Below are 42,430 nucleotides of genomic sequence, written 5' to 3' on the forward strand. Positions count from 1 at the left end.
GCGAGGTCCACCAGCTGGAGGCATCGACGCGCAGGTCAGTGCCGACGCTTGAGCCGTAACCCAAACGCAGCAGCCAGTCGCCGTCAACGTCCGACGATCCCAACGGGAATGTGCGCTCGACGGCGGCCATCACGTTCAGAGCGGTGAAGGGTTTGACCCGTACACCCACGGCGCCTTGCAGCGCATCGAAACCGGTGTCCGAATCGCCGTTCTTGCTCCAGAGCGTGTCGGTGACACGGCCATAGAGTTCGACGAAGCGTGCATTGCGATAGCCCAACGGACGCCAGGACAGTTCGGTGCTGTTTTGCAGGCTGTCATTGCTGCTACTGCCGCTGCTCGGCGCTGAACTCAGTCCACTGTTGGAACTGTTGCCACGATAACTGGTGGTGCTGGTCAACCCCATTCTGCGCGAGACATCGCCCACCGCACGGCGGGTGTCGAACAGTTGCTGCGCAGGCATGTCCAGTTCACCGGCATGCTGCGCGTCGATGACGCGCTCGAAGTAGCCTACGGCTTGCTGGTCTTCGTTGGCGCGCATCGCGGTGTAGGCCGCATCCTGAGTCGCTGTCGGGGAGAGTCGGGTGTCGGTCTCGGACTTGCGGAACGCCCCGAGGGCGGCGTCATCGTCACCGGCCTGGACCGACAAATACGCGATCTGCAGGTCACTCATCGATTCCAGCTCGCCCGTGTCCCGCGCTTGTTGCAGCCGTTCGCGGGCGGTGCGGCGCTGGCCGAGGGCGGCATACAGACTGGCCTCTTCGTAAGCGGGCAGGCTGCCGAGGGCCAGGGCTTGGGTGAAGTCCTTGCGCGCCCCGGCATCGTCGCCGGATTGCTGGCGCAAACGACCGCGCTGGGCCAGCAGCCGCGCGTCATCGCCATTGAGCTTTAGACCTTCGCTGGCGGCCGCGATGGCTTCGGGCGCATGTTTCTGGTCGCTCAGAGCGCTGACCAACAGACGCCGGTACGCCGGATTTTGCGGCGCGCGGCCGATGGCTTCGTTCGCGAGGGCAACCGCTGTCGCGGGGTCCTTGCGGGTCAAAGCAGCGTAGGCTTGGGCGGCCATGTCGGTTCCCGCATCGCGCTGGTTGCCCGGCCAGATATCACAGACCAGGCCGAAGGCACTTTCCTGACAGTTCAAGGCCGGTGCCGGAAAGTGAGCAACAGCGTTCAAGCCGTTGTTTTTCTGCCGCAGCGCCATTCTGGCGGCGGTACGTCGGCGGGCCACTTCGCCGCCTTCATCGTGGGCCAGTGGCTGCAAATGATCGAGCGCTTGCTGAGGCTCGCCATGGGCCAGTGCGGCGTCCGCGGCGAAGAAACGAATGTCACGAATTTCCGCTTCCAGCAGGCCATCGATGGCCAAAGCTTGATTCAGGTCAGCCTGGGCGGCCTGAGTCTTACCCTGACGATCAAGGGCGTAGCTGCGCAGAATCCACGGTGCGATTTCCCCATCGTCCTGAGCCAACGCGCCTGACGCGGCCTGTTCGGCGCCAAGGTAATCATGGGCAGCGAGCAGGGCACTGATCAGCAGTTGCTGATTGGCGCCGATTTCCGGCGCCCAGGCGACGGCTTTTCTGGCCTGGTCCACGGCCAGGGACACCTTGCCTTGCTCCAGGGCGCGATAACCCTGAACCGCCAGCGGCGCCGCCAGTTGACGACGAATCGCTTCGCGACGCATCAACAACGTATCGTCGTCCGGGAACACGGCCAGTGCCTGGGTGGTGGCTTGATCCGCATCCTGCAGATGCTGTTGGCGTTGCAACGACTCGATCAGCAGCAGTCGATAATCCATGCGTTTGGGCGCTTGGGCGATGGCTTTGCGTGCCGCTTGGGCAGCCGCGCCGAAGTCATCGCGATCATAGGCCTTGAACGCCTGGGCAGCGGCGCCGAAGCCTGGGGCCTGACGTGATTGCGGGTAGCGCTTGGGATGGTCTCGCTGTTCCTTGTCGCGTTGCGCCAGTGCAATCAAGGTGTTCAAGCGCGTGATATCAGCCCGCTGACGCAACGCTTCGCGGGCCTTGGCGATGGCCAGGTCGTAGTCTTTACGCTCGTACGCGCTGTACGCCTCGTTGGCCGTTTCAAAGGCCGGGCCGGTCAACGGCAGGGGCAGCGTCTCGGCATGAGCAAGCCCAGGTAACAGGCTTAGCCCCGTGGCCATGAGGGTCAGGAAGGGGCGGTTCATGTCGCAAGCTCCGCAGGGTAGTGGCTGTGCTGACGCGCCACGGCCTTTTCGATGGTGGAGCGGGGCAGCACGCCGCTGTCGACCAGATAGTCGCCAATGCGTCCGTGATGCTGCGGGCGGTACTGCAACATGGAGCGGCTGAACACGTCGCGATCCAGCAGCCCCATTTCGATCAACAGGTCGCCCAGCAGTGGCGCACGGGCATCCGGCACGGATTGGCCTTCGCGCACGTTCTGTTGACGCAATTGCGCGACGATTTCGCTTTCACGGGCAATCAGCTGCACCGGTTCGCTGCCCAGTTCATCGCTGACCTGCAGCAGACCTTCGGCCGGAAGAGGGCTGGCGACGGCGACTTGCGCGCGGCCGTCGGCATTCAAGCCAAGCGGCACCACGCGCCAACGCAGGGCGAACTCATCGTCCAGCGTCAGGATCGAGTCCCGTGCCTTGGCGGCCACATCGAACACCCGTGGCAGATCGTTCTGGAAGGCGATGGCTTCCGCCAGCGTCTCGTCGTCCAGCCAGCCGTTGCTGAGCAAAATCCGCCCCAAAGGCATGTGCCGGGTTTTCTGTTCGGCGAGGGCGCTTTGCAGGTCAGCGTCGTTGATCGCCTGCCAGGACAGCAACACGCTGCCCAGCTTGCGCGGTGCGACAGCCACCAGGTCGGTGGACGGGAAGTCGTGCATGGTCTTGTCCCACACCAGTTTGCGGTTCAGCGCCTTGCCGACCAGGAACATGCGCCAGGCGCGTGATGCGGCCATGAAGTTGACGAAGTTGCCCACGACCATGCGCGGGATGGACAGCAAACCATGCTGCCAGCCGTACAGCACGGTGGTGAAGTAGCAGCGGTGGGCGATACGCCAGGCCAGCGCGATACCGTTGGCCAGTAGCAGGGTTTGGATAAAGCCATTGGTTTCAAACGGTGTCGGGAAACTCACGTCCCACAGGCCACTCTGGCGCAGGATGATCAGACCCAGCAGCTGCACCAGAATCACGTAGGCGATGATGCTGACGAACGCCGTCACCACACCTTTGCGGTCACGAAACAGCAGATAACGATTGGCCAGCGAACCGTTCCAGCCCATTTGCTCCCAGCCTTGCAGGCCAATGCCCAGCGTCCAGCGGGCTTTCTGGCGGAACGCGGTACGGAAGGTGTCGGGAAAGAATTCCCGCACGCACAACGGCATCTTCAGAGTCGATTCGTAAGGCTTGCGAAACCATGATTTACGCAACACGCGAAACTGCACCGGAAAGCGCACGAAGATGGCATTCATGCCGACCTTGGCCAGGCGTGCGCCGACGTCGTAGTCCTCGGTGAGGCTGTCAGTGTTAAACGGCTGGTTCTGGGTTTCCCCGGCCAGTACACGCAGCGCACGATGGGAGAAGCAGGTGCCGACCCCGGCAGACGGCACCGTGTCGGTCATGCTTTCACGCACCACCAAATCCTTGCCATGCCATTCGGCGAATTCGTCCATGTAGGTGCCGGCCACCCATTCGTACCAGTTGCGCTCCAGCGAAACCACGGGCAACTGGATCATGTCCTTGCGCGGCAGCAAGTAGTTGAACAGGCGCAATTCCATCGGGTGCAGTACGTCTTCGCTGTCGTGCAATACGACGCCGGCGAAGGTCATGCCGTGGGTTTTCTCGTGCAGGAAGATCGCCTGGATCACCCAGTTCAGACAGTCGGCCTTGCAGGTCGGGCCGGCATGCGGGACTTCCACGCGATGCAGCTGCTTGTAGCGCCGGCGCATGCGTTCCACTTCATCGATGGTGCGTTGGTCATTGATGTAGGTGCCGACGAAGACCACATAGTTCTGGTAATCCAGGGTCGACACCATGTTCTCGATCATCGGTGCGATGACGTCATATTCCAGCCAGGCCGGAACCATGATCGCCAACGGCTGTTCATCCCGGGCCATCAGTTGCTCGGCGGTCAGCGGCCGGTATTTGCGATCCACGGTGAACTTGCGAAACAGGCGGCGAGACCAGTACCACAGGTCAATGAACAGATCGTCCAGGCTGGAGATCAGGATCAGCACTGCGACCACGATGGTCGAGATCTCAAGGAAGCTGTAGTAGTGGGCCAGCCAGTAGGGCCAATAAAGCGACGTCATCGAAAGTTTCCGTTACTGGCGATTGCGACGGGCGCTACGGCCAGCCAGCAACAGGATGAGGAGCAACAGGATGCCACCCGGAATCAGCCACAACAGCGACGGCTTGCGCCAGGCGTCCAGGCCCTTGGGTTCTTCTTTGTCGATCAATTGGCTGCCACTTGGATCCTGGGTGTCGAAGGTGGTCAGTACACCGTTGTCACCGAGGATGGCCACATCGCCGCGGGTCAGCAGAATCTGTTTGGCGAAGCGTGGCGCGTCATTGCCCAGGGCGCGATAGACCAGACCCTGCTGGCCGCCGGCGTCCACCACCTGCAACGAGGCCAGGTGGTTGAGGGGATGGATGTCCAACAACATCTGATCCTTGTGGTTGATGCGCAAGCGACCCTGATCATCGACCTGCACCGATTCCTTGCTGTCCTTGATCGGCAGCTCGAAGGCGAGGAAGGCCTTGTCCGGCGTGACCGAAACCTTTGGGTCGGCGCTGACGTTCAGTTGCGCCCGCAGCGGCGAAACACCGGCGGCGTCAGCCACCGAAATCACCTGCGGCAAGCTGCTCGCCGGATGCTCGAGGTAGGCCTGTGGAACGAGGATTTGCGTGTCCATGGCAAAGCGCGCAGCCATGCCCGAGAAGTCATCATCCAGCGCGGTTTTTTCCAGCACGATGTGGCTGGTCGGCCGCACCGAGACCGGGAAGGCCTGTGGCGTTTCCAGGCAACGATCGCTGACCGGCTGACGCTGGAACGACACGCGCAGCACGTTCTTCGAACCCAGGGCGTAACGCGGGATACGTGCTTCGATGCGTTGCTGTTCACCGTTGGCCACGAGCTGTTGCGCGCCAATCAGGTAATCGTTGAGAAACAGCGAGGCCACCGGCGCGGTGTCCGAGGCACCGGGGGCGGCAGACACATCGATCACCGCCTTCACCGGCAGGCGACCGTCGTAGGCCACACTGCCCAGAGGGAACGAGGTGCTCCAGTCGGATTTGGCCAGCACGTCGATGGCGCCGGGGTTGCCGCCCAGGCGTGACAGGGCCACGCGGCCGTCGGCGCTCAATGGCATCTGTGCTTCGCTGACCGTCAATTGGCGGCTACGTGCGAGTGTGTTCCAGGCCGAGCTGAACAGGGCCAATGCCTTGCCGGTCGCTTGCGGCGCGATCATCAGCACCGGACGTGTGCCCAGCAATGCCAGACGCACGTTGTCAGTGCCGGTGGCGGCCAGACCTGCATTGATATGCCGCTCACGCCATTGCGTGAAGGCATTGGCTGCCGTCGCGTCGAGACCCTGAATCTGACTCTGCAGCGCATCCAGCGATTCATTGACGGCTTTGAGCAGTTGCGGGTCGTTGATGGCCAGATCCGCCTGGACGTTCGGCGTCTGCCCCAACATCAACAGTGCACCGATTTGCGCCGGGGTCGCCAGAACGTGCGAGCCTTTGCCGTTAAGGCTGGCGAACGCTGGAATAGTCTGCAGTTCGGCCGGGATGCGCAGGCCAGTCAGGTCAACGCTGTCTTGCACGGCGGGGAAGGGCAGGATGCGGCTGTGCTTGCCAATCCGCTCCAGTGCCACACCGAGACGCCAGGCCGCATCGTAGCTGTCGGCGGATAAGGTACCCGGCGCGACCATGATCCCCGGTTTGCCAGGCAATGCCGTCCAGGCAGCACCGACGTCCTGTAACTGGCTGGCGTCGTAGCTGTAATTGAGGCGGGTGTCCGGTTCGATACGCAACACGTTGCCGATGGCACGCTCGTCTTCGCACAACACGCGGGACACGATCGACGACCAGGCAATCCCCAGGCGTAGCGAGCCGCTGTCACGCGCTTGCTTGTCCACGCCCAGCGTGGCGCTGGCATCACCTTGGGCTTCGCTGAGCCCTTCGGCGCGTACCGGATAGCCGTCCAGCGACAGCAACAGCGTGTTGCGTCCGCCTTCGCCATTGAGGTAACTGGCGTCGAAATTCAGGGTCGCGTCCGTCAGTGGCACACCCGCCGGCACCGGCAGATACAGGTCGCGTCGGGCATCGGTGGAGCCGAGGATGATCGGTGCATCGATCCCCAGATCGCTCAAGCGGATCTCACGCTCTTGTCGGGTGTCGGCGTTGAGCCGGTTGATCGCCTGGGTGAGCGGGCTGTCCGCGGCCAAGGCAAAGGTCGGCATGAGCGCGAGCAGGCTCACGCCACAGGCAAGGGCGCTGAGCGCACCCGTATGGATGGCAACGGAAGACTTCATTCAGGTAGATCTCGAGCTGATAAGGGAGAGGATCGGTTTGGTTTATTGAGAGGTAAAAGCCGGGCAATTTTTCTCGGGCACAGGCACCGCTGACGGGTAGTTCAGGAATTTGGGCAAGGGCTGTCCGGCCATGACGAAATCATCGACCGGGCGCCCCATTAGGGCATCGACGATGCGCGCACTGGCCTTGCCATCGCCGTAAGGGTTGGCAGCCTGGGAGCAGCGACGCCACAGCAGGTCGTCATCGAACAATGCGTTGACGCCAGCGATGATCGAGTCCGGCGAGGTACCGACCAGACGCACAGTGCCCGCCGCGACAGCTTCGGGGCGCTCGGTCACTTCACGCATGACCAGCACGGGCTTGCCCAGGGAGGGCGCTTCTTCCTGCACGCCACCGGAGTCGGTGAGGATCACATGCGCACGTTGCATCAGGCGCACGAAGGCCAGGTAGTCCAGCGGCTTGATCAAGTGCACGTTCGGCAGATCGCCCAGCTGCTCGGTGACCGGGCCAATGACATTGGGGTTCAAATGCACCGGATAGACGATCTGGATATCAGCGCGCCGCGCCAGATGGCTCAAGGCCTTGCAGATATCCAGGAATCCTTCGCCGAAGTTTTCCCGGCGATGCCCGGTCACCAGCAGAACCTTGCGACCGGTTTGCAGGAACGAGAACTGCCGGTCCAGGCTTGCACGCAGGTCAGCGTCTTGCTCAATGCGCCGCGCCGTCATCTGCAACGCGTCGATCACCGTATTGCCGGTCACGAAGGCGCGACCTTGGAGGCGTTCGTCGAGCAGGTTCTGGCGCGACTCGTGGGTCGGCGCAAACAGCATGTCCGCACCGAGATCGATGCAGCGGCGGTTCATTTCTTCCGGCCACGGGCTGTAGATATCACCGGTTCGCAGCCCGGCTTCGACATGACCGACCGGAATGCGTCGATGGAACGCCGCCATTGAGGCAACCATGGCCGAAGTGGTGTCGCCATGTACCAGCACCCGGTCCGGGCGGGTCATTTCCAGCACGGGGTCAATCGCCCCGTAAAGCGCCGCGGTCAAGGAGTTGAGCGACTGGTGCGGCGTCATCACATCGAGGGTGTAATCGGCCTTGAGGTCGAACAGATCCAGCACCTGTTTAAGCATGCTTTGATGTTGGCCGGTGATGCAGATCTGCGATTGAATGCCAGGTTCTGCAGCGAGGGCTTTGACTAAAGGCGCCATCTTGATGGCTTCTGGACGGGTACCGAAGATTGAAAGGATTTTAACCCTTGAATGATGGCGAGCGATGATGTCTTCCTTGCGCAGTTTTAGTGCGCCCACAACAGCGGCCCAAGTTTTATTGAAACTTGAGCACGCCAGCGTTATTTGAATGTAGTAAAGACCGGGACATCAGCGTGAGATCAGATATTCACTTCAATGTGAGGTGGTGCGTCGCCTTCAACCCGGAACCGGCCGGATTATTAGCATCGATGGTGAATGTTTTAAAGAGTTATATGCGTTATTTTTTTTAATGATAAGGGTTTGAAACTTTTATTTTTGTAGCCGGTCTTTTCTAGTTTTTTGTAAATCTTGGAAAGTTTGTCTTGATTGTTGTGGCGATCTTAACATCATGGTTTATAACGATATTATTTATGTTTATATCCATTCGTCGGCGCGAATGAATTACTCATTGGTTATATCGGTCGCGCTTTGCGTGTTAAAGGCCTGGTTTTCAGGAGTGAGGGTTATGATAGTCACTGAAATGACGCCTGTATATTGTCATGATGCAATAAGTGTTTCTTTTAGGAGTAATTGAACTTTCTTTCTATCTTCAATATTTAATAATCCTTCAACCTGTGCTGGTTCGGGATGTGACTCAGAGAAGGGTGCCTTCGAGTACCCATAACAGCGGCGTTTTACATGTTGGTGGTGAACCGGGCCGCGGTCCGGCGAAGAAACCGCGGCGGCCGATCAATCAAGCGGCGGGGAGCAGGCCTTTCTGTTTGGCGACATGAGTCGCCAGTGCGTCCATCAAGTCCGGGGACAGGCAATCATAGGGCTCCAGGCCGATCGAGCGCAGGCGCTCACGGATAGCCTTCATTTGCGCTGGCGGTGTGCCGGTTTCGATGATGGAGGACACGAACGCTGCGAAGCTCGGCGCAGCCCATCCGCTCTGGGGAGAGAGCTCGGTGTGGACGAAGTCGAGGCCATAAAACGCATGGTCCTTGTTCTCGATGCGCCCGAAGAGATGGGTGTGGCACTGCTTGCAGGCGTGGCGCTGGATGGCGGCGCTTTCGTCGACAATTGCCAGTTTTTCGCCGTGGGCAGTGACGCTGACCTTATCCCGAGGTACTACGGCAATGACGGCGAATGTCGCGTTTTGCGGTTTCCAACATTTGCTGCAGCCACACGCGTGGTTATGCAGGGTTTGTGCGTCGATCTTGACCTCGACTTTGTCGGTCGCACACAGGCATTGCAGGGTACCACCTGTGAAATTCGCGGCGGCGGGTTGGATACCATTGTCCAGTGCGGGGTGAAGTTTCAAGGTGCTCACGTTGGCTTCTCCGTTTCAGGGTGTCAGACGAAAGTGCCTGGGGCCGTGCACCAGGCCGGTAGATCATTCGCGCCAGCGGCATGGCGTGAGTGACGAAGGGCGCCCATTCAAGCTCGCCATTCATCGCATCCTAGACCCTCTTCAGCAACTGAGGGCGGTGTGAGCATCTGGAAGGGACGGGCGGACTCCAATGCATCATTTAACGTATGAGCAATGTTGAATGTTCATGAGATTTCGTGCCCCATTCCGAATGAATGCAACATTCCCGCCCGTCACCCACATGAAACCCCAGCCCGTCGAACCAGCACTAACCCGTGGTCACGTTGTCAGTAATTGGCGGTAGCGACGTGGTCGTCTCTGATAGCGGCACGTCAGCCTACGTTTAGTGTTTTCTCCAATGCCTCAGGGCAAAAGCTCGCGATGGATTGCGTCTTCGACCGACTATTCCATTTGCGAGCGACACTCTATGGGTTTGCTTCTCGATCCGCGTCATGACATTGATGCCGCTTTATTAAGCTATCGCCGGGTGTTCTGGTCGCTGGCGCTGTTCAGTGGCGCGATCAACCTGCTGGTGCTGGTGCCTTCGCTCTACATGATGCAGGTGTACGATCGGGTCCTCACCAGCCGCAATGAAACCACCTTGTTCATGCTCACCTTGATCGCCCTGGGACTGTTTATGTTCAGCGCCCTGATCGAGTGGGCACGCGGCGAGGTGATGATTCGCATGAGCGCGGGGCTGGACGATGCCTTGGGCGAGCGGGTTTTCGACGCCGCCTTCGCCCGCAGCCTGCGCGAGCACAACGCCAACCCGGCGCAGGTGCTCACCGATCTGGCGACGCTGCGGCAGTTGATCACTGGCCAGGGCCTGATCGCCTTGATGGATGCACCGTGGTTGCCCATCTTCGTGCTGGTGGCGTTCATCTTTCATCCCTGGTTCGGCGTGCTGACGCTGGTTCTGGCGCTGGTACTGATCGGCCTGGCGCTGTGGGGCGAGTTAGCGACTCGCACGCGCCTGGGCGAAGCCAATCGCCTAGGCGTGCAGTCGTCGATCTATGTAAACAGCACGCTACAGAATGCCGAAGTCATCCAGGCCTTGGGCATGCTCGGGCCGTTGCGCCAGCGCTGGAGCCTGCTGCAGCAACGCATCATTGCCGCCCAGTCCCATGCTAGCGACCGCAGCGCGCGTATCACTTCGACGACCCGTTTTGTGCGCATCTCCGGACAGTCGCTGGCCCTGGGCCTGGGGGCGTTGCTGGTGCTGGAGGGCCAATTGTCGGCGGGCATGATGATTGCGATGTCGCTGCTGCTGGGGCGTGCCTTGGCGCCCGTGGAAATCGCCATTGGCTCGTGGAAGCAATTCAACTCCGGCCGCCAGAGCTACCAGCGCCTGAGCCAACTGCTTGCCCAGCATCCGCGCGAGCGCCTGCGCATGCCTTTGCCACCGCCCACCGGCGCGGTGCGCCTGGAGCAGGTGTATGTCGGCCCGCCCGGCGCTTCGCAACCGATCCTGCGGGGCATTAATTTCAGCTTGGTCAAAGGTGATGTGCTCGCCGTCGTCGGCCCCAGCGCCAGTGGTAAATCAACGCTGGCCAGGGCGCTGGTCGGGGTATGGCCGGCCATGGGCGGGTCGGTGCGCCTGGACGACGCCGAGATCAGTCAATGGTCCCACGACGCCCTGGGCCCGCACCTTGGATACCTGCCGCAGGACATCGAGCTGTTCGACGGCAGTGTGGCCGACAACATTGCTCGCTTCGGCGAGCAGGACGCCGACAAGATCATCGCCGCCGGGCGTCACGCCGGCATTCACGAGATGATCCTGAAATTCCCCAAGGGTTACGACACGCCGCTGGGCCCCGGCGGGCTTGGCTTGTCCGGTGGACAAAAGCAACGCCTCGGTCTGGCTCGCGCGCTCTATGGGCGCCCGTCGCTGATCGTGCTCGATGAGCCCAACTCCAATCTCGATGAAGCCGGAGAGCTGGCGCTGGTGCAGGCCATCAATGCGCTCAAGGCTGCTGGCAGCACCGTGGTGCTGATTACCCACCGGCCTAATGTGCTGGCGGTGGTCGATCACATCCTGGTGCTCAAGGACGGCACTCAACATGCATTCGGTCCAAGGGATCGGGTGCTCAAGGCATTGAGGCCGGGGCCAAGACCGGCCGCGGTCAGGGAGGCTGGCAGAGATGCGTGATCTGACCACAGAGGCACAAACGTACAACGAGCAGGGACTGAGTGTGCGCGGCACCACACTGCAGCCCCGCGCCAGTACCGACGCCGGGGGGGCTGCTCGCTATGGCGTGGCTTTCCTGGTCTTGACGCTGGGCGGCTTCCTGCTCTGGGCAAGCCTGGCGCCGCTCGACCAGGGTGTCGTGGGCAGCGGCACCGTGGTGGTGGCGGGCGAACGCAAGGCTGTGCAGTCGTTGGTTGGTGGGGTGGTGGAAAAGCTGCTGGTCAGCGATGGCGACCGCGTCACCCAAGGGCAGTTGCTGGTGCAGCTCAATACAGTGCAGGCACAGTCGCAACTGGACGTGACCTTGGGTAAGTTGCTCAACGATCGCAGCGTCGAGGCGCGGTTGATGGCCGAGCGCTTGGGCTCAGCCGAGATCCAATGGCCCGCTGAACTGCTGGAACGCGCCGACGAGCCGCGGGTCAAGGCTGCCATGGCCTTGCAGAGCCAGTTGTTTCTGACCCGCCGTGCAGAGCTGGGCAGTCGCTTGCAGATCATCGAACACGAAGCCGCGGCATTGCAGCAGCAATTGCTCGGCTACGAAGGCGTCAAGCGTAACTACGATACGCAGATGCGCTTCCAGCAGCAGGAGCTGGAAGGCCTGCGTAATTTGGCCCTTGAAGGCTACATTCCGCGCAACAAACTCTTCGAGGCCGAGCGCAACGCTGCCCAATTGGCTGGACAGATTTCCTCTGGAGTGGGCGATGTCGGCAGGACTCGCCAGGCGATCAACGAAAGCCGGCTCAAGGCTTTGCAGGCGCAGCAGGAATTTCGCCGCGATGCTGAAACCCAGCTCAGCGAGGTCTCTGCCGAGGCGGCAGGTTATGCCGATCAGATTCATGCCTTGCAGTTTCAAGTCGACAACGGTGCGATCCGTGCGCCGGCGTCCGGGCAGGTCATGGACGTGAGCATTCATACGGTCGGGGGCGTTGCGCAGGCCGGCCAAACCCTGATGCAGGTGGTGCCGCTGGATGCGCCGATGGCGATCACCGCGCGTTTCGAGCCGCTGATGGCCAATAAGTTGCGCCCGGGTCTGCCGGTGCATGTGCATTTCACCGCGCTGCAACGGGTGGATACGCCGACCGTCACCGGCACGGTGACTACGGTGTCGGCGGACCAGTTGATCAATGAACAGACGCACCAGCCGTATTTTTCCGCCAAGGTCGAAATTCCCGCCGACACCGTCGCCTCGCTGCAGGCCGCCGGCCTGCTGCTGCGCCCCGGCATGCTCGCCGATGTCACGGTGGTGACGGGGGAACGCACCTTGATGAATTACCTGATGAAACCTTTGCGTGAACGCTTGCTTGCGGCCTTCAAAGAGGAATGAGCATGCCCCACCGTTGCCGCTATGGTTCGGTGTGCATCCGGGTTTGTGTACCCGCTGTGGCGAGGGGATCAATCCCCTCGCCTCATCAGGTCAGGCTGTGAAATCGCTGGCCTGCAGCTCCTTGACGCCCACCACTTCGAATTCGAACTCGGGGGTGGCGTCGGCGTTGACGCTGCCGTAGAGGATGCCATCGGCAAAGCGTATTTGGCCGGTGGCGTTGGTGGGGTCGAAGGCGTTGCTGCCGATGAACATGAAGGCGTCGAGGGTGGCGGTCAGCGGATTGGCGTCCAGACTGGTGAAATCCAGATGATCACCCTCGGCGGTTTTGAAACCGCTGATCACATCGCGTAAAGCCCCGACGCCCATGTCCGACAGCGCACCAAACGCGTAGGTGTCCGCGCCCGTGCCACCGGTGAGGTTGTCGGTGCCTGCACCACCGATCAGCCGATCATCGCCCGAACCACCTACCAGCGTATCGTTGCCCGCACCACCGTTCAGAACGTTCGCCGCGCTGTTGCCCGACAGACTGTCGGCGTAGGCGCTTCCCTTCACGTTTTCGAAGAGTTTTAAGGTGTCGAGCCCCGAACCCGCGGTGTTTTGTTGTGCTGACGTCGAGAGGTTTACGCTAACCCCCGCCGAGGCACGCTCAAAGGACACTGTGTCATTGCCATCGCGCCCGTCCAGCACGTTGTTGCCGGCACCGGCGAACAGCGTGTTGTCCAGCGCGTTGCCCGTGCCATTGGCGGCGCCAGCGCTGTCGACATACAGATTCTCGACGTTGTTGCCGAGGGTGTAGGCCGCCAGGCTGCTGTGCACGCTGTCGATCCCTCCGGGCACCGCATTGCTGTTGGTCTCGATCACGGTGTCGTCGGCGTTGTCGACATAGTAAGTGTCGCTGCCATCGCCACCGGTCATGGTGTCGGCGCCCAGGTCGCCATCCAGTGTGTCGTTGCCCGAACTGCCCACCAAGGTATCCGCCTGATCAGTGCCGGAAATCATCCCGCCCTGGTTCTGAGCGTTGTCGAAAATGGCCTGCACGCTGTTGTTGTCATTGGGGTTGCCCTGGAAGCCAAGGTCATTGGCAATGTAATCGGCCAGGCGCTGGCCGACGATTTCCGCCGATTCCTCGTGCAGGTGCCAGACGTCGTCCGGGTACACCAGCGGATCAACCTCGTAGCGCAAGGGCAGGTCGGTGTAGTCCACCGCCAGCTTGACGTCAGCACGCTCGGCGGCGATGGCCTCTTGGGTGGCGCGGACATAGCCGACACCCTCGACGATGGAGGCGATTTTCTCTTCCGAATAACCACGGGCACGCGCCGCGTCCTGCTCGTAGTGACCGGTTTCCATCATGTACACGCTGAAGTTGCCGAACTGGGCATGCAGGTAATCAAACACGTTCAGGGTCGCGGCCTTGTACGCCGCTGCTGCCGCCGGTTTGTCCGTGGCGCGGGCGATCTCCTGGGCGGCTTCCTCGCCCTGGCCCCAGATGATGCCCATGGTGACGTTATCAATGGATTTGAGTTCGGTGAGCTGCTCCTGCAGCAACGCCACGGCACGCAACAGCGCAGGCCCGGGTTGGTTGGTGTCGGTCAGCCACCAGCACAACTTGAGTTGCTCGGCGCCCAGGGTCGACAGGCCATTGACCGTGCTGCCACCCACCGCGATGTCAATGCCATTGCCATCGGCGTCGGTGAACTGGCTGCGCACGTCATAGGGGGTGTAGCGGTCCAGGTCTTTGACCAGCATCGAGGTGCCGGACTGATCGTCGTCCTCCGTCATGCGCAGCAGGCGCGCATTGGATTGGCCGAGTGTGGGTAGGTAGAGGATGTCTTGCTGGGCGCGCTCGCCGAACACGAAATCACTGGCGGTCAGGGTGTTGAGGTAGTTGCCGTTGAGGGCGATTTCGAAGCGATTGCCATCGGCGTCGGCCTCGGCGGATTTGATGTAGGTCTTGTCGCCGGCCGCGTTGAGGGTCATGTACAGCGTGCCATTGCTGCCATCGCCGAGGCCGAGAAAGCCCAGCGCTGAAACGTCGATCTTGTCGACGCCCGCGGTGAAGTCGTAGACCGTGTCGGTCGCCGTGACACCGCCGGTGTCGTAGTCGCGGTAACTGTCGAGTACGTTGGTGTAGCGGAAGGTGTCGGCACCGTCGTCGCCGTACAGCGAATCGCGTCCAGCGCCGCCGTCGACGATGTCCGCGCCGGTGCCGGCTTTGATTGTGTCGTTGCCACCGAGGCCGAGGATCAGGTCTGCGCCCGCCGTGCCGTTGAGGCTTTCGGCGTTGTTGGTGCCGGTGATGGTGTTGGCGGGCGCATCGGCCACCGCCAGGGCGAAGCTGTCGCTGACCGACGCACCTGAAGGATCGGCGGCCTTGACCAGTACGTTGTAATTACCGGACGCCGTGCTGATCGGCGTGCCGGTGAACGTCAGGCTGGTGGCGTTGAAACTCAGCCATGCGGGCAGGGCGCTGCCGTCGGCGAGGGTCGCGGTGTAGGTCAGCACATCCTGGTTGGCGTCGGTGAAGCTGTCGTGGGTCACAGCGTATTTGAACGGCGTGCTTTCGGTGGCGTTCTGGTCGAGGAGGGGGATGGCCACCACCGGCGCTACATTGCTGGGGGTGTTCTGGTCGGCGAAGACAAAATGACTCGCCGTCAGGCTGTTCACCAGGTTGCCCGCCAGCGACACTTCGAAGCGGTTGCCGTTGGCGTCGACGGTGAGATCCTTGAGGTAGGTGCGGTTGCTCGAAGCGCTGTAGGTCACTTGCAGCGTGCCGTTCAGGCCATTGCCCAGGCCCGTGTAGCCGAGTGCCAAGACATCGATCTTGTCGACAGCCACATCGAAATCGAGGATCTGGTCACTGGCACTGGTGGACCCGGTGCGGTAGCTGTCGAGTTTTGAGGTGTAGCGGAATACGTCGGCACCCGCGCCGCCGGTGAGTTTGTCCGCGCCGGTGCCGCCGACCAGAATGTCGTTGCCGGCGCCGCCATTAAGGGTGTCGTTACCGGCGCCACCGAACAGTTGTTCGTTGGCAGCGGTGCCCGTCAGCGTGTCGTTGTTCGGCGTGCCATTGATCACAGTGGGTGCGGCGGGTACGTCCTGTACGGCCAGGGTAAAGCTGTCGTTGACGGTTGCATTGCTGCCATCGGACGCGGTGACCTGTATGGAGTAAGTGCCCGATGCAGTGTCGCTTGGTGTGCCGCTGAAGGTGCGGGTGGCGGCGTCGAAGGTCAGCCAACCGGGCAGGGCGCTGCCATTGGCCAGTTTGGCGGTGTAACTGAGGCTGTCGTTATCCGGATCGGTAAAACTGGAGGCCGGCACCACGTAGCTGAACGGGGTGTTTTCAGTGGCGCTCTGATCCAGCAACGCCGTTGCCACCACCGGCGCATGGTTGACCGTTGGCGAAGTGGCAAAGACGAAATTGGCGCTGGTCAGCTTGTCGAGGTAATTGCCATCCAGCGCCACTTCAAAGCGGTTGCCACTGGCGTCGGCAGTCAGGGTCTTGATGTAAGTCTTGGTGCCGGCCGTGTTGAGCACCAGGTACACGGTGTTGTTTTTGCCGTCCCCCAGGCCGGTGAAACCCATGGCCGAGAGGTCGATCTTGTCGGCGGTGATATCGAAGTCGGTGATCAGGTCGCCAAGGTTGGCGCCGCCGGTGTTGTAGTTGCGATAACTGTCCAGGCGGTTGGAGAACACAAAAGTGTCCGCTCCGGTGCCACCGGTGAGGGTGTCCATGCCGGCGCCGCCGTCAATTTTGTCGTCGCCCGCGCCGCCACTGAGGCTGTCGTTGCCCGCCAGGCCGAGCAAGGTGTCGGCCGAATCACTGCCCAACAGCGAGTCGCTGCCGCTGGTGCCGGTGACCACCCGATTGAAAATGAAGTTGTTGGCGGTCAGGGTGCTGGTCAGGTTGCCCGAGAGAATCAGCTCGAAGCGATTGCCGCTGGCGTCGGCATCATAGTCCTTGATGTAGGTGCGGTCGTTGCTGGCGCTGTAGCTGACCTGCAAGGTGCCGCCACGGCCATTACCCAGGCCGGTGAAGCCGAGGCCGGCGAGGTCGATCTTGTCCTGGGTGACGTCGAAGTCGGTAAGGGTGTCATCGAAGCTGGCGGTTGCGTTGCGGTAACTGTCGGACTGGGCGATGAAACGGAACGTATCGGCACCCGTGCCGCCGGTGAGTTTGTCGATGCCTGCACCGCCCACCAGAATGTCGCCACCGGCCCCGCCATTGATGGTGTCGTTGCCGGCTGCGCCGTAGAAAATCTCGCTGGCGGCGCTGCCCAACAGGGTGTCGTTGCCAGCCGTGCCTTGCACGGTGGTCATCGGCACCGTGGCGCTGACGTAGCTACCGTCGCCATAGACCAGCGTGGCACCTTTACTGGTGTGACTGATGGTGTTGCCGATGATGGCGTTGCGATCGGTGCCGTCTTCATTGCGCTCTGCAACACCGTAGGTCGACAGGTCGCTGCCGCTGATGATATTGCCCTGGATGAGGTTATCACTGCCGTTGAAGTACCTGCCGGACACGCCCAGGGTGTCGTCGTAGGACTGGATGATGATCTCGGGTACAGCGCCGCCCAGTGAGTTGTTGTTGAGCGTGTTGTCGATGATCTCGACGTGGTTGCTGCCGTAGATGCGGATCCCGGCGCTGGCGTTGTCGTGAATGTCGACACCGCTGACGGTCACGTCGCTGGACAGTTTGACCAGCACCCCTTCGGCGCCGTTGCCGTACACCTCGCCACCGGTGATGGTGATGTTGCTGGGGGAGGGGATGTCCTCGCTGCCGCGCTGCACCACGATGCCATTGCCGCCATTGTTGTAGGCAACGTTGTTGGTGAGGGTGAAGTCGTGGGTGCTGGTGACGACGTTGAAACCGTGGCGGTCATTGTCGTAGGCGACGTTGTTTTCGAAGGTGCTGTCGCTGAGGAAGTCAGCAACAAAGCCGTCCAGGCCATTGCCGTGGGACACGCTGTTCTTGATGACCATGTTGACGGTCTGCTCGTGGGGGTCGAAACCGTACCCGGAGCAATCCTTGATCTCGACGCTGTCGAGGGTGACGTTGGAGTCGTAGCCTTCTTCGCCGGGAATGTAGCCGTTGAACCAACCGTCGATCTTGCCCGTGGTGTTGTCACGGTTGCCGTCGATGGTGAGGTTGCTGACGCCAAAATCGTGGGTTTCTTCGCCATAGGCCGAGCGGATGACACCCGTGATCTTGGTGTCGGAGCCGTCAGCCACCTTGACGGTGGTTTCGCCCATGCCGTCGCCGTACAGGTAGACGTTGCTCTTGAGCATCAGGCAGCCGTCGGAGGGTTCCTCACCTCCCGAAACGATGTAAGTTCCGGTCGGCATATACACCTGCCCACCGCCTGCAGCGGACGCCGCATCAATCGCACTTTGTATCGCCGCCGTGTCGTCTGTGATGCCATCTCCTTTGGCGCCAAAATTTTGCACATTGAAAATCATGAGCTTATCTCCGCATTAGGCTAAAAACTCGCTAGACGCCAATATTCCATCGACGACCACCGTGTTATGACCCACCGGAGCGCAAAAGTTATGACCGCGTATCGGGGAAGTGTCAAAAAAATCGGACTGACTGATCAGTGGTTGTGAAGTATTTCGAAAAAGTAACGTTCTGTTGACGCTCGCTCAGGTGGCGAGCGATGCCCCTGCTGGGCGCACGCGCGGCGCAAGTTCGTCGAGGCGAAGCTACGAGCACAGCCTGCCGGTGCTGGCCCAGTTGAAAAGCTGGATGGAAAAGACGCGGCCACAAGTCACGGCTCCGCCGGCATCATCCAGCTGAGCACGCCACCCATTTTGAAGTTGGTGGGGTTTATGGAGCGCTTACGTTGATCTTCGGCTTGCCCACGGTTCGAATTGTTTGAAACGGCGCATGAGTAGAAGCAAGACGTAGCCGTTGAGAGACTCGCGGAGCAGCCAAGGCTGCCTAGCGCCCTCTTGCAGAACGACTAAAAGGAACTCTTTCATCCGTACTTTTCATCCCTCGAGAAATCTAACGCTCTATATTTCTCATTTTTGCTTGCTCGATCCCTCGGATATCAAACAAGAGAATAAATTAGGAAGCATTAGTAAATGCGGCAACCCAAGGCTTAGCAAGAAGCCAAGCGCTGTGAGGCTCGCGCTCAGAATGAAAGAGGCACCAGGCAGAAAGTCAGTACTGTAGAGGATTCCACCGACCGCCGACCCTAAGGTTGTCCCAAGACTGGACGCTGCCGTTTGCTTGCCGAGTTCCCAGCCTTGCGCGCTGCCAGCCTTGGCTGAGATCCAGTAAGTGAGGATCGGCGACAGGATGCCGGCGCTGACAGCGACCGCACCGATCACGACCAGCATCAACATAAAATTAGATGCCCAAGGGACGAGGAGCAATCGAGCTGCCAGCACGGAGAGGGCGGGTGCGATGAGCCAGCGGGTCGTGGCCGGCTTAAACCAGGGTGAGAATACGATTGCTTGCACCCCAAACATGACCAAGCTGCACTCGGTGAACATCAGCGCAATCTGATATGGACTCAAACCTAGTTCCTGTTTGCCACGCAGTGCGAGCCCGACCTCGAAGGCCCCGACGCCGACCGAAACGATGAAAGTGAGGATGAGGAGTTTTGGAACAAGCCATGCTTTTTGATTGGCCGAGGTATTAGATGTCTGCTTTGACCGACCAAGTCCTTCGATACTTGGTACTGAAAACGCAACTGCAGCGGCCACTAGAAAGGCGAACAGTCCCGTCGCCGCGAGCGGAACCGCGATCGATCCTGCCGGCAAGGCGAGGCTGAAGGTATCGGCGGCAAAACGCGTTACGAACACGCTCAGCATTGGTCCAAGCAGGAAGCCGCTAATCCCTGTCATGCTGACGAACGCAAGCCGACGGGCCCGTCCCTGCTCAGTCGTCGTGACGTTGCCGAATACAGCCGCTGCTACGGGCGTCACCGCTGCGGCAAACATACCGCTTATGAAGCGCTCGGCGTAAACAGCGACGAGACTCTCAATAAAAGAGAAAACCAACATGGTTACGCCAACGCCGAGAAGTCCAACAAGTAGTACACCACGCGGGCCGCGCTGGTCGGAAAGTCGGCCCCACATGGGCGCAAACAGAAAAAGTGAGAGAGTGTAGACAGCAGTCAGTAACCCGGTGTGCTGGGAAACTAGCGCTGCATCACCTTCAGCTCCCAACAGCCGCTCAATTAGGTAGGGTAAAAGCGGAAGCACGATGCCGAAGCCAACCGACACAGTGAACACGCTGAGCATAAGCGCGGCCGTAGTCGCTACGGGCAAACGTGCTGAGCGCGCGCTAGTGGCCCTCATGTAGCCGCAGGCCATCGAGTCATGCCTGCGGTCCGACGTCTGAGCATCATAGGGGCGAGTTAACTGCAGCAACCGCCCTTGGGTTGATGATTGGGCGTGGCCTTGGCCGCATTCACTCCATAGCCCGCGCCTTTCACGGCCGATTTCAGTTGGTCGAGAGAGGTGAGTTGCTCGTCATAACGCACGGCAGCCTCGCCGGTCGAGAGCGACACTACTACGTCATCAACTCCGGGAATTGCTTTCAGCGCGTTCGCCACATTGCTGGCACAGCCGCCACACGTCATACCGGTTACATTCAACGTTTCACTTTGCATGGTGATACTCCTTATCATGATAGGGAATACAAACATCGTTGTAATACGTTCTTAGTCTCCCGTCAGTGGCTCACATTTGTATGCAGATCAGTTTGCTCCGGATTACTTGATTCGGGGATTGCTTTGGATCTAACCACGTCATCTGAGCGTGCTTGAGTTTTTTGGTCGGCACTCAACGATAAGGGCTCCTCAGAGAACCATTGGTTTATCTGGTAATTCATTCTGGTCACCGCCGGCAGCGGGAAAGTGTTTCGTCAAATGCTGTGTAACCGCCTGAACACCGCTGACTACGCCGCCTTCGTAATTGGATTGTTTGAAGGCGGCTTCCATCTGGAGGCAAATGCTTTGCCATTCTTGAGTGCCTGCTTTCGCGTGTATCCCGCGATCGGCAACAATCTCCACGTCCCGGTCAGCGAGCAATAGATAAATCAGCACACCGTTATTGCAAGCGGTGTCCCATACACGCAACTGCGAAAAAACATCGACAGCGCGCTCGCGCGCGGACTGGCCCTTGAAAAGCGGTGTGCTATCCAGGGCGCCCTCAACAACGAAACGGACTTCTCCGGTGTGTGCAGCCTCACTGGCTTTGATCGCTTGTTCGATCACGATCAACGTTTCGCGGGGAAATGCCCGATTGACCTGCCAGTGGGTCATAACAAGATGGTTCAGAATGCGTTTGATATTCATGTTTACCATCTCCCCGATGCGCCGCCACCGCCAAACCCGCCTCCGCCTCCGCCGAAGCCACCACCGCCTCGACCGAATCCTCCACGATGCCCCCCCATGCCGTATCCGCCCATACCGCCACCGACCAACGTGAACAAGAGTGCCATCACTCCCGCACCCAACGCGATGAACAGTGCGCCGGCCACCAACCAAGCGATAACGGCCACAACCCCTCCAGTGACTAGCGCGCCTGGAAATCTGCCCAAAACGGGGCGCAGAACACTGCCGATCACGAGCGCAAGAATAAAAACGAGCGGCCCATACTGCTGAATATCTGTAACACCGCCGATAGTTTGTGCGTCGGGGGCAGGCAGCGGTTCGCCATCAATTACCCGGATCATCTGGTCGAGCCCGGCAGCAATGCCCCCGTAGAAGTCTCCTTGCTTGAAGCGCGGGGTGATAATCTCGCTGATTATGCGCTTGCTGGTGGCGTCATTGAGTGCCCCCTCAAGCCCGTAGCCTACTTCAATGCGAAGCGCACGGTCGTTCTTGGCGACGACCAGGATTGCGCCGTCATCCACTTTTTTTCTGCCTAACTTCCATTGCTCCGCAACGCGCAAAGCGTATTGTTCAATTGTTTCCGGCTGGGTGCTGGGGACAATGAGAAGTGCAATCTGGCTGCCTTTTTTGGCTTCAAACGCCCGTAAAGTTTGCTCTAGACCAGCCAGCTGCTCTGGGGTGAGCGTAGCGGTCTGGTCGGTAACCCGCCCGGCCAGAGGAGGTACTGCGACTTGAGCGCCCGCGAGGAAAGACCAGCAAAGCACAAAGGCGAACAATGCCGCTGCGCTTGTCGTGCGCATCGTCGTCACTTGACTGCTCCCTGAGATCCGCTTGGGGGAACAGCAGGCGCCGACCCAAAATCTACTGCGGGCGGCTTAGCGATTTCTTTTTCGTTTTCTACCGTGAAATTAGGCTTCTCTTTGTATCCGAATGCCATCGCCGTTAGATTGGAGGGGAACGAGCGTACCGTGACGTTGAATTCCTGCACTGACTTGATGTAGCGGTTGCGCGCCACGGCAATGCGGTTTTCGGTACCTTCCAGTTGCGCCTGCAAATCGCGAAAACCGGCGTCAGCTTTTAGTTGTGGATAGTTTTCACTCACTGCCAACAATCGGGACAACGCTCCGGACAGCTGGCCTTGCACAGCCTGAAACTTGGCAAAGGCGGCCGGATCGCTGAGAACCTCCGGCGATATCTGTATGGCGCTCGCCTGAGAGCGGGCTTGCGTCACTTGCGTCAACACTTCTTTTTCATGTGAGGCATAACCTTTGACGGTATTGACCAGATTAGGTACCAGATCCGCCCGCCGTTGGTACTGGTTTACTACCTCAGACCAGCTCGCTTTGATTTGCTCGTCGTTGCTCTGGAAGGTATTGTAGCCGCAGCCATTTAGGTTTAGAGCAACCAGCGCTGCCAGGATGACCCATAATTTGCGCATTTTATTTTTCCACGTTAGCGGGTTGTTAAACCGGGCAACATTGTGACTGTTGTGTCTTTCGGCAATATTCTTGCCATGTTTGGGTTGCGATGACTAAGGGGTACTTATTAGACTTCGGTAGTTCGTTTTACCTCCTTGCGGCATAATCGGCCCGTGGAACAGATCGACTGGTTTATAACGAGACGCCGAGGGAAGGCTGCGCGCCGGCCGTAGGTACAATTTTTTGTGGCCGTACACGCTTGATACCGGCGAGCTTGGTCCGTTTGAGTAGCAGAGCGTTGATTGCCACGACGGCCGAACTGCCCGACATCGATAATGCTGCAATTTCTGGCGATAAAGTAAACGGGTAGAAGACGCCGGCTGCCAGCGGGAAGGCGATCAGATTGTAACCAACCGCCCACCACAGGTTCTGATGCATCTTGTGCAGGGTGGCACGTGACAGTTCTATAGCACCGACGACATCGTACGGGTCGCTTTTCATCAAAATGACCTGCGCGCTTTCCATAGCTACGTCGGTGCCGGCACCGATCGCGAAACCCACATCGGCCTGGGTCAGGGCTGGTGCGTCGTTGATGCCATCGCCTACCATGCCAACTTTGTGCCCCTGCTCTTGAAGCGCCTTAAGCCTGGATGCTTTCTCACCTGGAAGCACGTCGGCCAGCACTATATCAATGCCGAGTTCCTTGCCGATGCGATCGGCCGTGGCTTGATTATCGCCGGTAATCATCGCCACCTTTACGCCGCGCTCCTGCAACTTGGCGATCGTCGCCCTGGAGGTTGGCCGCACGGCATCGGCGATCGCGATTAGGCCGATCAGCTTTGCGGCGCGAGCGACATATACCACGGTGCGGCCCCCACCCTGGAGTCGGATGGCTTCTGTGGCCAAAGCCTGCAATGGGATGTCTTCGGACTCCATCAGCTTGAGATTGCCGAGCAGTACCTTCTCACCGCCGATCATCGCGTGAGCACCCTGACCATCAATGTTGGTAAATCCCGTCGCGACCTCGGCCTGGGAGGTCCCCAATCTTTTGAGCACCGCCAACGCCAAGGGATGCTCCGAGAACTTCTCTACCCCCGCGGCGGTAGCCAGCAACTGAGCCTCGGTGACGTCCTGGGCGGTGACCATCTCTACCACATCAGGTTGCCCGAGTGTGAGAGTGCCAGTCTTGTCGAAAACGATGATGGTGAGCTTGGTCGCGTTCTCAAGTGCGGCGGCGTTTTTGAACAAGATACCGTTCATAGCGCCGAGCCCCGTACCTACCATTATGGCCATCGGGGTGGCCAGGCCTAGAGCGTCGGGGCAGGCAATGACGAACACTGTGATCGTTAGCGTCAACGCGAACAGCAGTGGCTGGCCCAGGACCCAGAACCACACGCCGAAAGTGAGCAAACCAATGACAATGGCTGCCAGAACCAACCACTGCGAGGCTTGATCAGCGAGTAGCTGCCCTGGCGCCTTGGAGTTTTGGGCTTCCTGAACGAGTTTGACGATCTGGGCCAACGCCGTGTCGGCACCAACCTTGGTAGCCTTGTAGCGGAAGCTACCGCTCTTATTGATCGTGGCGCCAATAACGGCATCACCAAGAGTCTTCTTCACGGGCATCGATTCGCCGGTCAGCATAGACTCATCGACCTCAGAGGTACCTTCGATGATTTCGCCGTCAACCGGAAGCTTGTCGCCCGGCTTGATAATGACCGTCTCGCCTGTCAGCACCTCCAAGGTGGCCACCTCGGTCTCTACGCCAGCGCGTAGCACCGTGGTCATCGACGGGGCCAGATCCATAAGGGCGCGGATCGCATCTGAGGCACCCGCGCGTGCACGCATCTCAAGCCAGTGGCCCAGTAGAATGAAGACCAGCAGCACCGCTGCCGCTTCGTAGAACACCTCACCTTCGTAGAGGAAGGTGGCCCCCACACTGAACACATACCCAGTGCCGACCGAGAGTAAAACCAGGGTCGCCATGTTGACCACCCGGTTGCGCGCAGCACGCCAGGCTGCGATGAAGAAAGGCCAACCCGGATAGGCGATCGCGCCAGTGGCGGCGACGAACAGAAACACCTTCCGATTGAGGTCGAACGGAGTTTCGAAATCGCCAAACATTGTGCCCATCGGCGAGTATAGGAAGACAGGAATCGCGAACAATAGGGCAACGAAGAAGCGATTACGCATATCGTCGGCCATGTCCTGAATCGACATGCCGGGTGCATGCCCCATATCGTGCGTCATGTCGCTCATCGGTTGCGCGGGTTTGACGCTGTGGCCGGCACGGGGATCACTTCCCGGGTCCATTTCCTTCGGCACATGTCCCTTGCTACCACCCTGCGCCATGTAGCCTTTATGCGCGTCTGCGGTCTTGTGATCTGTAGGCTCGCAGAGGTGAGCGGGAACGAGTTCACCCCGGCAATGGTAGCCGCAGTCAATGATGCGTTGGCGGATCTCTTTATGCGACGTTTTCGCTTCGTCAAAGTGCACGGTGGCACTGCCGGCCACATAGTTCACTTCGACATGATGAACACCCGATAGCATTGCGATCTGTCGGTGGACGCCGGCCGCGCTCAGGGTGGAGATTAACTCCCCCACTTCGAAGGTGCTTGTTTTCATGTTCGCTCCTGAGGGGCAGACATCAGCGCGCCAGTTTCCCCGCGTCGACGCAATGGGGCGTGAATTCGAATACGATGTCCCGATCCGGCTCGACGAGCTTGTTCTTCTTGCCCGAGTAATATAGTCGCGATGAGGAAGTTGCTTGCCTGCATCGTTGAACCTGCTAATGCAATTCAGGTGTTGATCCATAGCCGCCGGATAAACGGAGTTAAAGGAGTGCCCGCGTGCTTTCAGGCAACATCGCTTCAGGTGGCCGATAGCCGCTTGCGCGGCGACGGCAGAAAGCGTGGCGTCCTCGCCGCATAATCTTCGAACTCCGCGCCGAACTGCTTACGCATCTGGGCCTCCTCTGTGATAGCCAGTCGCGCATACATCACTAGCAAAATAGGGAACATCAACAAGGTCAGCAACGTCGGCCACTGGAACAGAAAGCCCAGCAGAATAAGCACGAACGCAACGTACTGCGGATGGCGGATGTGCGCGTACGGGCCCGAGATGGCGAGACTGTTGCGCTGCTGCGCGTGGTACAGGACATTCCACGCGCTGGACAGTAAATAGAAGCCGAAGCCGAGGAAGACATAGCTGGCGATGTGCAGCACACCGAAGTGCGGATCGCCTTTCTCACCAAGTAACGTCGACCAGAGATGGCCGGTATTGTGGGACAGTAGGTCGAGGCTCGGAAACTTCGTCTGAAGCCAGCCCGACATCAGGTAGATGGTCAACGGAAAGCCGTACATCTCGACGAACAGAGCGACTATGAAGGCTGCGAACGCCCCGAAAGTGCGCCAGTCGCGCGCGGTCTGAGGCTTGAAGAAACTGAACGCGAACATGATGAAGATAGCCGAATTGAGGACGACGAGCGTCCACAGTCCGTAGTCCGGGGTGTCGTGCATGGCTAATCTCCAATCTTTGGCGGCTGCGATGATCCTGGGGGGGCTTTGGTCGACGGGTCTCCGTGATCGTGACCATGGCCGCCGTGCATGAAGAAATGCATCAGCGGGCACGCCAGCAACAGCAGAAACGGTAATGCTCCGAAGAAATGGGCACGATGCTCGCGGAGCAGGAAATACGCAGCAATGGCGCCAAAAACGATCAGACCTATCAAGTAGCGCGAGCTCCAGAATCCAGGTGGCTCGGAGTTGTGCTGGAGGTGGTCGTGCTTCACTAGATTCTCCTTCAACCGGCGCGGGTGTTTCTGTCAAAAATGCAGCGCACTGATAGACTTTGGCATCACCATAGTCATGGTTTTTTATTCGCTTTAATCCACTGGTCGAATACGGCGATTTCCTTCTTCTGTGCGGCAATTATGTCCTTGGCCATACGAAGCATCTCCGGATTTTTTCCGTTCTTGAGTTCGGCTTGCGACATCTCAACTGCCATCTGATGGTGCATGCGCATGTTGGCCGCGAAGTCATAATCTACATCGCCGGTCATGGACATGCCGCCCATTTGTTTCGTCATCTTCGATTGATCCATCTGCTCGGAAGGCATCGGCATCGTTTCGTTTTTCGCGGGTTCTGCGGCATTGGCCAACGTCGGCGCTGCTGCCATTACCGCGACAACCATCGCTACCGCCCTCATCAACAAAGTGAACCGGCTAGAACTGTTGTGCTTGATAGACTGTGACATTGTGAATCTCCTGCTAGGGGCGGAGGGTTGGCCATTGCCCCCCGAACACGGAAACTGTTATTTCTGAACCGCATGGGGGCTGACCAACCCTGAGTGCCAACCATTTCTCGGCAACGCTGTGCGCATTCACAACAGGCCCTGACGCAATCTTTCATACCCCCACCGACCGTTCGCAACTCTTGGCGCAAACCCCGCACACGAGGTAGTAGAAACGGAACCGCTCAACAAAAAACTGGCCGACGTCTAATAGATTTTTCGGCGCAGTTGATCCAGTTGATCATTAGGCGAAAATGTTCGGCCTCAAGGTGTTTGCCCCAAGCCCCAAGCCTACCAAGCGTAATTCGAGCAAAATGCTGTATCACAACGCTCAAATAAGCACATACCCAGAGGCACACATTTCACCCTAGACCACGTTTGACGGACAGTCGACTGAAATTAAGATTACATTCCTGTCAGCTTCTAGTTGGTTAGCATTTCGTTGCGCACGGGTGTGAAGCACCATTCGAGCCTATATAGCTGACGAAGCGTAAACCACAACAGGGGAACTGTCAGGAGAGACATTGACAGCGCGAATATCATGCCTGACACATAAGTAACGTTAGCGGCAGCTTTTTGACAGGCATCACTTGCTACTATCTAATTACAAGTTAGTTATTTCAAGGAGAAAATCATGAAGGTATTGAGTGCAGGCATCGCTATTGCAATAGCGGTAGCTTCCTTCGCAGTCAGGGCTGAAGGCGGAGGGGATCGCGTCTACAATCGGACGATGCAAGAGAACCAGCACGCAATGGAGCAATATGCCATCAACAACGGTAAAGATGCGCCTGAAATTGTCCACTATAAGTATGGGTTGGACCTTGATGTTGTAAAAATGGTTAACAGGACTCCAGCCACTAATTATTGTGGGCTGGTCCGTTCTCGCATGACTTACGAAGACTCCAATGGCAAGCTCAACACCATCGAGTACCAAGTGTTGGGCAGCAACTGTCCTCATGGTAGCTGATCGCTTAAAAGCCAAACACCGGAAACGAAAAAGGAAACTAGTTGCAGATCCAATGCGCCTTACTTATCGCTGACAAAAAAGTAATTTTCAGGTCACGCTACAGTTATCTTTCATGTGGAATTATCGCCGACGGAACGTCTCTTTCCCTTATTGCCCTTGGCATGAATATGGGGCAGGTTGCAGTGGCCGTTGAGCAAAAACCATAGGCATTGAGGGGAGTAGTTTTAACACTCTCTACCGCAATCTCTACTTCAACCGCGACTTCCGCAACGGTCAGTCCAGGCACTCGAATGCAAACAGCGTCTATATGCGCCGAGAAGCTGATGGCGCCATTGCAAGACCAGAAGCGTTGGGAGCATGACGTCGAGGCTAAATACATCATTCAAACCGGCTCTCTGAAAGACATGTCATTCCGCGAGCACCCAGCAACGACACGGGCCACCGACGTTGAATCTAACTTGGATGAGATTCGTCTGATTGTGGAGCACCCACTGCAAATTCTCTAAATCGAGCATTAGCAATGCTCGCTCACCAGGTACAACCCGTCTCCTTGTTACTCCTTTGGTGGGAGGCGGCTTAGGCGCCCTTGTGGCGCCTTTTTTTATGGTGCGCCAGGCATGGCGCGTTGCGCGCAAGCGCAACCAGTTTGGCTGTGGTGGCCACGCTGGTGAGTTGGAGGTGAAAGTCCTCTACACACCCGGCAAGGGGAAGTGTTAGCCAAAGGCAAGGGTGTCGCGGGTGACTGCGAATCTGAAGGAAGCCCGAGGCAAAATGCTGGCCTGACGAACAGGAAGCGGATGAGGCGGCGTAGCGGGGTAAGACGGCCATAATCGTCAAAGCCCAATACTTGCACGGAACGCTACGTCGTAGGGCGCCGCAAGGCGGCCCGCTCTCGCCGTTGCTGTCGAACATCCTGCTCAACGAACTCGGTTGAGCGCTTCCTGAATCAGCGCCTGAAACTGACGCTGAACCGGGACAAGAGCCGAGTTGCCGGGTCTTGGAAGTGTGCTTACTTGGGTTACGGGATGAGCTGGCATCAGCAACCGAAGCTGAGAGTGGCGACGATGAGTCTAGGTCGCTTGCGCGACCGACTCAGAGAGCGGCTACGTAAAGCGCGGGGCCACAAGATGGCGAATATCATCGAGCGGATAAACCCCGTGCTGCGTGGTTGGGCGGGCTACTTCAAGCTGAGCCAAAGCAAACGGCCACTTGAGGAACTGGACGGCTGGTGCGTCACAAGCTTCGTTGTGTCGTCTGGCGTCAATGGAAGCGGCCCATGGTGGAACTCGGGAGCGCCTCATATGAATCAGGCGCTGCCGAAGAAGCTGTGGGACCGACTCGGGCTGGTCTCGATACTGGATACGATAAATCGGCTTAGCTGTGTAACCTGAACCGCCGTATACGGAACCGTACGTACGGTGGTGTGAGAGGACGGCGGGTGTAATCCGCTTCCTACTCGATTGCGCCCAGCATGGGCGCACGCGTTTCTGATAGGCGTATCGCTCCCCCCAGCCTGGGCCTTGGCCGCGCAAGGCACTGAAGGACCCATGCCCCGAGCTCAGCAACCAGCCGTCAATGTCGAAGAATTTGATAAGGCAAGCAGCAGATGATGATCGATCAGCTGATGCAGCGCCAACACCCAATGGACATTCAGCGGCGTTAACCAGTGCCACAGCCGCCTGAAAGGCACTGACCAGTACCTTTTTGATTTTACACTTTGAACTCAGTACGCACCCTAGGGCTGCGAGATTGGCAAGTTCATTGCGATCTTGGAAGTAGGTTCGGATCTGAAAACTCTTTCTCGGCAGGGGAACGTCAATGAAGAGGGAACCCGGCGGCTGAAGTTCTTGAAGTAGGCTCTGCTTAAAGCCAATCCTGCACCCCAGATGTTGGCGCTTGGAGCGCTTGGCAACACGCCTGGGTCAAGCACAGCAATGTGCGGTGGTTGCACAGCGCTGGATGCGAAGATCACGTGCTGGTGATTGGCGATAGACCGCTGGATGATATTGCGCATGCAACCAGGAGCCGTGTAGCAGTGGTGAACACGATCACGTCATAGTCCGCTTCCTTGCGAGAGTGTGGATTCAACAGCGAGGCGCCGGCGGCGCATCAAGCGGTAAGCTGCCGGGATGACAAACAGGGACAACAAGGGCGCGGTGACCATGCCACCGACCATGGGCGCAGCGATGCGGCTCATTATTTCGCTACCGGAACCGCTGCCCAATAGGATCGGTAATAGGCCAGCAATGATGACCGCCACCGTCATGGCCTTGGGTCGCACCCGCTGCACGGCTCCTTCGCTAATTGCTGCGATTAGCCCACGCTCGGTACTGTCGCCGGCCTCTACACGTTCGGCCCAGGCGTTTTTCAAGTAGAGCAGCATGATCACGCCGAATTCGGCAGACACACCCGCCAGAGCAATGAAACCGACGCCGGTGGCCACCGACAGGTTAAAGCCGAGTAGATAGAGGAACCACGCCCCACCGGTAAGGGCGAACGGCAAGGTAGCCATGATCAGCAACGCCTCGTCGAATCGGGAAAACGTCAGGTACAGCAGCACGAAAATAATCAACAGAGTGGCTGGCACCAACAGCTTGAGCCGTGCGTTGGCTCGTTCAAGAAACTCGAACTGCCCTGAGTAACTCAGGCTCATGCCTGGCTGCAGCTTGACCTGTTCACTCACAACCCGACGTAGATCAGCAACCACTGAGGCAATGTCCCGGCCACGCACGTCGATATACACCCATCCGGAAGGTCGGGCATTTTCGCTCTTGAGCATCGGCGGGCCTTCACTGACCTTGACCTTAGCCACCATCCCAAGGGTGATCTGGCTCCCCAACGGGGTGTAGATCGGCAGTTGCTCCAGTGCGCCAAGCGAATCACGCCACTCTCGGGGATAACGCACATTGATTGGGAAGCGGGCGAGACCTTCAATGGTCTCACCAACGTTTTCACCACCAATAGCACCGGCGACGATCGACTGCACATCCGCGATATTTAACCCGTAGCGGGCTGCGGCTTTGCGGTCGATATCCACATCGATGTAGCGGCCGCCCGTCAATCGTTCAGCCAAGGCCGAACTGACCCCGGGCACGTCCTGGGCCGCGCGCTGGACCGCTTGGGTGGCCACATCGATCTCCGTCAAGTTGGTGCCGGCAATTTTCACTCCGATCGGACTCTTGATCCCGGTGGCGAGCATGTCCATGCGGTTGCGGATCGGGGGTATCCAAATATTAGTCAGCCCAGGGACGCGCACCACTCGATCCAGCTCCTCCACCAACTTTTCCTGGGTCATACCACGACGCCACTGCTCGCGTGGTTTGAACTGGATAGTGGTCTCGAACATCTCCAGCGGCGCTGGGTCGGTCGCGGTTTCGGCACGACCAGCCTTACCAAAAACGTGTTCGACTTCGGGTACCGTCTTGATCAAGCGGTCGGTCTGTTGCAGCAGCTGCGCCGCTTTCTGCGCCGACAACCCCGGCAGAGCCGAAGGCATGTAGAGCAAATCGCCCTCGTCCATCGCAGGGAGGAACTCGCCACCCAAGCGAGAGATCGGCCACAACGCACTGAGGAAAACCATTAACGCGATCAGTAGGGTGACTTTGGGCCGATGTAACACCGCATCCAGGGCCGGTTGATAGATCCTGATCAACCAGCGGTTCAGCGGGTTCTGGTCCTCTTTGGGGATTCGACCACGAATCCAGTAGCCCATCAGCACCGGCACCAGAGTTACCGAAAGCCCGGCCGCCGCTGCCATGGCATAGGTCTTGGTGAAGGCCAATGGGCCAAACAAACGACCCTCTTGAGCCTCCAGGGTGAACACCGGGATGAACGATAGGGTGATGATCAGCAGGCAGAAAAACAGCGCCGGTCCCACCTCCGCCGCCGCTTCGGTTATCACATGCCAGTGACGTTCGCCCTTCAACTCCTCCCCAGGATGGGCCGCATGCCAAGCCTCGATCTTCTTGTGAGCGTTCTCGATCATTACCACGGCGGCGTCGACCATGGCGCCGATGGCAATGGCAATCCCGCCAAGGGACATGATGTTGGCGTTGATTCCTTGATGCCGCATGACGATGAAGGCAATGAGCACCCCCACCGGCAAAGAGATAATGGCCACCAGGGAAGAACGCAGGTGCCAGAGAAATATCCCACAAACCAACGCGACGACGATGAACTCCTCGAGCAGTTTGTAGCTGAGGTTTTCCACTGCGCGGTCGATCAGTTTGCTGCGGTCGTAGGTGGTGACGATTTCCACCCCGGCCGGCAGGCTGCTTTTCAGGTCGTCAAGTTTGGCTTTAACCGCGGCAATGGTTTCGCGAGCGTTCTTGCCGCTGCGCAGAATCACCACGCCGCCGACGGTCTCGCCTTCGCCGTCGAGTTCAGTGATGCCGCGACGCATCTCCGGCCCCAGCTGGATCGTCGCCACGTCGCCGAGGGTCACTGGTACGCCACCCGCACCCAGCTTGAGCGGAATCGCACGAAAGTCGTTGAGTGTCTTCAGATAACCGGAAGCGCGCACCATAAACTCGGTCTCCGCCATCTCCAGTAACGCACCACCGGTTTCCTGATTGGCCTTGCCGATAGCCTCGGTCACCGCTGCTTGAGTGATGCCCAGATTGGCCAGTTTCAGTGGATCGAGCTGCACCTGGTACTGCTTGACCATGCCGCCCACGGTGGCCACTTCTGCAACGTTGGGCAGGGTCTTGAGTTCGAACTTGAGGAACCAGTCCTGCAAGGCGCGCAGTTGCGCCAGGTCGTGTCCGCCACTGCGATCCACCAGTGCGTACTGATAGATCCAGCCCACGCCTGTGGCGTCGGGTCCCAAGGACGGTTTCGCGGAAGCCGGCAGGCGGCTTTGGACCTGACTCAAGTATTCCAGCACCCGCGAGCGGGCCCAATACAAATCGGTACCGTCTTCAAACAACACGTACACGAAGCTGTCGCCAAAAAAAGAATAGCCGCGTACGGTCTTGGCCCCCGGCACCGAGAGCATGGTGGTAGCCAACGGATAGGTCACCTGGTTCTCAACTATTTGCGGCGCTTGTCCCGGATAAGGGGTGCGGATAATCACCTGAACATCGGAAAGGTCTGGCAATGCGTCGATGGGCGTGCTCTGAACCGACCAAACGCCCCAGGCCGTGACGAAGATCGTGGCCAGCAGTACCAGAAAACGGTTGGCGACTGACCAGCGGATAAGGGCGGCGATCATGGCTGGCCCCCTAGTTTTTCCAGGCGTTCAACGCGCAATCCATCATCGGTTTGGCTCACCGCAACTCGAACCTTGTCGCCCGCCTTGAGTCCTTGCTTGAGAGCAGGGTCAGCCAATGGGAAGGTCATAGTCATACCAGGCATGCCCAGCGTCTTGAACGGACCAAGGGCGATTGTTACGTCTTGGTTATTGATTTCGACGATCTGCCCATCCGCCTCATGAAAGCTGGAGGCTGCTGGGCTGGGTGGTGACATTTCCAGCGTGCTCGCAACAATGCCCTTGAGACTGGCCTCAGAGTCGAGCAGGAACTGTCCAGAGCTGACTACCTGCTGACCTTCTTCCAACCCCTTCAATACCACCGTCTTGCCTTCGTTTTCCTGCCCGAGTTGCACTTCTACGGGTCGGTAACGACCAGCGTCTTCGGCGAGCATCACCAGGACCCGTCGACCGGTGCGAATGATTGCCTCGCTCGGCACCCACAGAACGCTTTGTTCGGTCGAACGATTCAGGTGCACCTGGGCCGTCATACCCGGCCTGAGTCGCCCATCAGGGTTGGGGAGTTCGACCCGAACACGCACAGTTCGGCTGTCGGGATTGGTTTCGGGCAGAATCGAGCTGACCGTGCCCTTGAGCACTGTTCCTGGAAAGGCTGGCAGACGTGCTTCGACCGCTTGCCCCATGTTGATCGATCCAGTCTCCGACTCTGGAACGGCCACTGCCAGCCAGACGCTGCTCAAGCCATTGACTCGAGCCAGCGTCTCGCCGGCCGCCACGGTCATACCCGAACGTACATTCAACTCTTGCAGCACACCGCTTATGGGGCTGGTGAGCGTCAGGACCGGCTGGGTCTTGCCGCTTCGCTCCACTTGAGCAATCAGCGTCGCTGGCATCCCGGTCAAGCGCAAGCGTTGGCGTGCTGCCGCCAGCAAGTCCGCATCGCCACTGCGTTTGAGTGCGAGAAACTCTTCCTGAGCAGCGGCCCACTCCGGGACCAGGATATCGGCCAAAGCCGCATTGGCGTTGAGCACATCGCCTGGAGCACGGGCATACACCCGCTCCACAAAGCCAGCAGTACGCGATTGAATCACCGCGATATCCCGCTCGTTGAATGCCAGCACACCGACGACTTCCAGACTGGAAGCAAGCACGCCGCGAGTGACGGTGGCCAGACGCACGCCGAGATTCTGGGTCAGGCTTGGGTCGATACTGATGGCCGCACTGTCCGCTGCAGCATCAGCGTAGCGGGGCATCAACTCCATATCCATGAAGGGGGATTTGCCGGGTTTATCGAACTTCTGCTGCGGGGACATCGGGTCATACCAATACAGTACTTTGCGTTCGTCTTGGGTTTTAGGGGCCTGTTCGGCTGTGCTATCAGGCACGCGCTGTTGAGCGAACCAGTAACCGCCGGCCGCGCCCAAGGCAATCGAGAGTCCTGTCAGCAAAGCCCCTTTCCAGATTTGAGCGCTCATTGATTGGCGTCCCCATAAGCAAAATACAGGCGAGCACTGGTGAGGGCTTGCTGTTCTTCGAAGTCGACCTGCTTGAGGCGGGTCTCGATGAGTTCACGTCGGGCAGCGATGACAGCCGCCAAGTCGCTTTTACCGGCGCGGTAGCTGGCCATGGTCAGCCCGACCTTTTCCTTGGCCAGGGGTAACAGGCTTTCCTGACTGCGGTGCACGGCACGGTTCAGACGCTCGTATTCGGCCAGATCGTCCTCCAGTTGCTGGGTATGTTCACGTACGAGAGCTTCGCGCTCGGCCTCCAACTGATTCAGTTCAGCGTGTTTGGCGGCGATCTTCGGGTTCTGTCGGGAGTCGGGGAACAGTGGCAGGTCGAACGTGAACTGCACGCTGACCATGTCGCCGAACTGACGGCCTCGGCGCTGGTAATCAAGTTCCCAACTCCAGTCGGACTGCTTTTCCGCCTTGGCTTCACGGACCTTGGCCTGCGCTTCGCGAGTCATTGGCGTGAATGCCGCTAGTGCAGGGTGATGTTGCAGCTTATGAGGGTAACCCGAGGCATCGATGGGCCATTTGGGCAAGCTGCCAACGGGCTGGTCATTGGCGGCCGGACCTATCCAGCGCCTGAGAGCCGCTCTGGCTTGGGCCCGCAGGCGGATCAGATCGTCTTGTTGTTCCGCCAACTGAGCCGCCTCCTGTTTCGGCGTTACTGCATCGGCAGGTTGAGCACGACCACCGGCGATCTGCGCCCGTACGGTTTCGGCCAACAGACGATTCTCCCGGTAAAAATCCTGAAACAGCGCCTCTTTACGCTCGACGGAGTAGCTGCTGATCCAGGCCAATGCCGTGGCCTGACGAACGTTCAGTCGCTCGACACGGCCTTCGGCCGCGGCGCGATCTACGGATGCCTCGGCCACTTCGATTCGCGCCCTACGCTTGTCACGGTTGGGCACCTCCTGCATGACGCCGACCATCTGCATGGTCATGAAATCCTGTTCAAGGCGCCAGCGGTCAGGGCCGCCGATGGGATAGTTTTGTACGCCCAGCAGAAGCTTCGGGTCGGGTAGTTCGCCGGCTGGAATGGCGGCGCTGCTGGCGGCTTGCAGTTTGGCCGCTTGGGCGGCCAGCGACGGGGCATTGCTTTCGGCCAACCGCAAGGCTTCATCGAGTGTCAGCGGCGCAGCAAGGCTCGGCAATGCCAGCACGCTTGCCGCCAGGGCAGCCACGAGGGGCCAACCGGTGCAGTAGCACTTGGAATTCATGTTCACGATTCCTGTGATGATCCACTGCGCGCCTCTTGGGCTCGCGCGCAGATATGCCATCCCGCGCCAGGGCGGGATGAGGCTCAGTGTGGTACAGGAATCAAGCGCGAGGCGGTCGCCATACCCCGGACGGGGCCTGAGTAGGGAGGAGGACGCTGAAGATTGTCAGCATTTGCTGGCTGGACAAACGGGCGGCAGGTTTTCCAAACGACACTTGTAGCAGACTGGCGCTCCTGCATTCCTGGCCAGGTTTGCAGGTTTTGCCGTGATCGGTGGAGCTGCTCATCTCGTGACAGCAGTCCTGGTTCATATCACCCATCATGGTCATGCCCGTCGTTTTAATCGGGCAAGGTTCTGTTGGTGACTGAATGCCCGCCATCCCGCTCAGGGGAAGCGCCAGGCTAATCAGAAAAATAAGGCAACACCGCAGATAGCGTTTCATGCGAGGGAGTCTAGTCGCTGGTAATGGGCTATACAATTACGAATCTGTCAGGTAGAACCCGGCAGATGCGGGCGATAGCCAAGGAAACTGGAATATGTCCCAGACAATTGCGACACGTAGCATCCCCCGTACGGTCTGGGCGTTAGGATTCGTCAGCCTGTTCATGGACTTGTCTTCAGAAATGGTTCATAGCCTGCTGCCGATGTATCTGGTGGGTTCTCTAGGCGTCAGCATGATCACCCTGGGGCTGATCGAGGGTATTGCGGAGGCGACGGCCCTGATCGTTAAAGTCTTTTCAGGCGCCATCAGCGATTATTTCGGACGACGCAAAGGCCTGCTGTTGCTCGGTTACGGGCTGGCAGCACTCACCAAACCGCTCTTTCCGCTGGCCCACTCCGCAGAAATGGTGTTCACCGCACGCTTTCTGGATCGGATTGGCAAAGGTATTCGCGGCGCTCCACGTGATGCCCTGGTCGCTGATGTATCGCCACCGGAGATCCGTGGCGCTTGCTTCGGCTTACGTCAATCCATGGATACGATAGGGGCCTTCCTCGGGCCAGCAGTAGCCATCGGCCTGATGTATGCCTTCAGTGAAAACATTCCACTGGTGTTATGGATCGCGGTGATACCGGCGTTGGTAGCGGTCAGTCTGATTTTTGTTGGCGTCGATGAGTCCGAACATGAGCCGTCAGCTCAGCGCTTTCGTTCACCCATACGGCCACAACTGCTCTACAGCTTTTCGCCGGCTTATTGGTGGGTGGTGATAATCGGCGCATTGTTCACCCTGGCACGTTTTAGCGAGGCCTTCCTGGTCTTGCGCGCTCAGCAAGCAGGACTGTCTGCAACCTGGGTGCCGATAGTGATGGTGGTGATGGCCTTGTTCTACACGCTCTCGGCCTACCCTGTGGGGAAGGTCTCTGACCGTGTCAGCCGCACAAGTCTTCTCGGGGTCTGGTTGATATTGCTGATCCTGTCCGATCTGGTTCTAGCCAGCGCCGAGTCCGTCTCAATGTTGATACTCGGCGTCGCCCTATGGGGACTTCATATGGGATTCAGTCAGGGATTACTGGCTGCCCTTGTCGCTGACACGACACCGGCAGAACTAAAAGGAACCGCTTTCGGGATTTTCAACCTGGTGAGTGGTGTATCCATGTTGCTGGCAAGCGGGATTGCGGGGTTACTTTGGCAAACTTATGGTTCAGCAATGACGTTTTATGCCGGAGCAATTTTTTCTGCGGTAGCGCTCATACTGCTGATAGCACAACGTAGTAAGAGCACACGTTGTTTGCATGATCACGGACCACGCAAGAATTAAGGAAAGTTTGAAAACTAGTTTGCCGGGTACTCAGCGATCACTTGGTCGGTACCTGCTTTGCTCAGACCGATGACCTGATAAGCATCCTGCTTGCCACCGACCTCCATACCAGGCGAACCTGCCGGCATGCCCGGCACAGCAATCCCGAGAAGGTCATCGCGTTTGCTCAAAGCAACTATTTGCTCAGCAGGCACGTGGCCTTCAACAAATTTTCCGTTGATCAACGCGGTGTGGCATGACGAGAGACGCGGAACAACACCCAGGTCCTGCTTGACCGCGCTCATGTTGGTTTCTACATGATCAACGACGGTGAAGCCGTTGGCTTCAAGATGCTGCATCCACTTCTTGCAGCATCCACAGTTAGCATCACGATGGACGTCGATCGTCAGCGAATCTGCTGCATGACCAGTTGAACTGATCAACAGAGCCGCGAATGCAGCAAGGTGAAGTATCCGTCCGGGCCGATAAATGTTATTTCGCATGGGTATGCTCCTTCCCATCAGCATGGGGATGAGTTTGTGGTTGCGCGACAGGAGTTGTAGACGCGTCATGTGAAGCCTCGGTACCCTGAGAATGGGCGTGTTCGGGACTTTCATCCTGAAAAGGCGCTGCGGCAACCTCATGGGCGTGGGCGCTGTTCCTCTCGTCATGATGGTCGCCTGCGTCGGCAACTTCTTCGGCTGCCCCCGCATCATGATGTGCAGAGGCTGCCCCCTTTTGACCCTCATGCTCACCTTCATGGTTATGCATTTTGCTCTCGCCGCCGCCGTGTTGATGACCACCACTGCTGACTGCTAGAGCGGTGTATTGCTCTGCATTCAGGGTGGGAAGTTGCTTAAGAAAAGCGACCATTCCCCAGATGTAGGGATCGGCCATGCTTTTACCCCAAGCGGGCATGCCTGTGGATTTGATTCCATGCTTGATGATCCAGAAAGCTGCAGCAGGGTTTCCATCAACCCCCAGTTTTGAAAGATTGGGGGGGGCAGGGTAAAGGCTATTGCTTAACTCGGTTCCTGCGACACCCGGAGCGAGGTGGCAGCCAATGCACATTGAGTTGTAGTTACCCGCACCTGCACGAATAAGAGTTTCATCGCTCAGGTCGGGAACTTCAATGTCGCGTGAGCGCACTGCTATCGAGCGATCCCGAGCAGTGGACAGAAGTGCGTAAACGGGTTCGGAATGCGGATCATCCGCCCCAACATTAATCACACCAAAATACACCACGCCGGCACCTACTATTGCGGCGACCGCACCGGCAGCAGTCAATGTTTTCAATGTTCTTTTCATGTCAGGTACTCAAAACCACATCCGAATACCGGCGACAAATCGCGCCTCGTTCGTATCTTCGCCTTCATCGCTAGCGAGGTCGGCGGTCTTGCCGTAGGAGCGACTCCAGCTGACCCCGATGTAGGGAGCAAACTCCCGGACAATCTCGTAGCGCAACCGCAAACCCACTTCGGTATTGGCCAAACCAGAACCAATGCCGCGTTGACGATCGTTTTTCCCGTAAAAGTTCATTTCGGCTGTCGGCTGCAAAATCAGGCGATTAGTGAGCAGAATGTCGTAGTCGCCCTCTAGCCGAGCGGCGGTCTGGCCGTTCTCACCGATGAAAGCGGTGGCTTCAGCGTCAAAGTTGTAGAGGGCCATGCCCTGGATGCCGAAGGCGCCCCAAGTCTGCGGCGAGCCTGGTTTAAAATCCTGACGCACGCCGGTTACAACATCCCACCACGGGCTGATCGAGTGCCCCCAAAGCGCTTGGAGTTCGGCGTCTTCAGTCACACCGTTGGTACGCTCCCCCTCAGACCGCAGCCATAAACGATCAATGTCGCCACCCATCCAGCCTTTTGCATCCCAACTCAGGGCGCTGCCGTTATCAGCGTCCTGATACTCGAACTGATCAAGGAGAAAGAACGTGTTGAGGCTTTTGTCATGAACACCATGGCCTGCCACAGGCGGAAAAGCAGCTTTACGATCAGCATCTGTTAATACGGGAATGGGAGTTCGACTCGTGCTGGTCGCCCCGGCATCCATATTCATTTTGCTGTGATCCATGCCTTCCATTTGCCCATGATTCATTTTGCTATGGTCCATAGACTCCATAGACTCCATAGACTCCATAGACTCCATAGAACCATGGTCCATCTTGGAATGATCCATCTGGCCGTCTTTGGCGGGCATCGACTTTTGAGGCACCGCCGGTTTCGACTCCGTTCCCGAGGACATGGTCATCGACGGGTCCATCACTTCAGCGGCGTTGGCCCAGCCAACAAAAGCGGTGCTGACTGAAACCGTCAGCACCATCAGGGTCGGACGTAAAAGCTTGTTGGTCATGATCTCAATCCGCTTTTTTGGTTTTTTTGTCATGATCCATCGACTCATTACTCATCTTGCTGTGATCCATCGAACCATGGTCCATGGAACCGTGATCGGTTTTGGATTCATTGGTCTTGGACTTTTGCGTTGGCTCTGGCTTGTCCGTTGATGATGCAGGAGCGGGATGGGAATGCTCACCGCTGCTTTCTCCTGCCAGTGCAAACGGCACTCCACCCAACAGGCCAATGGCAAGGGCGCAACCGATCAGCGACTTACGATTCAGATATGTACTCATAACCCGTCTCCTTTACTCATCAACCCGTACTTCACGGAACATGCCCATTTCCATGTGAAATAGCAGGTGGCAGTGATAGGCCCAGCGCCCCAGCGCATCAGCTGTTACTCGATAGCTGCGCTTAGTGCCAGGTGGCATGTCGATCGTGTGCTTGCGCACCATGAAGTTTCCGTCCTCATCCTCAAGGTCACTCCACATGCCGTGGAGGTGGATGGGGTGGGTCATCATGGTGTCGTTAACCAGGGTGATACGCAGCCGCTCGCCATACTTGAGGCGCAAAGGCTCAGCATCAGAGAACTTGATGCCGTTGAATGACCAGGCGAACTTTTCCATATGACCGGTAAGGTGCAGTTCAATGGTGCGATTGGGCTCGCGGCCATCCGGGTCCTGGAAAGTGCTCTTAAGGTCTGAGTAGGTAAGCACGCGACGGCCGTTGTTGCGCAAGCCAATACCTGGGTCGTTCAGCTTCGGCGCTGTGCTCATGGCTTGCATATCGACCAACGGGTTGTTGGTTTCGGAAGCCGGATGAGACTGCATTGCTTCTGTGCCCATGCCTGCCATCTTGCTGTGATCCATGCCGGACATATCACCCTGATCCATGCCGGTCTTCTTGCTGTGATCCATGCCAGACATATCGCCCGGTTTCATGGTGCTGTGATCCATACCGGCCATGTTGCCCGGTTTCATGGTGCTGTGGTCCATGCCGGCCATGTCGCCGTGATCCATTCCGCCCATCCCCATATCATCCATGGTGACGAGGGGACGCGGGTCGATCGCCGGCACCGGCGCCTTCAATCCTTCACGCACGGCCAGGGTTCCGCGGGCATATCCGGTTCGATCCATGGACTGGGCGAAGATGGTGTAAGCCTCTTCGCTGACAGGCTCCACAATCACGTCATAGGTTTCTGCCACAGCGATGCGGAATTCGTCGACGCTGACCGGGTTGACGTGCTGGCCGTCGGCGGCCACCACGGTCATTTTCAAGCCTGGGATACGGACGTCGAAGTAGCTCATGCCCGAACCGTTAATAAAGCGCAGGCGCAGCTTCTCACCCGGTTTGAAAATCCCGGTCCAGTTACCGTTAGGGGCCTGGCCATTCATTAGATAGGTGTAGGTATCCCCACTGACGTCGGCGAGATCGGTGGGGTTCATTTTCATCTCGGCCCACATCTTCCGATCCGCCACCGTCGCGGCCCAGCCTTTTTCGCTCACATCGTCGATGAAGTTGCCAACGGTGCGTTTGTGGTGATTGTAGTAGTCCGACTGTTTCTTGAGCTTAGCCATGACCCGACCAGGATCTTCATCAGTCCAGTCGGTCAGCATCACCACGTAATCGCGGTTGTATTGGAAAGGCTCAGGCTCTTTCGAGTCGATCACGATGGGCCCGTAGACACCGGCCTGTTCCTGAAACCCCGAGTGGCTGTGGTACCAGTAAGTACCATTCTGATGGACTTTAAATTTGTACTCATACATGCCATCGGGCGCGATACCGTGAAAGCTCAAGCCTGGCACACCATCCATGTTGGCCGGCAGGAGGATCCCGTGCCAATGGATGGAGGTGTCCTGGTCCAGGCGGTTCTTCACCCGCAGCGTGACCGTTTCCCCTTCACGCCAGCGCAGCAGCGGTCCCGGCAAAGAGCCATTGATGGTCATCGCCGTGCGCGCCGAGCCGGTGATGTTCACTGGGGTTTCGCCAATGAACAAATCAAATTCATTGCCGGTCAGTACGTTCGGAAAACCGGGACTGGTTACTGCCCAAACAGGGGTACGCCACAGGCCAAGACCGCCGAGAATGCCACCAGCGGCCAGGCCTTTGACGAATGTCCGCCTAGAGGTTTTGCAATGCATGCCGTTTATGTCCACTCAGTCAAAAGGAAGCCGTGCGAAACACTTTGCGCGTTTTGCTTACCGGAGGGGGGCAACTTCTCTGGAGTTCGTCTCGAATCCCCCTGAGCCTTGCCCGCCGCCGCAAATGACAAAACTCATACGGCAGACGAGCTCAGAAATTGCCACACTTTAACTATCAGGGTGATTACATTTCTGTCAGCTTGGGAATGCGCCAATCGTTTCAGCACTTAGCGTGGCCGGCTGCGTTTCCTTTGCTCTCTGCTACGGGGGATTGAGTGCCTTGCTTTTGGGCGATTTGGTACGATTCCATCGAATCCTTCCTGGCCGCTTCCGTACGCGCAAATGTCCGGTCACCACCGCCTTCGGCCATAGCCAGAGAAGAAACGGTCAACGCTGCAAGAACAAATAGGGTTTTCATGGATTTCATTTGGGTAGCCTCGGATAAGTATTTGGTTGCCCCGTAAAATCCACATCAATAGATGATTCTGGGGGTAGAGCTCTAGGCTCGATGCCACCTTAACCATCATTCCCTGTCAAAAGCCTTAGGTGAAAATTACAGTTGCGTCAGGTTGCGCTTCCCTCCTTGTACAACCGTTTGCGTAACATCGTTTTGTAGTGGTCAACTAATCCCGGACACGACGTTAAGTTTTTCTTCCGCGCGAGCTG

The 42,430-nt window shown here is 58.4% G+C and carries 29 protein-coding genes and 2 pseudogenes (1 of these 31 running past the window's edge); 6 read left to right on the forward strand and 25 right to left on the reverse strand.

Annotated features, from left to right (window positions below; all coding sequences use genetic code 11):
- From QK293_RS14840 to gfa, 5 genes are all read right to left on the reverse strand, one after another.
- Positions 1-2,179 carry the 5' portion of a bacteriophage N4 adsorption protein A gene (locus QK293_RS14840; RefSeq protein WP_282378130.1) on the reverse strand. Its footprint begins 365 nt before the window's first position, so 2,179 of the gene's 2,544 nt are visible here — the first part of the coding sequence; its start codon is at positions 2,177-2,179; the stop codon falls past the left edge of the window.
- Positions 2,176-4,290 (reverse strand): glycosyl transferase family protein, encoded by a 2,115-nt coding sequence (locus QK293_RS14845; RefSeq protein WP_282378132.1) that lies wholly within the window; start codon positions 4,288-4,290, stop codon positions 2,176-2,178. The genes QK293_RS14840 and QK293_RS14845 overlap by 4 nt, the downstream gene beginning before the upstream one ends.
- A gap of 12 nt (positions 4,291-4,302) precedes the next feature.
- Positions 4,303-6,516 (reverse strand): hypothetical protein, encoded by a 2,214-nt coding sequence (locus tag QK293_RS14850; protein ID WP_282378133.1) that lies wholly within the window; start codon positions 6,514-6,516, stop codon positions 4,303-4,305.
- Between the two features lie 42 nt (positions 6,517-6,558).
- Complete coding sequence (gene wecB / locus QK293_RS14855) at positions 6,559-7,797, reverse strand: UDP-N-acetylglucosamine 2-epimerase (non-hydrolyzing) (RefSeq protein ID WP_282378188.1); 1,239 nt, start codon at positions 7,795-7,797, stop codon at positions 6,559-6,561.
- 667 nt (positions 7,798-8,464) lie between these two features.
- Entirely contained in the window at positions 8,465-9,043 is a 579-nt protein-coding gene (gene gfa / locus QK293_RS14860; RefSeq protein WP_282378134.1) for an S-(hydroxymethyl)glutathione synthase, read from the reverse strand.
- A gap of 466 nt (positions 9,044-9,509) precedes the next feature.
- On the opposite strand from gfa, the gene QK293_RS14865 reads away from it, so the two are divergent.
- Together QK293_RS14865 and QK293_RS14870 are read left to right on the forward strand one after the other, a co-directional pair.
- Positions 9,510-11,231 carry a type I secretion system permease/ATPase gene (locus QK293_RS14865; RefSeq protein WP_282378135.1) on the forward strand — a complete coding sequence of 574 codons (1,722 nt, stop codon included), beginning with the start codon at positions 9,510-9,512 and terminating at the stop codon, positions 11,229-11,231.
- On the forward strand, positions 11,224-12,594 hold the full coding sequence (locus QK293_RS14870) for an HlyD family type I secretion periplasmic adaptor subunit (protein WP_282378136.1): 1,371 nt from the start codon (positions 11,224-11,226) through the stop codon (positions 12,592-12,594). The genes QK293_RS14865 and QK293_RS14870 overlap by 8 nt, the downstream gene beginning before the upstream one ends.
- Before the next feature lie 90 nt (positions 12,595-12,684).
- Here the strand turns inward: QK293_RS14870 and QK293_RS14875 are convergent, their stop codons facing one another.
- The 10 genes from QK293_RS14875 to QK293_RS14930 form a co-directional block, all read right to left on the reverse strand.
- Positions 12,685-18,051, reverse strand: coding sequence for a putative Ig domain-containing protein (locus tag QK293_RS14875; RefSeq protein WP_348775351.1), 5,367 nt, complete (start codon positions 18,049-18,051; stop codon positions 12,685-12,687).
- A gap of 564 nt (positions 18,052-18,615) precedes the next feature.
- On the reverse strand, positions 18,616-19,845 hold the full coding sequence (locus tag QK293_RS14890; RefSeq protein ID WP_282378138.1) for an MFS transporter: 1,230 nt from the start codon (positions 19,843-19,845) through the stop codon (positions 18,616-18,618).
- A 116-nt stretch (positions 19,846-19,961) separates the two neighbouring features.
- Positions 19,962-20,216 carry a heavy-metal-associated domain-containing protein gene (locus QK293_RS14895; RefSeq protein WP_282378140.1) on the reverse strand — a complete coding sequence of 85 codons (255 nt, stop codon included), beginning with the start codon at positions 20,214-20,216 and terminating at the stop codon, positions 19,962-19,964.
- A 189-nt stretch (positions 20,217-20,405) separates the two neighbouring features.
- Positions 20,406-20,903: a TPM domain-containing protein gene (locus tag QK293_RS14900; protein WP_282378142.1), complete on the reverse strand. Its 498-nt coding sequence runs from the start codon at positions 20,901-20,903 to the stop codon at positions 20,406-20,408.
- Positions 20,904-20,905: 2 nt separating this feature from the next.
- On the reverse strand, positions 20,906-21,742 hold the full coding sequence (locus QK293_RS14905; protein WP_282378194.1) for a YgcG family protein: 837 nt from the start codon (positions 21,740-21,742) through the stop codon (positions 20,906-20,908).
- A gap of 5 nt (positions 21,743-21,747) precedes the next feature.
- Entirely contained in the window at positions 21,748-22,380 is a 633-nt protein-coding gene (locus QK293_RS14910) for a LemA family protein (protein WP_282378144.1), read from the reverse strand.
- Between the two features lie 172 nt (positions 22,381-22,552).
- A complete protein-coding gene (locus tag QK293_RS14915; RefSeq protein WP_282378146.1) occupies positions 22,553-24,982 on the reverse strand; it encodes a heavy metal translocating P-type ATPase in 2,430 nt (809 codons plus the stop codon).
- A gap of 245 nt (positions 24,983-25,227) precedes the next feature.
- On the reverse strand, positions 25,228-25,875 hold the full coding sequence (locus QK293_RS14920; RefSeq protein WP_282378149.1) for an isoprenylcysteine carboxylmethyltransferase family protein: 648 nt from the start codon (positions 25,873-25,875) through the stop codon (positions 25,228-25,230).
- Positions 25,876-25,877: 2 nt separating this feature from the next.
- Entirely contained in the window at positions 25,878-26,147 is a 270-nt protein-coding gene (locus QK293_RS14925) for a DUF2933 domain-containing protein (protein WP_282378151.1), read from the reverse strand.
- Positions 26,148-26,221: 74 nt separating this feature from the next.
- A complete protein-coding gene (locus QK293_RS14930; RefSeq protein ID WP_282378154.1) occupies positions 26,222-26,611 on the reverse strand; it encodes a DUF305 domain-containing protein in 390 nt (129 codons plus the stop codon).
- A 670-nt stretch (positions 26,612-27,281) separates the two neighbouring features.
- On the opposite strand from QK293_RS14930, the gene QK293_RS14935 reads away from it, so the two are divergent.
- The 3 genes and pseudogenes from QK293_RS14935 to QK293_RS14945 all read left to right on the forward strand — a co-directional run.
- On the forward strand, positions 27,282-27,614 hold the full coding sequence (locus QK293_RS14935) for a DUF2790 domain-containing protein (RefSeq protein ID WP_282378156.1): 333 nt from the start codon (positions 27,282-27,284) through the stop codon (positions 27,612-27,614).
- Positions 27,615-27,891: 277 nt separating this feature from the next.
- Positions 27,892-28,120: pseudogene (locus QK293_RS14940) on the forward strand (OprD family outer membrane porin); the annotation flags it as partial.
- Positions 28,121-28,488: 368 nt separating this feature from the next.
- Positions 28,489-29,005: pseudogene (locus tag QK293_RS14945) on the forward strand (group II intron maturase-specific domain-containing protein); the annotation flags it as partial.
- Positions 29,006-29,667: 662 nt separating this feature from the next.
- Here the strand turns inward: QK293_RS14945 and QK293_RS14950 are convergent.
- The 4 genes from QK293_RS14950 to QK293_RS14965 all read right to left on the reverse strand — a co-directional run bounded on the left by QK293_RS14950 (position 29,668) and on the right by QK293_RS14965 (position 35,993).
- Complete coding sequence (locus tag QK293_RS14950) at positions 29,668-32,826, reverse strand: efflux RND transporter permease subunit (protein ID WP_282378158.1); 3,159 nt, start codon at positions 32,824-32,826, stop codon at positions 29,668-29,670.
- On the reverse strand, positions 32,823-34,298 hold the full coding sequence (locus QK293_RS14955) for an efflux RND transporter periplasmic adaptor subunit (protein ID WP_282378159.1): 1,476 nt from the start codon (positions 34,296-34,298) through the stop codon (positions 32,823-32,825). Before QK293_RS14955 ends, QK293_RS14950 begins: the two co-directional genes overlap by 4 nt.
- Complete coding sequence (locus tag QK293_RS14960; protein WP_282378161.1) at positions 34,295-35,551, reverse strand: TolC family protein; 1,257 nt, start codon at positions 35,549-35,551, stop codon at positions 34,295-34,297. Before QK293_RS14960 ends, QK293_RS14955 begins: the two co-directional genes overlap by 4 nt.
- Before the next feature lie 100 nt (positions 35,552-35,651).
- Positions 35,652-35,993, reverse strand: coding sequence for a hypothetical protein (locus tag QK293_RS14965; RefSeq protein ID WP_282378163.1), 342 nt, complete (start codon positions 35,991-35,993; stop codon positions 35,652-35,654).
- 94 nt (positions 35,994-36,087) lie between these two features.
- On the opposite strand from QK293_RS14965, the gene QK293_RS14970 reads away from it, so the two are divergent.
- The gene (locus QK293_RS14970) at positions 36,088-37,308 is read left to right on the forward strand and encodes an MFS transporter (RefSeq protein ID WP_282378165.1); all 1,221 of its coding nucleotides are present in this window, start codon (positions 36,088-36,090) and stop codon (positions 37,306-37,308) included.
- Positions 37,309-37,322: 14 nt separating this feature from the next.
- Here the strand turns inward: QK293_RS14970 and QK293_RS14975 are convergent, their stop codons facing one another.
- The 6 genes from QK293_RS14975 to QK293_RS15000 all read right to left on the reverse strand — a co-directional run bounded on the left by QK293_RS14975 (position 37,323) and on the right by QK293_RS15000 (position 42,191).
- Positions 37,323-37,790 carry a DUF411 domain-containing protein gene (locus QK293_RS14975; protein WP_282378167.1) on the reverse strand — a complete coding sequence of 156 codons (468 nt, stop codon included), beginning with the start codon at positions 37,788-37,790 and terminating at the stop codon, positions 37,323-37,325.
- Complete coding sequence (locus tag QK293_RS14980; protein ID WP_282378169.1) at positions 37,780-38,595, reverse strand: cytochrome c; 816 nt, start codon at positions 38,593-38,595, stop codon at positions 37,780-37,782. The genes QK293_RS14975 and QK293_RS14980 overlap by 11 nt, the downstream gene beginning before the upstream one ends.
- Positions 38,596-38,604: 9 nt before the next feature.
- Complete coding sequence (locus QK293_RS14985; RefSeq protein WP_282378198.1) at positions 38,605-39,672, reverse strand: copper resistance protein B; 1,068 nt, start codon at positions 39,670-39,672, stop codon at positions 38,605-38,607.
- Complete coding sequence (locus QK293_RS14990) at positions 39,644-39,916, reverse strand: hypothetical protein (RefSeq protein ID WP_282378171.1); 273 nt, start codon at positions 39,914-39,916, stop codon at positions 39,644-39,646. Before QK293_RS14990 ends, QK293_RS14985 begins: the two co-directional genes overlap by 29 nt.
- A 12-nt stretch (positions 39,917-39,928) precedes the next feature.
- Positions 39,929-41,764, reverse strand: a complete 1,836-nt coding sequence (locus tag QK293_RS14995) for a copper resistance system multicopper oxidase (RefSeq protein WP_282378174.1) — start codon at positions 41,762-41,764, stop codon at positions 39,929-39,931.
- Between the two features lie 220 nt (positions 41,765-41,984).
- Positions 41,985-42,191: a co-regulatory protein PtrA N-terminal domain-containing protein gene (locus QK293_RS15000; RefSeq protein ID WP_282378177.1), complete on the reverse strand. Its 207-nt coding sequence runs from the start codon at positions 42,189-42,191 to the stop codon at positions 41,985-41,987.
- Between the last annotated feature and the right edge of the window lie 239 nt (positions 42,192-42,430).

This window comes from Pseudomonas sp. AL03 (assembly GCF_029960815.1).
Taxonomy (GTDB): Bacteria; Pseudomonadota; Gammaproteobacteria; order Pseudomonadales; family Pseudomonadaceae; genus Aquipseudomonas.

Bases quoted from the DNA above. Each gene is read 5' to 3' on its own strand.
- QK293_RS14845 (WP_282378132.1), bottom strand. From the start codon at position 4,290: ATGACGTCGCTTTATTGGCCCTACTGGCTGGCCCACTACTACAGCTTC.
- QK293_RS14850 (WP_282378133.1), bottom strand. From the start codon at position 6,516: ATGAAGTCTTCCGTTGCCATCCATACGGGTGCGCTCAGCGCCCTTGCC.
- QK293_RS14865 (WP_282378135.1), top strand. From the start codon at position 9,510: ATGGGTTTGCTTCTCGATCCGCGTCATGACATTGATGCCGCTTTATTA.
- QK293_RS14870 (WP_282378136.1), top strand. From the start codon at position 11,224: ATGCGTGATCTGACCACAGAGGCACAAACGTACAACGAGCAGGGACTG.
- QK293_RS14875 (WP_348775351.1), bottom strand. From the start codon at position 18,051: ATGATTTTCAATGTGCAAAATTTTGGCGCCAAAGGAGATGGCATCACA.
- QK293_RS14890 (WP_282378138.1), bottom strand. From the start codon at position 19,845: ATGCTCAGCGTGTTCACTGTGTCGGTTGGCTTCGGCATCGTGCTTCCG.
- QK293_RS14895 (WP_282378140.1), bottom strand. From the start codon at position 20,216: ATGCAAAGTGAAACGTTGAATGTAACCGGTATGACGTGTGGCGGCTGT.
- QK293_RS14900 (WP_282378142.1), bottom strand. From the start codon at position 20,903: ATGAATATCAAACGCATTCTGAACCATCTTGTTATGACCCACTGGCAG.
- QK293_RS14905 (WP_282378194.1), bottom strand. From the start codon at position 21,742: ATGCGCACGACAAGCGCAGCGGCATTGTTCGCCTTTGTGCTTTGCTGG.
- QK293_RS14910 (WP_282378144.1), bottom strand. From the start codon at position 22,380: ATGCGCAAATTATGGGTCATCCTGGCAGCGCTGGTTGCTCTAAACCTA.
- QK293_RS14915 (WP_282378146.1), bottom strand. From the start codon at position 24,982: ATGAAAACAAGCACCTTCGAAGTGGGGGAGTTAATCTCCACCCTGAGC.
- QK293_RS14920 (WP_282378149.1), bottom strand. From the start codon at position 25,875: ATGCACGACACCCCGGACTACGGACTGTGGACGCTCGTCGTCCTCAAT.
- QK293_RS14930 (WP_282378154.1), bottom strand. From the start codon at position 26,611: ATGTCACAGTCTATCAAGCACAACAGTTCTAGCCGGTTCACTTTGTTG.
- QK293_RS14935 (WP_282378156.1), top strand. From the start codon at position 27,282: ATGAAGGTATTGAGTGCAGGCATCGCTATTGCAATAGCGGTAGCTTCC.
- QK293_RS14950 (WP_282378158.1), bottom strand. From the start codon at position 32,826: ATGATCGCCGCCCTTATCCGCTGGTCAGTCGCCAACCGTTTTCTGGTA.
- QK293_RS14955 (WP_282378159.1), bottom strand. From the start codon at position 34,298: ATGAGCGCTCAAATCTGGAAAGGGGCTTTGCTGACAGGACTCTCGATT.
- QK293_RS14960 (WP_282378161.1), bottom strand. From the start codon at position 35,551: ATGAATTCCAAGTGCTACTGCACCGGTTGGCCCCTCGTGGCTGCCCTG.
- QK293_RS14965 (WP_282378163.1), bottom strand. From the start codon at position 35,993: ATGAAACGCTATCTGCGGTGTTGCCTTATTTTTCTGATTAGCCTGGCG.
- QK293_RS14970 (WP_282378165.1), top strand. From the start codon at position 36,088: ATGTCCCAGACAATTGCGACACGTAGCATCCCCCGTACGGTCTGGGCG.
- QK293_RS14975 (WP_282378167.1), bottom strand. From the start codon at position 37,790: ATGCGAAATAACATTTATCGGCCCGGACGGATACTTCACCTTGCTGCA.
- QK293_RS14980 (WP_282378169.1), bottom strand. From the start codon at position 38,595: ATGAAAAGAACATTGAAAACATTGACTGCTGCCGGTGCGGTCGCCGCA.
- QK293_RS14985 (WP_282378198.1), bottom strand. From the start codon at position 39,672: ATGACAAAAAAACCAAAAAAGCGGATTGAGATCATGACCAACAAGCTT.
- QK293_RS14990 (WP_282378171.1), bottom strand. From the start codon at position 39,916: ATGAGTACATATCTGAATCGTAAGTCGCTGATCGGTTGCGCCCTTGCC.
- QK293_RS14995 (WP_282378174.1), bottom strand. From the start codon at position 41,764: ATGCATTGCAAAACCTCTAGGCGGACATTCGTCAAAGGCCTGGCCGCT.
- QK293_RS15000 (WP_282378177.1), bottom strand. From the start codon at position 42,191: ATGAAATCCATGAAAACCCTATTTGTTCTTGCAGCGTTGACCGTTTCT.